We start from the raw sequence: 55,303 nt of genomic DNA, 5'->3' as shown, positions 1-55,303 counted from the left end.
ATCGCTCGGTCCGACAGTAACGACGCGCACCCGCAGCGGCTTCAACTCCAAAGCTTCCTGCGGCGTGATGCGACGGAAGCTGGACCGCAGTTGCGATGCCGTGGGTGTGAGTTGCGGACTGCCCTTCGGCACTGCGGTGAGGAAGCGGAAGATCTGCGCACCGATGCGAATGACGGTGATATCGAAATCCCAACGATCGGCAGAGGCTCTGGCGCTTGCCGCTTCAAGCCCGTTGACCGTGATCGAACGAATGCTTTCGGTGTCGAGCCCGGTGACCCAGCCGCTGGATATGTAATTGGACAGCGACATCTTCTTGTTGTCGGCAACGCCGTCAAAACGCACGGCAACATCGCCCGGCCCGGTGGCCAGAACTGCCTCGACCTTGTTGTCGATCTGGAAACCGGCCGGCACATCGAAGCGGATGCCGAGCTTGGCGTGCAGGAAGGTCTGGCCGCGAACATAGCCCTCGTCCGGGCTGTCGCCATAGAGAAGACCATCGATACCGTTCAGGTAATAATCCCGACCCGTTTCCCCATGGCTGCCTTCGGGCCCGAAAGCGCGGGCATGGCGCAAGGCGAGATCGACGCGCTGCGGCGCGTTCGGGTGGCTCGACAAGAAGTCGAGACTCTGGTCCGCATCGGGATCGACAGAGGTGAACTGGCTGTATTTTGCCATGGCGTCGAGGAAACGACCGGCGGCATAGGGATCGTAGCCGGCCTCGCCGAGCGTGCGCACGCCGATGACATCGGCCTGCAATTCCTGTTGGCGCGAGAAGGCCGCAAGGCGCAGCTTGCCGCGTGCCAGCGCCTGCTTGCCGGCGAGATCGCTGGACAGCACTTCGGCGACAACGCGGCTGGCAATGACTTCGGCCTCTTCACGGCGCTGGCGTTCGATGCCGTGATTGGCGGTCACATGCGCCATCTCGTGGCTGAGCACGGCGGCCACTTCCGACGCATCATTGGCGAGCGCCAGCAGGCCGCGGGTCACATAGAGATAGCCGCCCGGTAGCGCGAAGGCGTTGATCGCGGGCGAATTCAAAATGGTGATGCGATAGGACTGGTTCGGATTCTCCGATACCGCTGTCAAGGCACCGGCGATGCGGGCCACCAGACGCTCGGTCTTCTGATCGGAATATTCCCCGCCATAAGAGGCAACGATGCGCGGGTGCTCACGCGCACCCATCTGCGCACGCGGATCGCCCTTTTGCACCTCGTCGACTATCTGCGGGGTTCGCGAGGGTGCGACCGAAGGCTCATAGGCCTGCTCGAAGACAGACTGGCATGACGAGACGACGAGACCCGCTGAAACGAGGACGGCAACGCTCGATGCCAGCCTCAGGGGCCGGCCCTGCCGATCACCGTCGACAGTCATCACGTCTTTCCGCCTCAAAAACTGCATCCTGCCCCTTAAACCTTGAAGGATACCCATCACCGGTACCGCATCGCCGCTCGACTGTCCGGCGAGAATCGACACGGACCGCAGCCCGAACGCCCTTCCCATAACGGGAAATCGCGCCGTGCTCCAGTCACTAGATAGGGCCTCATCCGGTCGCTACCAAGCCGCTCACACCATCGTTTTTCGCAGTCTCGCGCATGGCAGCACCGAACGACCAAATTAAGGCGAGATCGCCGCGCTATCGCTCTCGCCAAGGAACTGTTGCACGGCTTCGAGATCGTCGCGGCGAAAGAATTCCTCGCGGGTTGCAGCCAGCAAGACACGCCCGTTCTGCAGGAAGACGACGTTCTTCGCAAGTCGCTTTATGTCGCGTGGCTCATGCGTGATGAGGAGCATGGTCGCCGCCGTTTCGGCCTGCAGCTCGGCAATCAGCTCGAGCATCGCACTGCGGAGCGCCGGATCGAGCCCCGCCAGCGGCTCGTCAAGCAGTAGAACCGGGCGGTGGCGGACGAGCGCCCGCGCAATGGCCGCTCGCTGCCGCTCCCCGCCGGAGAGTGAAGCCGGCATGCGGCGCTCGAAACCTTGAAGACCGACACGCGCAAGGGCCTGGCTGATGGCACCTCGTTCCTCTTGCGTCAGCTTCAGGGCCGGATGAATGCCAAGCCCGACATTGGTATAGAGATCGAGATGGGCAAAGAGATTGTTGTCCTGGAAGATCAGCGAAACCGGCCTCTCGGCCGGGGTCAGCCGCGACACATCCACGCCATCGATTTCGACGGTGCCACTGTCCGGCTGCTCGAAGCCTGAGACGAGATTGAGCAGCGTCGACTTGCCCGAGCCAGACGGCCCGACCACGGCTGTGACGACGCCGCGCTCGAAGGCGCAGTCGAAATGGAAACGGCTGTTTCCGAGGGACAAGTGCACACCCTTGAACGCAATGGCCGGACTTGCCGTTTCACTCATGGCGCGTTTCCTTGCGTGTTGCAGCCGGTGCGCCGAAAAGCGCCAGGAGAAGACAAAGCGCGCCGAGAAGAAGGGCCAGGCCATCGGCATCCCGGCTGCGATAGCTGCCCATGGTGGCATGGATCAAGGTCGGCAGCGTGGAAATGTTTTCCGACCCGAAGAGGGCAACGGCGCCGAGATCACCCAGCGACAGCGCCATGGCAAAGGTCAGGGCCGCCAGAAACGGGCGCCTGAGCACCGGCCAATCGACGAGCCGCATGCGCTGCCACACGGAGAGCCCAAGGCTTTCGGACAGTCGTGCGGTTTGCAGGCGGTGGTCGCGATAGGCCGGTTCGAGCACCCGCGTGGCAAAGGGCAGCGCCATCAGCGCATTGATGCCGATGACGACAAAGGGGGCGTAACGCTGGATATCGCCATAAGGGCGCAGCACCAGGAACCAGCCGGTGGCGAGAACCGTGGTTGGCACCAGAAGAACGAGCGAAGAGGCACCCGCAAGACTTGCCGAAAACAGGCGCGGACCGAAGGAACCGCCCCCCTTGCCCGACGCCGTCAGGCTGCGCGCGGCGACAATGCCATAGGCTGACAGGGTGGCAATGATGCCGGCGCAGAGCGCGACCGTAAGGCTGGTCAAAGCGGCCGTCTGAAAGGCGGGTTTTGCCATCAGCGCCAAAAGGTCGGACGTCAGGCCCGCGACGACGACCTGAGCGAGCGGCAGAATGAGAAACAGAGCCGCCATCAGGATCAATATCCCGTCGATTGCACGCATCGCGGGATGGCGACCGTCGAAGCGCGGGACACGGCGCCCTGTGGCCGGCCCGCTATCCTCAGCGCCAGGCAAAAGCGCAAGCGCCATCAGAACGATGCCGGTCAAGACAAGCTGCATGCTTGCCAGCGTGACGGCGCGCGCCGGATCGAAACTGAACCGCAACGCCTGATAGATTGCGACCTCCAGCGTGGTCGCCGCAGGCCCGCCGCCGAAGACAAGCACCAGGGTGAAGCTGGTGGCGCAGAGCATGAAGACAAGCCCGGCTGCTCCCGGGATAACACGCATCAGCGCCGGCCATTCGATGAAGCGGAAGCTGGAGAGCGGCGAAAACCCGAGGCTTGCGGCCATCCGCCACTGTTCGGCCGGCACGCGCTCCAGCGCCGAGATCAGAAGGCGGGTTGCCAGCGGCAGGTTGAAGAAGACATGCGCGATCAGAATACCGGTGAGGCCATAGATCGAGACGGGGGCAGAAAGACCAAGGAAAGCGAGCCCCTGATTGACGAGCCCCTGCCGGCCGAAAATTCCAAGAAGCCCGAGCGCACCGATCAGGGCCGGCAGGCCCATCGGTACCGCCATCAACCGGATCAACCACCGCCTGCCCGGAAAGGAAGGCTGGCGCGCCAGCGCAATGGCAACGAAGACGGCACAGCCGACAGACAGAAGCGTCGAGAGGAAAGCCTGCCAGAGGGTGAAGCGCAAAAGCGCGAGGTTGACCGGATCGGCAATTACCGAAAGGACGCCCGCGCCGTCTTGTCCCGCCACGAGGCTGACCAGCGCCGTTCCGACAAAAGCTGCAATCAGCCCGAGAACGACAAGGCCGCCGGCCAAAGCCGGCAGCCTCCTGGACCAGGACTGATGCAGGGGACGCACCATCAAGACTTAGTTCAACGTCATGGCCTTCAGCCATTCATCGATCCAGGCCTGGCGGTTTTCGGCGACCTCCTCCGGCGACTTCAAGAAAGTGACTTCCGGCTTGACCAGTTTGCCGAAAGCGTCCGGCAGCGGATCGGTGGTCGGGGAAGCCGGCATCATCCAGTTGTTGGTCGGGATGGTATCCTGGAAGGCCGGCGTCAGCGTGAAGGCCAGGAACTGACGCGCCAGATCCTTCTCGGGTGCCTTTTTCAGAAGGCCGGCAACCTCGATCTGGATATAGTGGCCTTCCGAGAAGGCGGCTGCCTGATACCGATCAGTGTTTTCCGCCACCATGTGATAGGCGGAAGAGGTGGTGTAGGAGAGCACCATCGGCGCCTCTCCCTTGGTGAACAGGCCATAGGCCTCCGACCAGCCGGGCGTGACGGTCAGCACCCGGTTCTTCAGCTTGGCCCAGGCAGCCGGCGCCTCGTCGCCATAGACGGCCTTGACCCAGAGGATGAGACCGAGACCGGGCGTAGAGGTACGCGGATCCTGGATCACGATCTTTTCCGCCGGATCGCCCTCGACCAGTTCCTTCAGGCTCTTAGGCGGCGTCTTGACGGTCTCGCTGTCGTAGATCACGGCGAAATGGCCATAGTCATAGGGGATGAAGGTATCGTCCTTGAAGCCGTCGCCCGGCAGCGTCAGGGCAGCCGTATCAAGACCATGCGGTTCGAACAGACCCGTTTCCTTGGCTTCGGCGACAAGATTGGTATCGAGCCCCAGCACCACGTCGGCTTTCGACGTCTCACCCTCGAGCTTCAATCGGGTGAGCAGCGCCACGCCATCGGCGACGCCGACGAAGTTGACGGTGCAGCCGCAGGTCTTTTCGAAGGCTTCCTTCACCTTGGGACCCGGCCCCCATTCGGAAACGAAGCTTTCATACGTATAGACCGTCAGGGTCTTCTGTTGTGCAAACGCTGCCGAACCGCTGCAGACAGCGACGCCGGCGGCGACAAGTCCGCGCAGCAATAGGGATGTGATCTCAGGTCGCATCGCGCCCTCCTCCTTCAAAAATCATGTTGTCGGGATAGGGCGCCTGATATCGTCGCGTCTAATCCCTCCGCCGGTGTTAACCGGATCAGGTTCCGCGGGTTGGCATTGACGCCTCTCAGCCACCGGTCCGCATGGACAGGGGCACCCCGTTAGAGCAGAGAAGGAAATAGCGCGGCAGGATGGCAAGTGCAAGATAGCGCAATGTTGGCCGAAACGACCAGCCGTCAGCATTTTGGCAAGACCGCCATGCTAGAGAGCATCAAATCCGGGAATTCGCGCATGGTACCTTTTCACTCGACGATGAACAGCGAGACAGACCGCGTCGTTGCAGCGGTCGAAGCAAGCTTTCGACGTCAATTGCGCATTGCATTCGATAGTTTCTGGCGCTCGCATATGCGCAACCGCGTTCTGACCTTTGCCGGCGCTCTGGTGGCGGTCATCCTTGCCACGGTTTATGGAACGGTCTTGCTGAACCAGTGGAACGCACCCTTCTACAACGCACTGGAACGCCGCGACCTTACCGCCTTTATCGATGAGTTGCAGAGATTCGCGCTGATCGCCGGCGGCCTGCTTGTGCTCAATGTCGTTCAATCCTGGCTCAATCACATGACCTCGCTCTGCATGCGCGAGGGCCTGTCGCGCGATGTCGTGGACCAATGGCTGACCGGCGCCCGTGCCTACAGGCTTTCGCTCTTCAGCACGCTTGGCGTAAATCCGGATCAGCGCCTGCATGAGGATGCGCGCAAGCTGGCAGAGATGACGACATCGCTTTCGATCGGCCTGTTCAATGCCACCATTCTGCTGATGGCTGTCTGCGGCTGGAAAATCTTGAAATCTGCGACAGGGTGAATGGCGAGGCCTGCGACAGTGGCTTTCGTCTCCGGGAAGCGACAGTGGTGATTGCACCTGGCGAGGCTGTGATGATCAATGGCGACCAGGGGGTGAACCGCGCGCTGCTCTTCAATGCCATGGCGGGCCTGTGGCCGTTCGGCGAAGGCCGGATTGCCCTTCCGGTCGACGCTGACATCATCTTCTTGCCGCAGATGGGCTATCTGCCGGAGGGCCGCCTTCGCAGCCTGCTGGCCTATCCGGCCTCCTCCGCCGAATTTTCCGATGCGGCCATGGCGCAGGCGCTGGAGAAGGTGGGTCTTGGAGAATTCGCAACAGAGTTGGACCGCAGGGCGCGCTGGGACCGGATCCTGGACAAGGACCAGCAGATGGCACTGGCCTTTGCCGGCATTCTGCTGCGCAAACCACGCTGGCTGGTCATGAATGATGTCCTGGAAGGCTTGGAGGCCGACACCGAAGCGCGACTCGCTGATCTTCTCAAGGGACTGCCCGAGACGACGCTGATCTATCTCGGCCACTCCATGGCCTTTGCCGAAGCAACCGGTGCGAGGATCCTGCATCTGGAGAAGACCACCACCGGCGCATCGAAAAGAGACGAGGCCGTCGCGCCGCAGGAGGAGGAATGAGCGGGTGGCTCTTTGTCCTCTGGCTAGTCGGCACCCTGCTGATCTGGACCAGATATGACCTTTACGACAGCAAACAAAAAAGTCGGTGGGCCGTATCGACACCCCAGAACGGACCCGGCTTCGTCCTCTTAACGCTGCTGTGGGCGGTGCTGATCGCCTTCAGCTTCTTCTGAGCGGAAGGGATGACAGCTTGAGGCCCGACTTGAGGACTGGCAAGCAAGGCAAGTGCCTCAGCCCTCCAGCTCCTCGCGCAACATTTCGAGTTCCAGCCATTTCTCTTCCATGCGGGTGATCTCCGCCCGCAGCTTTTCCATCTCGGCGGCCAGCTTGTTGAAGGTGGCAGGATCCTTGGTGAAGAGGTTCGGATCGGCCATCTTTGCCTCGCGGGCAGCGATTTCCTTCTCGGCCTTTTCCATCTCCTTCGGCAGGTTCTCGAGTGCGAACTTCTGCTTGAAGGAGAGCTTGCCCTTGCCCTTCGAGGCGCCATCGGAAGACTTCGGCCCTGCGGCTTCCTGCGCCCTGGCGCGCTCGGCCTTTTCGACCCGCTTTCGCTCGTCCTCGACGCCCTTGCGCTGGGCAAGCATGTCGGAATAGCCACCGGCATATTCGATCCAGCGCCCATCCGGCGCATCCGGATTGGCCGGCGCGATTGTCGAGGTCACTGTGCGATCGAGGAAGTCACGATCATGGCTGACGAGAATGACCGTGCCGGAATAGCCGGCAACGATTTCCTGCAGAAGATCGAGCGTCTCGATGTCGAGGTCGTTGGTCGGTTCGTCGAGGATCAGAAGGTTGGACGGCTTCGCCATGATCCGGGCAAGGATCAGGCGTGCGCGCTCGCCGCCGGAAAGATTGCGGATCGGCGTGCGGGCCTGCTCCGGCGCGAAGAGGAAGTCCTTCATGTAGCCGGTGACATGCTTCTGCTCGCCGTTGACGAGCAGGTTCTCGCCGCGTCCATCAGTCAGGTAATGCGCGAGCGAATCATCCGGGTTGAGGTCCTCGCGCTTCTGGTCGAGCACCGCGATCTCCAGATTGGTGCCGAGCTTGACGATGCCCTGATCGGGTTCGAGCTGACCGGTCAGCATCTTCAGGAGCGTGGTCTTGCCGGCCCCGTTCGGCCCGATCAGACCGATGCAATCGCCGCGATGGACGCGGATCGAAAACGGCGCGACGATCGGCCGGTCGCCATAGGTCTTGACGATCTTGTCGGCCTCGATAACCAGCTTGCCGCTTTCCTTGCCTTCGGTGATGGCAGCGGAAATCGTGCCGGTTGGCCCTTTGTGGCCGCGATACTGGGCGCGCAGATCCTGCAGATTGCCAAGGCGGCGCATGTTGCGCTTGCGCCGCGCGGTCACGCCATAGCGCAACCAGTGTTCCTCGCGCTCAATCTGGCGACCGAGCTTGTGCTGCTCGATCTCTTCCTCTTCCAGCACCTGGTCGCGCCATTCCTCGAAATGGGCGAAACCGCGATTGAGGCGCCGCGACAGGCCGCGATCGAGCCAGACGGTGGCGGTCGAGATCTTTTCCAGAAATCGACGGTCGTGGCTGATCAGAACCAGCGCGCTACGCGTCTTGGAAAGCTCGCCTTCCAGCCATTCGATCGTCGGCAGGTCGAGATGGTTGGTCGGCTCGTCGAGCATCAGGATGTCGGGTTCGGGCGCCAGCACGCGGGCAAGGGCCGCACGACGGGCTTCGCCGCCGGAAAGCTGCTTCGGATCTTCCTGGCCGGAGAGGCCAAGATGGGACAGCAGATAGGTGACGCGATAGGGATCATCGCCCGGCCCGAGACCGGCTTCGGCATAGGCCTGGACGGTGGCATAGCCGTCGAAATCCGGTGCCTGCTCCAGATAGCGGATCGTCGAGGACGGATGACGGAAGACCTCGCCCGACTGCGCCTCGACGAGACCGGCCGCGATCTTCATCAGCGTCGACTTGCCCGAACCGTTGCGGCCGACCAGGCAGATGCGGTCGCCGGGCTCGACCTGCAGGCCGGCCCCGTCGAGCAGCGGCGTACCGCCAAAGGAGAGCTTGATGTCGTCGAGTTTGAGAATGGGCGGCGCCAAGGCTTCAGGCTCCTGAGAGATCGTAGGGGCGGGCGAGCAGGATCGCGCGTCCATGGCTGAGGGTGACGGAAACCGGCCCTTCCGCAATATTGGATATCGTGCGCGACGAGCCGAAAGGCAGCGTGAAATTGCGCAAGGGATAGCGCGCATTCTTGATGGTGAGGCCAGTCAGTTCGGTGAAACCGAGGACGGAAAACAGCGAGCCCTTGGGCAGCTCGACCGCCAGTTCGCTCTCTTCGACAAAGGGAAAGGCTTCCTCCTCGCCCGAGGTGAGCACCACCTCAAAACCGTCTTCGACGAGGCCGAGCGCATTGAGATAATGCTGCACGACGTGATCGGACCGGCCACCGCCAAGCGCGCCGGCAAAGATCAACCGGGTGGCGCCGCGGGCAATCGCTTCCGCCACGGCGATCTCGCCATCGGTCGCCGCCTTTGTGGCCGGATAATTGCGCCGTTCGACAGCGGGATAGCGGGCGATCAGATCGGCATCGCTGCTGTCGAAATCGCCAACCCAGAGCTCGGGCGTGACATCGAGCACTGCGGCATGGCGCATGCCGCCATCCGCTGCAATCACGCGGCTATCTGCGGTCAAAGCCTTGAGTCGCTCGGTCACGACTAGCGATCCGCCGAGCAGGATGGTGAAGGAAGAAATGGTCATGGCAAGCCCTTAGCGCATCTTGAAGCAGAAGGGAAAGCGCTTCCGCGTTATCAATCCCGTCTCCTATGCGAGCCTTGCCTGTTGCGAAACCTGTCACTAGGTTTGCCGCACGCTTTTGGAGTGCAAGATGCAGTTCACCGGAACCGCCGACTACATTGCCGACAAGGACCTGATGATCGCGGTAAACGCCGCCATCCGGCTGGAACGGCCACTGCTGGTCAAGGGCGAACCCGGCACAGGCAAGACGGAACTGGCCCGGCAGGTGGCAGCAGCACTCGGTCTCGACATGCTCGAATGGAGCATCAAGTCGACCACCAAGGCACAGCAGGGGCTTTACGAATACGATGCCGTGTCGCGCCTGCGTGACAGCCAGCTCGGCGACGCCCGGGTGAATGACGTGCAGAACTACATCCGGCGCGGCAAGCTGTGGCAGGCCTTTGCGGCGGAGAAGAAAACGGTATTGCTGATCGACGAGATCGACAAGGCCGATATCGAATTTCCGAACGACCTGCTGCAGGAACTCGACCGCATGGAGTTCCACGTCTACGAAACGGGCGAGACGGTGAAGGCCCGCGTTCGGCCGATCGTCATCATCACCTCCAACAACGAGAAGGAGCTGCCGGACGCCTTTCTGCGCCGCTGCTTCTTCCACTACATTCGCTTTCCCGATGCAGAGACGCTGGAGCGCATTGTCGAGGTTCACTATCCCGGCATCCGGAAGGGGCTTCTCCGCAATGCGCTGACACAGTTCTACGAGATCCGGGAAACGCCGGGCCTGAAGAAGAAGCCGTCAACGTCGGAAGCACTGGACTGGATCCGGCTTCTCGTCGCCGAGGACATCGATCCGGCCGAGCTGCGCGGCGATGTGAAGAACGCGCTGCCGAAACTGCACGGCGCGCTCCTGAAGAACGAGCAGGACGTGCACCTCTTCGAACGGCTGGCCTTCATCGCGCGACGCGAGGGGCGTTAGGCTGCCCATTGATTCGCGAGGGCGACAGGCGTACATAGAATGCGGTTCCGTGGTGATTTGGCCGGCCGGCTTGCAGCCACGTAAAATAAGTCGCTAAAGGGCCGAGGCGAGTTATCAGACTTTCCAAGGACCGGTGGCGATCTGTTCAAGCTGCCGGTATTTTTGTTTCCGCGGTCTGACGACCGCCGTGACAGGGAAAGTTCGAGAGTAAGATGCCGATCAGGATCCCCGATACGCTGCCCGCCTTTGAAACCCTCGTCAATGAGGGCGTGCGGGTCATGACCGAAACCATGGCCGTGCGCCAGGACATTCGCCCGCTGCAGATCGGCCTGCTCAACCTCATGCCGAACAAGATCAAGACCGAGGTCCAGTTTGCCCGGCTGATCGGCGCTTCGCCGCTGCAGGTCGAGCTGACGCTGGTGCGCGTCGGCGGCCACAAGGCGAAGAACACGCCGGAGGAGCATCTCCTGTCCTTCTACCAGACCTGGGATGAGGTGAAGGACCGGAAGTTCGACGGTTTCATCATCACCGGCGCACCCGTGGAGACGCTGCCCTTCGAAGAGGTGAACTACTGGCCGGAACTGCAGGAAATTCTGAACTGGACCGAAACCAATGTTCATTCGACCATGAATGTCTGCTGGGGCGGCATGGCGGCGATCTACCACTTCCACGGTGTGCCGAAGCACCCGCTGAAGGAGAAGGCCTTCGGGGTTTACCGCCACCGGAACCTCGCTCCATCCTCCGTTTATCTCAACGGCTTCTCCGATGACTTCCAGGTGCCGGTATCGCGCTGGACCGAGGTCCGCCGGGCCGATATCGAAAAGGTGCCGGATCTGAAGATCCTGCTCGAGAGCGACGAGATGGGTGTCTGCCTGGTGCAGGAAAAGCGGGCGAACCGGCTCTACATGTTCAATCACGTCGAATACGACTCGACCTCGCTGGGCGACGAGTATTTCCGCGACAAGAATGCCGGCATCCCGATCAAGCTGCCGCACAACTACTTCCCGCACAACGACGACACGCTGACGCCGCTCAACCGCTGGCGCGGCCATGCGCATCTGCTGTTCGGCAACTGGATCAACGAGATCTACCAGATGACGCCCTATGATCTGAACGAGATTGGCAAGGATCTCTGACGGCCGGGCGAGCCCGGATGCATTTCGCTGGGACATCGGGGCCGCTCTGTGAGAGAGTGCGCCCCAACGTTTTCCCGACGGCGTCATAACAGATGTTTCTGCCCTTCTTCCTCCGCCTTAGAGACGAAAAGATCCCCGTGACGCTGCGGGAATACCTTGCCCTGCTCGAGGGTCTGGAGGCAGGGCTGGTCGATTTCGACCCTGAAGGTTTCTATTATCTCGCCCGCACCACCCTGGTGAAGGACGAGCGCTTCATCGACCGCTTCGACCGGGTGTTTTCCGAGATCTTCGGCGGCGTGCTGAGCGAGAAGGCCGCTGATGGTGTCGACCGCCAGGCAATCCCTGAGGACTGGCTGCGCAGGCTCACGGAAAAGCATCTCTCCGACGAGGACAAGACACTGATCGAGGCGCTCGGCGGTTTCGACAAGCTGATGGAAACGCTTAAAGAGCGGCTTGCCGAACAGAAGAAGCGCCATCAGGGCGGCAACAAGTGGATCGGCACGGCCGGCACATCGCCGTTTGGCGCCTATGGCTACAACCCCAAGGGCGTGCGCATCGGCCAGGATGAAAGCCGGCACCGCCGGGCCGTGAAGGTCTGGGACAACAGGGAATTTCGCAATCTCGACGACCGGGTGGAGCTTGGCACGCGCAACATCAAGGTGGCGCTGCGACGCCTGCGTCGCTTCGTGCGCGAAGGATCGGCCGAGGAATTCGACCTTGGCGGCACGATCCGCTCCACCGCCGAACACGGCTATCTCGACGTAAAGACGAGACCCGAGCGGCGCAACGCGGTGAAGCTTCTGATGTTCTTCGATATCGGCGGCTCGATGGACGACCATGTCCGGACCGTCGAGGAACTGTTCTCCGCCGCGCGGTCCGAATTTCGGCACATGCAGTATTTCTACTTCCACAACTGTCCCTATGAGCGGGTGTGGAAGGACAATCAGCGCCGCCACGTGGATACGGTCCCGACCGAAGACATCATCCGCACCTTCGGCCCGGACTACCGGCTGATCTTCGTCGGCGATGCAGCCATGAGCCCCTACGAAATCACCCATCCGGGTGGATCGGTGGAGCACTGGAACACGGAAAGCGGGGCTGCCTGGCTCGACCGCCTGACCGGGCACTTTCGCCGGCATCTCTGGATCAACCCGCTGGCGGAGCGGCAATGGGACACTACGATGTCGGTCGGATTGATTCGCCGCCTGATCGGCGATCGCATGTATCCGCTGACGCTGGGTGGGCTGGAACAGGCCGCGCGCGAACTTTCGCGCTGATTACAAAGACAAAGGTGAGGACAAGAGCATCATGATGAGAGACGTCTTCGGCACGCTGCCGACGGGAGAACAAGTGGAAAAGGTCGTGCTGACCGGCGGCGGCCTCACGGCTTCGATCATCACCTTCGGGGCGGTTCTGCAGGATCTGAGGCTTGAAGGCCATGATGCGCCGCTCATTCTCGGTTTCGAGGATCTCGACAGCTACCTGAACCACTCCCCCTATTTCGGCGCGACGCCCGGGCGCTGCGCAAACCGCATCGGCAAGGGCCGCTTCACGCTCGATGGCGTGGACTATCAGCTTGAGCTCAACGAGCGCGGCGTCTCCCACCTGCATGGCGGCTCCGACGGCATGGGGCGGCAGCTCTGGACGATCCTTGAACAGGATGCCGCAAGCGTCGTGATGGAGGTGGTCGATCCCGATGGCCGCGCCGGCTATCCGGGCACCGTGCGCATCCGGGCGACCTTCACACTGAAGGAAGGCGGCGTGTTTTCCGCGCTTTACGAAACCGTGACCGACAAGCCGACCATCGCCAATGTCTGCCATCACGCCTATTTCAATCTCGACGGCAGCCCGGACATCCTGGACCACGAGCTGATGATGGCTGCCGACCACTATACACCCGTCGACGCCGCCCTCATCCCGACCGGCGAGATCAGCCCCGTCGACGGCACCGCCTTCGACTTCCGCGCGATGCGGCCGATCCGCCGCGAACGCGACGGACAGCAGATTGGCTACGACCACAATTTCTGCTTTTCCGACAAGCGGGTGGAAAAGCGCAGCGTCGCCAGGGCGCGCAGCCCGCAATCCGGCGTGACGATGGAGATCCTGACGACGGAGCCGGGAGTGCAGTTTTATGCCGGCGGCAAGGTTGCCCCTGCCGTCCCCGGCCTGGACGGTCGCGCTTATGGCGCCTTTGCCGGTTTCTGCATGGAAACGCAGGTCTGGCCCGACGCGATCAATCACGCGGGATTCCCGAATGCGATCCTGCGCCCCGGCGAGGTGCTGCGCCAGGAGACGGATTACGTGTTTTCGAAGGGCTGAAATCAACTAGAGCCGGCTGCGGGGTGACCTGCAGTCGGTCATGATGTAGGCGCTTAGCAAAGTGGATTTAAAGCAGTGGCGCGAGTTGATGGATCTGTGAATGAGCCGACGCTCAGTGAGAACGAAGCAACCAAGCAGAGACGGCGCGCGATTAGGCCGCAGCCCGATATGCATCTAGTTCGCTGTTGGCGGGCATCACCAAATCTGCAGATGATGACAGGATTTGACGTAACGACGCGTCGGTTTTATCATAGTCCGACAAGACTATCGCCGTTCGCGGACGCTCAACCATAGAAGAAATATCGCCAACTTTCATATGGGCGAACGCAACCGAAGACGGAGCCGGGGTCACAAACTCAAATATGGCGACCACGTTGGAATTATCCGTGACTACAGCGTCTACGTTCCAAGCTTTTGTGGAACCTCTATATTCGACATCAAAAGTAGCTTTAGCCCCAAAGGCGTTTAGGATCTGCTGAACAAACAGCTCCCTCGATTCTCTCACACGCAGGCGGTCAAGCGCGAAAAGGGTCCGTTCAACAGCTACGGCGGAAACATTTGCAATCAAAGCGACAGCCGCAGGCAATTGTTGCCTACTGGCTTTCAGTATGAAGAATGACCGCTGATCGTAGCTGACGCCGAATCGTCTCGCCACGTCAACCGCGATACGTTGAAACTGACTGGCACCGCCGAGCATGTCACAATTCATGCTTGCATAGCCATCATCCGACACAAAAAAGCTATCACCATTCTCATCCAACCGCACCACAGCATGGGAGCCATTCGGGTAGGTGACCGCCGTAGTGACGAACGCAGAATAACCTTCAACGCTCGCGTAGGAAAGCGATCGCGCGACTTCGTCGGCAATCTTTTGCAAGCTTACGTTCTTTACACCAAGCTGGGAGACCATGGCGGAGGAGGCACCTTTTCAATGTCAGGACACTTCCATACGATAGCACAGAAATGAAGATAGTCTGAAAAACTTTCAATTCCATCTGGCAGTGGCGCAGCCACACCTACAGCCTCCTGCAAGAATACAAGCGGAGTTTGCTCCCGGTTCAAATCAAAAGGATGCCAGCGGTCAAAATATGTCATCAACGCATAATCCTTTGGCGCGGTGGCCGGATTGCTGTGAGGCCTCCGAGGGCGCCACTCAACTGGATTTAATCTTGCGGCACGCGGCATGAAGGGCAACTTTAGTTCGATCTGTCCGTAAACGTCCCTGTCCCAAACATCCGCTGGTGTTGCCAACCTGGCCGCAACCCCACCACCAAGCTGGCCATTGATACGCAAAGCTGCTTGCCATTCAAGCTTGCCAGATGTTCGGTTCTGAACAAGGTACCAGTCCGAAAAGGCGTCTATGTTTTTGGCAGCGTCATTGACATTTTCCAGGTGCTGCAAAAGCTTAAGCCCTTGTTCTGGCGTCACGCAATTCCCCTCCCGCTTGGATGAGTAGTGACCATGCCCGATACCCTCATGGCTTGCAAGGATATGGCAAGAACAGCAAAGACGCAGAGTATTCAAGTTACACGTTACGCCACAGGCACGAGTATGGTGACCATTCAACGCGTCTACACATGGAAGATTGAGAAGAAATGGAGCGGGTGAAGCGATTCGAACGCTCGACCCCAACCTTGGCAAGGTTGTGCTCTACCCCTGAGCTACACCCGCTCATAACCGCGATCCTGGGGTAGTGTCTGGATCGTGGGCCGTCCGTCTTGCGGCGACGGGCGGTATATGGCCCAATCGATTTTCAAATGCAACAGGGAAATGACGTGGAGATGCGAAAAAAATGCAATTCGCTCGAAAAAATCTCGCAAGCCACGGAAATGACGGGATTATTTGGCGCAAACAAGATTGCGCCAGGGGCTTTGGAAGCATAGTTCTGGCCGAAAGCAGAGCTGAATGGCCAAGGCACGCACAAAGGACTGATTGATGACGCCTGAGACCGCTTCCGTACCGCCGGCAACGGCTGACGACCTCTTCCGCTTCCTCGACGCGTTGGGGATCGGCCATTCCACCAAGTATCATCCGCCGGTATTCACCGTGGCGGAATCGGTTTCGCTGCGGGACGAGATCCCCGGCGGCCACACAAAAAATCTCTTCGTCAAAGACAAGAAGGGCAACTTCTTCCTGCTGACCGTCGAGGAAAATGCTTCGGTCGATCTGAAGACGGTGCATACGCTGATCGGAGCCGCGAGCAAGGTTTCCTTTGGCAAGCCGGAGAAGCTGATGGAATATCTGGGCGTGGTACCGGGCTCGGTGACCGCCTTTGGCGCGATCAACGACAAGGGGCATAATGTAACCTTTGTGCTGGATGCTGATCTGATGGAACACGACACGATCAACTGTCACCCGCTGACCAATGACGCGACAACATCCATTGGCCGCGACGATCTCCTTCGCTTCATGGAGGCCACCGGACACAGGCCGCTTGTCTTGAAAGTCACGGGCTGACATATGATCTTGTAAGGATCGTCCGGACCTCAACTTGCGGGCCGGAACAAGAGGCGGGAGTTTCGCGCATGAGCGACTATGGAAATCCATATGGGGGCTATGGCAGTCAGACGATGACCGCCAATGCACAAATTGGCGGTGCACCGGCACCGGCAGGCGGCGCCAACCCTGCCGACCTGATCAAGGACACGACGACCGCAGCCTTTGCCAAGGATGTGATGGAGGAATCGCGCAACCAGCCGGTTCTCGTCGACTTCTGGGCACCCTGGTGCGGCCCCTGCCGTCAGCTGACCCCGATTATCGAAAAGGCGGTCAAGGAAGCCGGTGGGCGCGTGAAGCTCGTCAAGATGAACATCGACGACCATCCGGCCATTCCCGGTCAACTCGGCATCCAGTCGATCCCCGCCGTCGTCGCCTTTGTTGACGGCAGGCCCGCAGACGGCTTCATGGGCGCCTTGCCGGAAAGCCAGGTCAAGGCCTTCATCGACAAGATTGCCGGCCCCGCCGGTGCCGATCAGGCAGCTGAAATCGCGGCCGTGCTCGAACAGGCCAACGAATTGCTGGCCGCCGGCAATATCGACCATGCCGCCCAGCTCTTTGCCGCGATCATCCAGGCTGATTCTGACAATGCCAAGGCACTTGCCGGCATGGCGGAATGCATGATTGTCGCCAACCAGCATCAGCGTGCCCGCGAACTGCTGACCAATCTGCCGCCGGAAATTGGCGGCGCTGCCGAAATCCAGGCTTTGCTGACGCGTCTCGATCAGATTGACGAAGCCCGCAAGCTTGGCGATCCGGTTGCGCTCGAACATACGCTGTCGCTCAATCCCGACGATCACGCGGCACGTCTGAAGCTTGCCAAGATCCGCAATGTCGAGGGACGCCGCGACGAGGCCGCCGATCACCTGCTCCTGCTGATGAAGCGCGACCGCAGTTTTGAGGATGATGGCGCGCGCAAGCAGCTTTTGCAGTTCTTCGAGGTTTGGGGACCGAAGGATCCGGCAACGATTGCCGCACGCCGCAAGCTGTCTTCAATCCTGTTTTCCTGAGCCGTCGCCGGGCTTGAGTTTTGCCCGGCGCTCTCCACATAGGAGTGACTGAGGCGGGCACAAAGGCCCGCCAGACGGGATAAGCGCCGATGCAAGTTGGAAATGCCAGATATCTTTCGGAAAAGGACCTGCCGGAGAAACTGCCGGTCTTTCCGATTTCCGGTGCGCTGCTTCTGCCGGGCGGCCAATTGCCACTCAACGTGTTCGAGCCACGCTACCTTGCCATGCTGGACGACGCGCTCGCCAGCAACAGGCTGATCGGCATGATTCAGCCTGCGTTAACGGAAGCCCAGACGAACATTCTGCCGGAACGCCCGGCGCTGGCGCCGGTCGGCTGCATCGGACGGATCACATCCTTCTCCGAAACCGGCGACGGTCGCTATATCCTTTCGCTTTCAGGTGTCTGCCGCTTTCGGCTGATGGATGAGGTGCCGGGCAGCAAGCTCTATCGCTGCTTCAAGATTGCGCCCTTCATAGCGGACCTTGTGAGTAGCGAAGACGACAGCCAGGTCGATCGCGCCGGACTTCTGGCAGCCTTCCGGGCCTATCTCGATGCCAACAAGCTGGAAGCGGACTGGGAAAGTGTCGAGCGTGCATCCAACACGACGCTGGTCACCTCGATGGCGATGATGTCGCCCTTTGGCCCGGCCGAAAAGCAGGCGCTTCTGGAGGCTCCCGATCTCAAGACCCGTGCCGAAACGCTGGTTGCCATCACCGAAATCGTGCTGGCGCGCACCTTCGGCGATTCGGACACGATCCTGCAGTGACCATGGCCGCCAACCTTGCCAGCACAGCGGACGTGAAAATGCTGGAGCTGCTCGTCTGCCCGCTCACCAAGGGAACGTTGCGCTACGACCGCGAGCGCAACGAACTGATTTCCGAAAAGGCCAAGCTCGCCTATCCGATCCGCGACGGTATCCCGATCATGCTGGTATCGGAAGCACGTAAACTCCCGACACCGACTTAGGTTTTCCGCCTTGCGTCAGATGGCTTGGCCGGCGAGCAGCCGCGGAGCATTGGCCGTTGCCGTGCCCGCCGCTTCGCGGATGAAATAGGATTTAAGCGCTGGCACGCGATCCACCAGCCCGAGGCCAAAGTCGCGCAACACCCGGATCGGCGTCACATCATTCGAGAACAGCCGGTTGAGCACATCCGTCGTCACGCCCATGCGGAAGGTGTCGAAGCGACGCCAGGTCTGGTAGCGCTCAAGAACGCTGATGGAGCCGATGTCGAGACCCAGGCGATCTGCATCGACAACGGTTTCGGCAAGAGCCGCCACATCCTTGAAGCCGAGGTTGAGGCCCTGGCCGGAGATCGGGTGAATGCCATGCGCCGCATCGCCAGCGAGCGCCAGGCGCGGCGCGACGAAGGCACGCGCGAGCGTGAGCCCGAGCGGAAACGCCCGGCGATCAGTCGTGGCACGGATGGTGCCGAGCTTGTGACCGAAGCGACGCTCCAACTCTGCCTCGAAGAGAAGGTCATCGGAGGCAACGAGACGATCGGCATCTTCCGTGCGTTCCGTCCAGACCAGTGACGAACGATTGCCGGTGAGCGGCAGGATGGCGAAGGGCCCGGCGGGCAGGAAATGCTCTTCTGCGACACCTTCGTGCCGGCGCTCATGCTCGACAGTCGTGACAATGCCCGACTGGCCATATTGCCAGGTGACGGTTCTGATCCCCGCCAGATCGCGAAGCTTCGAGCGCACACCATCACAGGCGACGACCAGGCGGCTCATGATGGTGGAGCCATCCGACAGGGTCAGTTCGGCGGATGGACCGGTATCGCGAAAACCGGTTGCCTTGAGACCATGGCGAATGGCGATGCCGCGTGCTGCGCAGGCATCGCGCAACGCCGCGACCATCGACACATTCGGGATCATATGGGCAAAGGGACGCCCATCTTCGACCGAGCCATCAAAGGTCAGGAAGACCGGGCGAACCGGATCGGAGGTTTTTGAATCCGTTACGATCATCCGGTTGATCGGCTGCGCATCGGGCTCGATCCGCTCCCACAGACCGAAGACGTCGAGCATCTTCGTTGCGGCGGAGATGATGGCGGACGCACGTGGGTCTTTTTTCCAGGCATCCTCAGGAGCCGCCTCGACCACTTCGACGGAAAGATGCGGGGCCGCCTGCTTGATTGCGACAGCAACCGACAGTCCGACATAACCGCCACCGACGACGAGCACATCCAGCATCGTACATTCCTTTGCACTTGTAGACTTTCTTCACCCCTATATAGATCAGCCTTGCACAAGTGCCTACACGCGGAGCCATGCAATATGTCGCAGCCACACGGACAAACCGAAGCCATGCAGGACCTGATCGCGCGTCTCGATCTCGAAAAGCTGGAGGAAAACCTGTTTCGTGGCAGCAGTCCGCAAAACGGCTGGCAGCGCGTCTTTGGCGGACTTGTCATTGCTCAGGCACTGATGGCAGCCCAGCGCTGCGTGGAGCCTGACCGCCCCGTCCATTCGCTGCATGCCTATTTCATGCGACCGGGCGACCCCTCGATTCCGATCATCTACCAGGTCGAGCGCATTCGCGATGGGGCATCCTTCACGACAAGGCGGGTCGTGGCCGTACAGCATGGCAAGGCGATCTTTTCCATGTCGGCGTCGTTCCAGATCGAAGAACCCGGCTACGATCACCAGATCAACCTTCCGAATGTGCCGATGCCCGAGAGCCTGCTTGGCGAAAAGGAATTCCGCGAAGTCTTTCTCGCGAATGCGCCGGATCTCGTGAAGAAATATTGGGGTCGTGAGCGACCGATTGAAATACGCCCCGTTTCGCTGACCCACTACGTGTCCAACGACAAGCTGGAACCGGAGGCGCATATCTGGGTGAAGGCGTCCTGCATCGTTCCTGACGACAGGCACTATCAGGCAGCCGTGCTTGCCTATCTGTCCGACATGACCTTGCTCGACACCTCGCTGTATGCACACGGCACATCGATCTTCGATCCGGACCTTCAGGTGGCAAGCCTCGACCATGCCATGTGGTTTCACCGCCCCTACGATCTGAGCGACTGGATGCTCTACACGCAGGACAGCCCAAGCGCTGCCGGCGCACGCGGCATGACACGCGGCAGTATCTTTACCCGTGACGGACGGCTGGTCGCTTCGGTGGCCCAAGAAGGGCTGATCCGCAAACGGGCAAATGCGTAAACTTTACGCAGCGCGGAAAAAATGCGCAAAAATTATGCGCTCAACGGGCGTTCAAATGCCCGTTTTCTGACATCTCACGATAAGACCTCAATAAATCAATAACTTATTGGCCAATTTGAATCTGGCACGCCTTTTGAATGTCTAGAACCGGTCGCTGAGCGAAATGTTCCCGCTGGCGGCAAGGAGAGTCGGCTCCGAGCCGAGGACAAGCAAAGGATGGGAAACCAGATGAAGATTGTGATGGCTATTATCAAGCCGTTCAAGCTGGACGAGGTGCGCGAGGCGCTGACGGCAGTGGGCATCCAGGGACTGACCGTGACCGAGGTCAAGGGCTATGGGCGCCAGAAGGGTCACACCGAAATTTACCGCGGTACCGAATATGCCGTGAGCTTTCTGCCGAAGCTGAAAATCGAAATCGCCGTTGCCTCCGAGCTCGTCGACAAGGCCGTCGAGGCGATTGCTGCTGCCGCCAAGACCGGCCAGATCGGCGACGGCAAGATCTTCGTCTACGCGATCGACCAGGCCGTGCGCATCCGCACCGGCGAAACCAATACCGAAGCCTTGTAAAAACGGCGGTTAGGGGAGTTTTTCACACATGCAGTTCAATTCAATTACCAAGCTTGGTCTTGGCGCCGGCGCGGCGGCCCTTCTGGCCCCGGTCATCGCCCTTGCCCAGGAAGCCGCCCCGGCCGCCGTTGAGGCCGCTGCTGCCGCACCTGTCCCGAACAAGGGCGATACCGCCTTCATGTTCCTTTGCACGATCCTGGTTCTCTTCATGCTGATGCCGGGCCTCGCCCTGTTCTACGGCGGCCTCGTCCGCGCCAAGAACATGCTGTCCGTGCTGATGCAGTGCACGGTCGTTGGCGCTGCGATCATGCTGGTCTGGGTGATCTACGGTTACTCTTTTGCCTTCGGCGGCTCGACGAGCCCCTATTTCGGCGGCTTTGCCAAGATGTTCCTCGCGGGTGTCACGCCCGAGAGCACGGCTGCGACCTTCTCTGACGCCGTCATTCCGGAATACATCTTCATCATGTTCCAGATGACCTTTGCGGCCCTGACGCCGGCTCTGATCGTCGGCGCCTTTGCCGAACGCATCAAGTTTTCCGCGGCAGTCGTCTTCTGCCTGCTCTGGGTCACGCTCGTCTACTTCCCGATTGCCCACATGGTCTGGGATGCCAACGGCCTGATCTTCGGCTGGGGCGCTCTCGACTTTGCCGGCGGTACCGTCGTTCACATCAATGCCGGTGTTGCCGGCCTTATCGGCTCGATCATGATCGGCAAGCGCGTCGGCTACGGCAAGGACATGATGGCCCCGCATTCGATGACACTGACCATGGTTGGTGCTGCCATGCTCTGGGTTGGCTGGTTCGGCTTCAATGCCGGCTCCAACCTCGAAGCCTCCGGCGGCGCGATGCTCGCAACCGTCAACACCTTCATTGCAACGGCGGCTGCGATCGTTTCCTGGGTCCTCGTCGAAGCCCTGACCCGCGGCAAGGCCTCCATGCTTGGCGCCGCCTCCGGCATGATCGCCGGCCTGGTTGCGATCACTCCCGCTGCCGGCATCGCCGGTCCGATGGGCGCCATCGTGATGGGCCTCATCGTCTCGCCGCTCTGCTACTTCTTCGTCGCCGTGGTGAAGAACAAGTTCGGTTATGACGATACCGCCGACGTCTTCGGCGTACATGGCATCGGCGGCCTCTTCGGTGCGCTCGCCACCGGCGTCTTCGCATCGGCCTCGCTCGGCGGCATCGGCTATGCCGATGGCGTGACCATGGGCGCCCAGGTCTTCACCCAGCTGAAGGCCGTCATCGTCACCATCCTGTGGTGCGGCATCCTCTCGGTCATCCTCTACAAGCTGGTCGATATCGTCATCGGCCTGCGCGTACCGGTCGAAGCCGAACGCGAAGGTCTCGACCTCGCCTCGCACGGCGAAGCCGCCTACCACAGCTGATCGGCCTCCCAAGACTGATGGCATGAAAGTGCGCCCGGGTCCCCAAGACCCGGGCGTTCTTGCGTTCAGCGTCACCTGCGCGACACAGCGCATGGTTAATGCGCCATTAACCCCGAATCCTGTAGGGTGAATGCCACATCCTGGCCAGAATCGGCCTCTGACATCTATTCGGGGAACTCCTGAGCGCAAGGCAGAGACTATGACACGAGGCAATGCAGCCACTATGGACGACGAACAGCGAGGGTTCGTGTTGAAAACCTTTGTCTGGCGGCAGATCTTGGCGCTTGCCGGCTTTGGCCTGTTCCTGCTGCTTCTGGCAGCCGTTGCCGCCCTCTCCACCTGGAACGTTTCCGATCCGAGCTTCTCCTATGCCACGGACAGCCAACCGACCAATCTGATTGGTCTGGGCGGCGCCGTGTTTGCCGATCTGATGATGCAGTTCTTCGGCCTTGCAAGCCTGCTTGCCCTTCTGCCCGTTCTCGCCTGGTCCTTTGCGCTGATCGGCAGCCGGTCGATGTCGCGTATTCCCGCACGCTTCGGTGCGTGGATTGTCGGCTCGATCGTGAGCGCTGCGATGATCGGCTGCTTTCCGCCGCCAGCCACCTGGCCGCTGCCGTCCGGAACGGGCGGCGTGATCGGCGATCTGATTTTGCGCTTTCCCGGTCTTTTCATCGGGGCATATCCCACTTCGACCTACGCCATGGTGCTTGGCGTGGTTCTGGCCATTCCCGCGGCCCTTCTCCTCCTGTTTGCCGCAGGGTTGATCGGCAAGACCTCGGGTGAAGACGAGAGTGCAGAGACGATCCCGGCGCCGATGTCTGCACGGCAAAAGGCCCGTGCGCAGGCCCCGAGCGAGGATGAGGATGATGAAGAGGCCGAAGGGCCGATCGCCCTCGCCATGGGCGCGCTCACGCACAACTGGTACACGGCGCGTGCGCGGATCCGTCGCCTGCTTGGGCTGAAGTCGAAAGACCGCAACCATCGGGATTTCGACCAGCCATACGATTTCAACGATGACGAATTCAGCCTGCTGAACGAGCCGACGCGCGCGAAAGCGGCGCAGCCCGGCTCGCGGATCGAGCCCTCGCTCACCGGTACGCCGACACGGCTGTCGCAAGCGCGGACAATGGCCGACGATGCGGATCTTGATCTCGACGACCTGCCGCGCCCAGCCGGGATCCTGGCCGACGACGAGCGCATGGCGCCCTCGCGCAAGATGGGTGCCTCTCCCCGGGTGGCAGCAGCCCAGGCCAGGCCGAAAGCTGCAGCGCGGGTCGAAGAGAGCCGCAAATCCCGCAATGGACCAGGCGGGTTTGAACTGCCGGATGTGCAACTGCTCGCCGAACCGCGGGCCGTGGCCCGCGATGCCTCGCTTTCAGCCGAAGCGCTCGAACACAATGCCCGCCTGCTCGAAGGCGTTCTGGACGACTTTGGCGTCAAGGGCGAGATCATCCAGGTGCGCCCCGGTCCTGTCGTCACGCTTTACGAACTGGAACCGGCGCCGGGCATCAAGTCTTCCCGTGTCATCGGCCTTGCGGACGATATTGCCCGCTCGATGAGCGCGATCGCCGCACGTGTGGCTGTCGTTCCCGGCCGCAACGCCATCGGCATCGAGCTGCCCAACCAGAAGCGCGAGACCGTGTACCTGCGCGAATTGATCGCCTCGGGCGAATTCGACAGCAACAAGGCCAAGCTCGCCATGGCGCTGGGCAAGACGATTGGCGGCGAAGCGGTGATTGCCGACCTCGCCAAGATGCCGCATCTGCTCGTTGCCGGCACCACCGGCTCGGGTAAGTCGGTGGCGATCAATACCATGATCCTGTCGCTGCTCTACAAGATGACGCCAGAGCAGTGCCGCCTGATCATGATCGATCCGAAAATGCTCGAACTCTCCGTCTATGACGGCATTCCGCACCTGCTATCCCCTGTTGTCACCGATCCGAAAAAGGCGGTCGTCGCGCTCAAATGGACCGTCCGGGAGATGGAAGAGCGCTACAAGAAGATGTCGAAGATCGGTGTGCGCAACATCGATGGCTTCAACACCCGCGTGGCCCAGGCGCTCGAAAAGGGCGAGGTACTGACGCGCACCGTGCAGACGGGCTTTGACCGCGACAGCGGCGAGGCGATTTACGAAACCGAAGAATTCGATCTGCAGCCGCTACCCTACATCGTCGTCATCATCGACGAAATGGCCGATCTGATGATGGTCGCCGGCAAGGACATCGAAGGCGCCGTCCAGCGCCTCGCCCAGATGGCCCGTGCCGCCGGCATCCATGTGATCATGGCAACGCAGCGCCCTTCCGTCGACGTCATCACCGGCACGATCAAGGCGAACTTCCCAACGCGCATCTCCTTCCAGGTAACCTCGAAGATCGACAGCCGCACCATTCTCGGCGAACAGGGGGCCGAACAGCTGCTCGGCCAGGGCGACATGCTCTACATGGCCGGCGGCGGGCGCATTCAGCGCGTCCACGGTCCTTTCGTTTCCGACCAGGAAGTCGAGGAGATCGTTGCCTATCTCAAGACGCAGGGCGCGCCGCAGTATCTCGAGGCCATTACCATCGACGATGAGGATGGCGAGGATGGCGGCGGCCCGGCGGGCACCGGCAATCTGGGCGAGTCCGACGACCCCTATGATCAGGCCGTGGCCGTGGTGCTGCGCGATGGCAAGGCGTCGACATCCTACGTTCAGCGTCGTCTCGGCATCGGCTACAACCGCGCCGCTTCGCTGATCGAACGCATGGAACAGGAAGGCATCATCAGCCCTGCCAATCATGCCGGCAAGCGCGAGATCCTGGTGCCGACGGAAAGCGATATCTGACACAGGCGCAGACCATGAATGGAACAATGGAGACCCCGGACGAGTTGCCGCACGGACGCTCTCCAAATCGCCATGAAGCCGCCGCGTTTGTGGGGGAAACCCTGAACAATTCAAGGAGTACCAAATGACACACAAGACTGACCGCGCTGCAGGACTGCCGGCTCTGGCAAGCCGCCGCCAGTTCGTGCTGGGTACCGCCGCATTCATGGCTTTGGCCGCTCTGCCCTTTCCAGGAATGGCGGCAACGGATGCTGCCCAGCAGATTGCCGACCATTTTTCCGGCGTGAAAACCATGACCGGCGAATTTGTCCAGTTTGGCCCGCGCGGCGAACAGACCGGCGGCAAGTTCTTCATCGAACGTCCGGGCAAGCTGCGCTTCAACTACGAAAAACCTTCGCCGATGCGCGTCATCTCCGACGGCAAGAATGTTGTTATCGGCAATTCCAAGCTTAAGACCTGGGACATCTACCCCTTGAGCAAGACACCGCTCAGCATGCTGCTGGCCGATCGCATCGATCTCGGCAACCAGCTGGTCCGCGACGTAAAGGAAGAAGCTGACCTGACCACCATCGTGCTGGGTGACCGGACCATCTTTGGCGAGTCGACCATCACGCTGATGTTCGACCCCAAGACCTATGAACTGCGCCAGTGGACGATCACAGACATGCAGAAGAAGGATACATCTGTCATGATCTTCAACGTCCAGAACGGCGTGCAGTTCGATCCGAGCGTCTTCGAAATCCCCTATGCCGAAGTCCATGGACAGAAGCGCGGCGGCTGATCGCGCAATAACACCGGCTCTCAGTTGTGGAGAAAGGCGGCAGGGTGAGAGACCCCGCCGCCTTTTTCTGTTCAGGCCCCGGCAAACCGCCTAGAAAGCGTCAGGCACCGAAAGGATATCGCATGACGCTTTCCATCAGCACCTGGAACATCAACTCCGTCAGGCTGCGGTTGCCGATCGTCCTCGATTTCCTGCGCCAGGCCAATCCGGACATACTGTGCCTGCAGGAGATAAAGTGCCAGAACGACCAGTTTCCGAGCGAAGCGATTACTGAGCTTGGCTATTCCAACATCGTCATCCACGGCCAGAAGGGCTATCACGGCGTGGCGATCTGCTCGAAGTTGCCGCTGACGGAAGATCATCGACAGGATTATTGCGGCGTCGGCGACAGCCGGCACATTTCTGCAGTCTTTGCCTGGAACGGCCGCCGCATTCGCCTGCACAACTTCTATGTGCCTGCCGGCGGCGACGAGCCCAATCGCGAGATCAATCCGAAATTTGGCCACAAGCTCGATTTCATCGAAGAGATGAAACTGCTCTCGGCCGATGGCGAGCCAGAAACCTCGGCAATCCTGGTGGGGGACCTGAACATCGCGCCGCTTGAACATGATGTCTGGTCACACAAGCAGATGTTGAAGATCGTGAGCCACACGCCGATCGAGACGGAAGGACTGACAGCGGTCATGCAGGCCGGTAACTGGGTGGACCTGATGCGCCAGCAGGTGCCGGCAACGGAGAAGCTTTATACCTGGTGGAGCTACCGGGCCAAGGATTGGGCGGCAGCGGATCGCGGACGTCGGTTGGACCACATCTGGTCCTCGTCAGACCTTGCCTCAAGCCTTGTCGGGATCGATGTGCTGAAAGATGCACGCGGCTGGAACCAGCCATCCGACCATGTGCCGGTCACCGCCCGTTTTGCCGTTTGATAGCAGACGATCCATCGCCAGCTATTCTCCGAAGTGATGGCCGAGCGCGGCGGCCCCTTTCACCAGATCCTCCAGCGACTGCTTGATGCGCGCCTGAATGAGGCGCGCCATCGGCGGATACTCTTCCAGCAGCCGATGAAAAATGGCGCGCGTCAGCCGAAGCACATCCGTTTCGGTGGCGGCGATGGCCGTGTATTTGCGCTCGACCATCGTCACCAGAGCCAGTTCCGACAACATGACGCCGGCGCCTGCAGATGCCTGTTTATAGGGCTGGTTGCCACGCCCCATGACGTAGAGATCGAGACGCCCGCGCACGACCACATAGGCGCAATCGGCTGGCGCCTTTTCGCGAAACAGCGCCTCACCCGGCCCGATCACCCTGTGCTCTGCCCCAAACGCGATCAGCTTTACCTGATCCTTGTCCAGGTTGGAAAAGAGCGGGACCGCCGAGAGCAGCTCGATATCGTCACTGAGTGCCATGAACGATCCTTTGTCATCTACCCGCTCGTGATAGCACGAAGACGGGCACTTCATAGCGCTCGTTTAACGCAAAACGGGGCGAGAAACGAGCCTTTGCCGTTTCTCATCCCCGTCTGTGTCGACGATTGGGCGAATACGCTCAAGGAACGATCTTGTAGCCACCGTTTTCAGTGACCAGGATCTCCGCATTGGAGGGGTCCCGCTCGATCTTCTGACGCAGGCGATAGACATGGGTTTCGAGGGTATGCGTGGTGACACCGGAGTTGTAACCCCAGACCTCTTCAAGCAGCACGTCGCGCGTGACCACCTTTTGATCGGCGCGATAGAGATAGCGGATGATGGCGGATTCCTTTTCCGTCAGACGGATCTTCTTGCCATCCTCCGTGGTCAACAGCTTCTGCGACGGCTTGAAGGTGTAAGGCCCGACGCCGAAGGTCGCATCTTCGCTCTGCTCGAACTGCCGCAACTGGGCGCGAATGCGGGCGAGCAGGACTGCAAAGCGGAAGGGCTTCGTGACATAATCGTTGGCACCGGCTTCGAGACCGAGGATCGTATCGGAATCGGTATCATGGCCCGTCAACATGATGACGGGAGACTTGAAACCGCCCTTGCGCAACAGCTTGACCGCCTCACGGCCATCCATGTCCGGCAGGCCGACATCCATGATCAGGAGATCGATCTGGTTAGCCTTCACCGTCTGCATGGCGGCTGTGGCCGTGCTCTCCTGAAGCAGGGAGAACTCCTCGTACAACGACAGCTGCTCGACAAGAATCTGGCGCAGATCTTCGTCATCATCCACGAGCAGAATGGTGCGGGTCGTCATCCAGTTTCCTTCCAGCCAGGTTATCGCTGCGCTCTTGTTGCTTCGGCAAGCGGCATGTAAGCGTTTGCCCGATCATTTGAAGTGCTATGAATACACCATTCTTCACGAACAAGGCAAAATGTCGTGACCTGCAAGTCGGACCGGACGAAAAGAGGCGTGTCGCAGCTGAAGATACTGTGTGTGCGACCGGCACCGGGCAATCGCAGCCAGGCGATTCTTCAGGCAGGCCCGTTAAGGCTGCGCGCGGCCCTCGGACGGAGCGGGACGACAAGCCGCAAGCGCGAAGGCGATGGCGCAACGCCGATTGCGGACATGGCACTGCTCTACGGTTATCGCCGCGACCGACGGATCAGCGGTGCTGGGACAAGCCTGCCGATGGTTCCCGCACGCGCGGACATGCTGTGGTGCGATGCCGCCGCGCATGCGGCCTATAACCGCCCGGTGCGTGCGCCCTTTGCCGCCAGCCACGAGACGCTGCGGCGCAAGGACGAACTCTACGACATCGCCATCGTGATGGACTGGAACATTCGCTCGCGCAAACGCGGATGCGGCTCGGCGATCTTCTTTCACATTGCGAGACCCGGTTACACGCCAACGGAAGGATGCGTCGCCATCCATCCGCGCGACATGCGCCGCCTGCTGCCGCATCTGGGGCCGAAGACACGGCTTCAGGTTCGCTGATCCGGTCTTCAGGGAAATTGGCCCTGAGACCCTCTTTCAATTGGGGAGGCTAACTCTAAGTTTACGCCTGCCCGCGTTGCGACATCCGTCTTGCACCTGCCAGTCTTTTTCGGCCAACGGGCCCCATCCATTTCCGGGAGATCAATTTTATGTCCGAACAAACGCACATCACCCTCAACGACGGCAACAGCATTCCCCAGGTCGGCCTTGGCGTCTGGCAGACGCCGAATGACGAGGCAGCACCTGCCGTGAAAGCTGCACTCGATGCCGGTTATCGCCATGTCGACACCGCAGCCGTTTACGAAAACGAGGAAGGCGTCGGCGCAGGCATCCGCCAGTCCGGCATCGATCGCAAAGACATCTTCCTGACGACCAAGCTCTGGAACACCGACCAGGGATATGATTCGACGCTTAAGGCCTTTGAGGCCAGCCTGAAACGGCTGGGCACCGACTATGTCGATCTCTACCTCATCCACTGGCCCTCCGCTCATCGCGGCCTTTATGTCGACACCTGGAAGGCTCTGGTGAAGCTGAAGGAAGAGGGCCGGGCAAAATCCATCGGCGTCTCCAATTTCTATCCGGAGCATCTGGAAAAGATCATTGCCGAAACAGGCGTCGTGCCGGTCATCAACCAGATCGAACTGCATCCCGATTTCCAGCAGCGCGAGGCCCGCGCCTTCCACGAGAAGCACAAGATCACGACGCAATCCTGGAGCCCGCTTGGTCAGGGCAAGCTGCTGGGCAATCCTTTGATCGGCAAGATCGCCGAGCGCCTGGGTCGGACACCGGCGCAGGTGATCATTCGCTGGCACATCGACAACGGCCTCGTGGTCATTCCCAAATCCGTGACGCCCTCGCGCATCGCGGAAAACTTCAAGGTCTTCGATTTTGCGCTGTCGGCCGAAGATCTCGAAGCTCTCAATGCGCTCGACAATGCCGCAGCGCGCATCGGCCCCGATCCGAAGATCGCTTCGTTCTGACCCGTTGCGGTGGCCACCCGTATGAGGTGGCCACCGCCATGCCCGGTTCATCGGGATGCTCTCCCTTGCCAGCGGCGCTTGAGATGTGACAGTGTGCGCTGCCACATTTCGGGAGATATCCATGTTGTTCCGCCGCGCCGTTCTCGCCGGTCTGTCGACCCTCGCCCTCCTCCCCTTCAGCGCCGTCGCGCAAAGCCTGCCGGATCTCGGCGGCAAGACCATCGTCGTCGTGACAGAAAACGCCTATCCGCCGCTGCAATTCGTTGACCCGAAGTCAGGCGAGCAGATCGGTTGGGAATATGACGCGATGAACGAGATCGCCAAGCGGCTGAATGCCAAGATCGAATACCAGACCACCTCTTGGGATGCGATGATCCAGGCCGTGTCAGACAGTCAGTACGAGATCGGCATGACCGGCATCACCATCAAGGACGACCGCAAGGAGAAGGTGGACTTTTCCGATCCTTACATGCGGTCCGAGCAGTTCATGCTGGTGCGTGGCGATGAGACCCGCTTCACCGACGGCAAGAGCTTCGGCGCGTTCGAAGAGGGCCTTGTCGGCGCGCAGCCGGGCACCTCTCCGTTCTACACAGCCGTCTACGAAATCCTTGACGGCAACGAGCAGAATCCGCGCATCAAGCTGTTCGAAACCTTCGGCGCCACGGTCCAGGCGCTTAAGACGGGTGACGTCGATCTGGTCCTGACCGACAGCGTTGCGGCCAAGGGTTATGTTGATGCGTCCAATGGCGGCCTGAAGGTTGTCGGCGGCGCACTCGGCGCAGAGGACTTCGGCTTCATCTTCCCGAAGGGCTCGGAGCTTGTCGCCCCCGTCAACGCGGCCATCGCCGCGCTGAAGGCGGACGGCACGTTCGACGCGCTGAACAAGAAGTGGTTCCTCGACTACAAGATGGGCGAATGACGCCGAGAGGCGCTTCGCAGCAAAAGGCGGGCACGTAATGGCATTTCAGACCCTGCCCGCCTCCGACAAAGGCGACCGGCCTTGGTGGCTTGTCGCCTTCGGCGTGATGGCGCTTGCCATTGGCATCGTCATTTTTGTGAGCGATCTTTACGCCCAGGTTTTCGGGACGGTGGTGAAGGGCCTCGGCGTCACCGTTTTCGTCACCCTTGTTGGCTTCGCGCTGGCCTCGATCCTTGGTCTCGGCATCGCCCTTCTCGGCATGGCGGACAGCACCGTGCTTCGCCAGATCGCCCGTTTCTATGTCGAAGTGGTGCGCGGCATCCCGATCCTGGTGCTACTCTTCTACATCGCCTTCGTCGGAGCACCGGCCTTCGTCGCACTTTACAACATCGTCACCGCCCCGCTTGCTACATCAGGTCTTCTCGAGCCCATGGTGGTTCGCGACATTTCGCTGATGTGGCGCGCGATCATTGCGCTGATGATCGGCTATTCGGCCTTCATTGCGGAGATCTTCCGCGCCGGCATCCAGTCCATCGACAAGGGTCAGATTGAGGCAGCCAAGGCACTTGGGCTCACCCGCACCCAGCGCTTCCGCCTGATCGTCCTTCCCCAGGCGATGCGGGTCGTCTTTCCGCCGCTGTCGAACGATTTTGTTGCCATGGTCAAGGATAGCTCGCTGGTCTCGGTACTCGGCGTGGCCGACATCACCCAGATGGCCAAGGTCTATGCCTCCGGCTCCTTCCGGTTTTTCGAGACCTACTCGATCGTGGCCTATGTCTACCTGATCCTGACCATCGGTTTGTCGATCCTGTTGCGCGGCTTCGAGCAACGCATGCGCGCCCGAAGCCAGCGCTGAACAGCCCCGGCTCGGGTCAGTATTTCTCCGGAACGTACATTTCCTCCGGCACCGGATGGCGGCTGTAGTCCGCCCCCCGGACACGCGCCGGCAGCTCGATCGTCTCCTTGGGCACATGCTCGTAGGGGATCTGCGACAGAAGATGGGCGATCATGTTCAGTCGCGCCTTCTTCTTGTCGACGGCCTGCACCACCCACCAGGGGGCTTCCGGGATATGGGTGCGCTCCAGCATCTCTTCCTTGGCGCGGGTATAATCCTCCCAATGCACACGGCTTTCGAGATCCATCGGCGAGAGCTTCCACTGCTTGAGCGGGTCGTTGATCCGCATCTGGAAGCGGAACTCCTGCTCCTCGTCGGTAATCGAGAACCAGTATTTCACCAGGATGATCCCGGACCGCACCAGCATGCGCTCGAATTCCGGCACCGAGCGGAAGAACTCCTCGAGTTCGTCGGGCGTGCAGAACCCCATGACGCGCTCGACACCGGCGCGATTGTACCAGGAGCGATCGAACAGCACCATTTCGCCGGCCGTCGGCAGATGCTGGACATAGCGCTGGAAATACCACTGGCTGCGCTCCCGCTCCGTCGGCGCCGGTAGCGCTACGACGCGACAGACGCGGGGATTGAGACGCTGGGTCACCCGCTTGATCGCACCGCCCTTGCCGGCCGAATCGCGCCCTTCGAAGAGCACGATCATCTTCAGCTTCTTGTACTGGACCCAGTCTTGAAGCCGCACGAGTTCGTGCTGCAGGCGAAACAGCTCGCGGAAATAGATCTTCCGGTCGATTGTCGGCTCGGAAAGACCGTCGGCGACGAGTTCATCCAGCCGATCCTCCTCCATCTGCTGTTCCAGCTCCTCGTCGAAACTGTCGATGATCTCATTCTTGATGCGATGTATCTCGTCATTCATGATCGCGGCATTCCCAAACAGTGTCCAAGCTGCAGACGATGAAGCATGTTTGCGCGAATGCTTCATGACAACAGTTTGTCATCGAGCGGCCGCCAGCCGGATTGCCGGAAAATCGGAAATCTGTTAGAAACCCAATCATGGGATCGAAATTCGGATGCCTCGCGAACCAGTTTATCGTGCTGCAGGACCACAAGCGTCTGCCGGCACGCTTTTTTGCGCGCATCCAAGGGGCTCTGGCGAGCCTTCGCGGCTGAGCTCCCGCGACCGCTTTGGCGGCGTCGATAAGACCTCAAAAAATCAGAAATCCCGTTACCTCAGTCTGGATGGAACTCACCCATGAGCGCACCCCGCACCCTTTACGACAAGATCTGGGACGACCACGTCGTCGACCGCCAGGAAGATGGTACCTGTCTTCTCTACATCGACCGTCACCTCGTTCATGAAGTGACGAGCCCCCAGGCCTTTGAAGGCCTGCGCATGGCCGGTCGCCAGGTTCGCGCGCCGCAAAAGACGCTCGCCGTCGTCGACCACAACGTGCCGACCTCGCCGGATCGCCACCTCGGCATCAAGAACGAGGAGAGCCGTATCCAGGTCGAGGCGCTCGCCAACAATGCCGCCGAATTCGGCGTCGAATATTACTCGGCCTCCGACAAGCGCCAGGGCATCGTGCACATCGTCGGCCCCGAACAGGGCTTCACCCTGCCCGGCATGACCATTGTCTGCGGCGACAGCCACACCTCGACGCATGGTGCCTTTGGCGCGCTGGCGCATGGTATCGGCACGTCCGAGGTCGAGCACGTGCTCGCCACCCAGACGCTGATCCAGAAGAAGGCGAAGAACATGCTGGTCCGCGTCGATGGCCAGCTGCCGGAAGGCGTGACGGCAAAGGACATCATCCTCGCCATCATCGGCGAGATCGGCACGGCCGGCGGCACCGGCCACGTCATTGAATTCGCCGGCGAGGCCATCGAATCGCTGTCGATGGAAGGCCGCATGACCGTCTGCAACATGACGATCGAGGGTGGCGCCCGCGCCGGCCTGATTGCGCCTGATGAGAAGACCTTCGAATACATCAAGGACAAGCCCCGCGCACCGAAGGGCGAAGCGCTGGAACAGGCAATTTCCTACTGGAAGACGCTGAAGTCTGACGAAGGTGCCCATTTCGACCGCGTCGTGGTGCTCGACGCCGCCAAGCTGCCGCCGATCGTTTCCTGGGGCTCTTCGCCGGAAGACGTGATCTCGGTTCAGGGCGTCGTTCCGAACCCGGATGACATCCATGACGAAACGAAGCGTGCCTCCAAGTGGCGTGCACTCGACTATATGGGCCTGAAGCCGGGCACCAAGATCACCGATATCGCCATCGACCGCGTCTTCATCGGTTCCTGCACCAATGGCCGCATCGAAGACCTGCGCGAAGTTGCCAAGGTTGTCGAAGGCAAGACAGTTGCATCGACCGTTTCCGCCATGATCGTTCCGGGCTCCGGCCTCGTGAAGGAACAAGCGGAAGCCGAAGGCCTCGACAAGATCTTCAAGGCGGCCGGCTTCGACTGGCGCGAACCGGGCTGCTCGATGTGCCTCGCCATGAATGACGACCGCCTGAAGCCGGGTGAGCGTTGCGCATCGACCTCGAACCGCAACTTCGAAGGCCGCCAGGGCTTCAAGGGCCGCACCCATCTCGTGTCGCCAGCGATGGCAGCGGCTGCGGCCATTGCCGGCCACTTCGTCGATATCCGCGACTGGCAGTAAGGCTTGAAGCCTTCCGTCGGAGACAAGAACCGTCCGCTGCAAGGCGGGCGGTTTCTTTTTGTCCGCCCGTTGCAAACGGACCGGGAGCCGCTATCGTTGTGGCGTCACAATACGGTCACGCAGTTTCGCGCAGGTCCTCCATGAACATTCCTGGCATTGCCAGCTCCATGCGCGGCGTCCGCTCTTGAGTGTCGTTGCCGTCGGTCTGGCCCTCATTGCCGCGATCCTGCATGCGAGCTGGAATGCCTTTCTGCGCACGGGTGCCGATCGGCTCTGGTCGATCACAGTGATGAGCCTCGCCGGCAGCGTCATCTGCCTGCCCTTTCTGTTTGTGCTGCCGCTGCCGGGAGACGCGGCATGGCCATACATCCTCCTCTCCTCCTGCCTGCAGGTCGGCTACAGCCTGTTTCTGGTCGCCGCCTATCGTCACGGCGAATTGGGTCAGGTCTACCCGATCGTGCGCGGCACAGTGCCCCTGCTGGTCACGCTCGGCGGCTTCCTGTTCTTTGGGGAAGTTCTGGGACCTTGGCAGACGCTGGGCGTCGTGCTGATCGCAAGTGGCATCATGAGCCTATCACTCGGCAAGACGAGAGCGGCAACATCCTCGATCCTGTTTGCGTTGACCACCGGCCTGATCATTGCCTGCTATTCGACCGTCGACTCCCGCGGCGTGAAAATGGTCGAACAACCGGCGGCCTATGCGCTCTGGGTGCTGTTTCTGTTCGGCCTAATGATTACGCTCGCCTTCATCGTCACCCGCCGCCGGCTGCAAATCGACTTGCGCTCTCCGGTGACCTGGAAAGCCGTCGGCGGTGGCGCGCTTGCCATGCTGGCTTACGGGCTGGTGGTGGTCGCCTATGCCTATGCTCCGGCCGGTCTGGTCACGGCGGTGCGCGAGACAAGCGTGGTCTTTGCCGTCCTGATTGGCGCGCTGCTGCTTGGCGAGCGATTGACTTGGCAGCGCGTGCTCGCCTGTCTCGTCGTGGCCGGTGGTGCAATCGCAATCAGCCTGTGAGAAGCCTCTCGGACGGATATGTCTACTGAGCAGACCGAAACGAAAAAAGGCCCCGCAAGCGGAGCCTTTCATCTTGATCTGCAATCCGGAACAAGCCGGGATCGGCTTATTCAGCCGAACCTTCAGCAGCTGCGGCTTCAGCGGCAGCGGCCTTTTCAGCGGCTTCGGCTGCTGCCTTTTCGGCGGCGAGAGCCTGTGCTGCTGCGACCTTTTCAGCTTCGATGCGTGCCTTTTCTTCGGCAACAGCAGCGCGCTCGGCGTCGTTCAGCTTGCGGGCGCGGGTGCCGGTGTTCTCGACGATACGAGCCGACTTGCCGCGACGATCGCGCAGGTAGTAGAGCTTGGCGCGACGGACCTTACCGCGGCGAACGATTTCGACGCCTTCGACCAGCGGCGAGTAAACCGGGAATACGCGCTCGACGCCTTCGCCGTAGGAGATCTTGCGAACGGTGAAGCTCTCATTGATGCCTGCGCCCGAACGAGCGATGCAAACGCCTTCATAGGCCTGCACACGGGTACGGTTGCCTTCCTTGACCGTGACGTTCACGCGGACGGTGTCGCCCGGGGAGAAGTCAGGAAGCTTGCGCTTGGCTTCGATCTTGGCGGCCTGTTCGGCTTCCAGCTGCTGAATGATGTTCATGTCTAACCTCAGGTTCTTCTGAAACGGCCAGAGCGCTCGACGATCATCCCTTGAGAAAACCCTCGGGATTTGGCCCAGACGGACCGGAGCGGATACGCGGTTCTTTGTTTTGGCAGACGGGCAAATCGCCCATTTCCGAGGGGGCCATTACACCAAGAACACCCGCTTGTCACCCCCTGACAACCCAAATTTTGGCCTTGGCATTGTCTGACAACTGCGGTCAGTTGCCTTGCGAGACAGGGCTTTCGCTCTTAAGAGTGCAGCCGTCAATGACCTGGAGACGCGTTGAATGTCGATTGCCATGATTCTGCTATTGATCGCATCCGGTTTTCTCTCCGGCGCGGTCAACGCGATTGCCGGTGGCGGAACGTTTTTGACCTTTGGGGCATTGACGCTTGTCGGCCTGCCGCCGATCAGCGCCAATGCCACCTCTTCGATCACCCAGTTTCCGGGCTATATCACCTCAACATGGGCCTATCGTGACCAGTTTGGCGGGCTTTGGCGTGGCGCACTGGTGCTTGCCATCATCTCCATCATCGGCGCGATCTGCGGTTCGCTCTTTCTGATTTCGCTGTCCAATCCAGCCTTCCGCAGCATGGTGCCGTGGCTGCTGCTGGGCGCGACGGCAATTTTTGCCGCAGGACCGAAGCTGCGCCCCAAGACCCAGGGACAAAGCCATCCGGCAAGCCCGCTTGGCATTGCCATGCAGGGGGCAACGTCCTTTTACGGCGGCTTTTTCGGAGCTGGCATGGGCATCATGATGCTGGCCTCGCTCGGGCTTGCCAGCGGCGGCGACTATCACCGCCTCAATGCGCTGAAGAACTTCCTGTCGATCGTCATTGCGGCTGTCGCGATCGTGATCTTTGCAAGTGCCGGAGCGATATCCTGGCTGCACGCCGCGATCATGATCCCGGCGGTGGCAATCGGCGGCTATGCCGGCGTTGCCATGGCCAAGAAGGTGCCGCAGGCGATCCTGCGCTGGATGGTGGTGGCAGCCGGCCTTGGGCTTGCCGTCTACTACTTCGTGACAGGCTGAGAATTGCCCGCTTCGAGGAGATCCGGGCGGCGCTGCCTCGTCAGCTTGAGCGCCTCCTGATGACGCCAGGCCTCGATGGCCGCATGATTTCCGGACGTCAGAACAGCGGGAATTTCCTGGCCTTCAAACACCTGCGGACGGGTGTAGTGCGGATGTTCCAGAAGCCCACCCTCGAAGCTTTCATGCACGCCGGATAGCTGGTTGCCCATGACGCCCGGCAATATGCGCACGACAGCATCTAGCAGGGTCAGCGCCGCAGGCTCGCCACCGGAAAGAATATAGTCGCCTATGGAGACCTCTTCGAGCTGACGGCCATCGATCACGCGCTGGTCGACACCCTCGAACCGGCCGCAGACGATCACCACGCCTTCGCCCGCTGCAATCTCGCGGACACGCGTCTGCGTGAGCGGCCGGCCACGCGGGCTCATCAGCAGGCGCGGACGTCCGTCATCCGCGATGGAATCGATCGCCCGGGCCAGCACATCCGGCTTCAGCACCATGCCGGCACCGCCGCCGGACGGCGTGTCATCCACACTGCGATGTTTGTCCTCGGCGAAATCGCGAATCTGGACGGCTTCACAAGCCCAGTCACCGCGCTCCAGTGCCCGGCCTGCCAACGCATGGCCGAGATGGCCCGGGAACATATCCGGATAGAGGGTCAGAACGGACGCCTTGAATGACATCGGGGTCAAGTCTTGCCGTTCGGGCGTGGCTTGCCAGTGCCACCGGCACCGTAGGGATCGGGCTCTCCGTCATCCTTGAGGCCGGCGGCGATTGGATCGACGAGCAGGCGTCCGCCTTCAAGGTCGATTTCCAGGACCGCAGCCTCGGAAAACGGAATGAGAACTGGACGCTTGCCGGGGCCCTTCAGTTCCAGCAGATCACCCGCGCCGAAATCATAGACGGCAGTCACGGCGCCATAGTGGTTGTTGTCGGCATCGTAGACCTCCAGGCCTTCGAGATCCGCATAGTAGAACTCATCGTCCTCGAGATCTTCATCCGGCAACGCATCGCGATCGACAAACAGTTCCAGCCCGTTCAACGCTTCGGCGGCATTGCGATCGTTGATGCCGCGAAAACGCACGATGGCGACCGTCTTGCCGTCGCGGATTTCGAGAATCTCGAACTTGCGACCATCGGCACTATAGAGAAAACCGTAATCACCAAGCCCAAGCGGATCTTCGGTAAACGACTTGACCCGCACCTCTCCGCGCAGGCCTTGTGCGGCACCTATGACGGCCATGAGTATCGGATTGTCGAGTTTGGTCATCGAAGGAGAGGGTCCTCAGGGCTGATGGTCTGGTCTCCCACCCTTTTAGGCGCAACCGACCGGAAAGAAAACGCAAAAACGGGCGGTGGTCGCGCCACCGCCCGTTTCATGCAAGTGCGTGCTGATTATTCAGCAGAGCCTTCTGCAGCGGCAGCAGCGGCGTCAGCGGCCTTCTGTGCCTTTTCAGCAGCGCGTTCCTGGGCCTTCCTGCCCGGCTTTGCCTTGTCCGGGTTGCTGCGGGCAGCGCGCTCGGCGATACCAGCTTCAGCCATGAAACGCAGAACGCGGTCGGTCGGCTGTGCACCCTTTTCGAGCCATGCCTTGATGGCGTCGACGTCGAGTTCAACGCGCTTTTCGTTGTCCTTGCCGAGCATCGGGTTCCACGAACCGACCTTGTCGATGAAGCGACCATCGCGCGGCGAGCGGGCGTCGGCAACAACGATCTGGTAGTAAGGGCGCTTCTTGGAACCACCGCGGGCGAGACGAATCTTGAGGGACATTGTGTTTACTCCTTGGTTTTCAGGTCGGCTGGCCTTCAAGGCCTTCCGTGTTTGTCGAGGCCGCCGTCAGGCGGTCTTTTCGGTTGCACCGCCATGTTCGGCGGCAATGGCTTCATGATGCCGGATGACTTCCTTGATGATGAAGTTCAGGAACTTCTCGGCGAAATCCGGATCCAGATGGGCATCCTGTGCCAGGCGGCGCAGGCGTTCGATCTGGTATTCCTCGCGCGCCGGGTCCGCCGGCGGCAATTCGTGGGTGGCCTTCAAAACGCCGACAGCCTTGGTGCAGCGAAAACGCTCGGCCAGCATATGCACGAGGGCCGCGTCGATATTGTCAATCGACTGACGATAGCCCGAGAGCTGCTGCTTGACGGAAGGATCGATCATCGCGCGCCTCACTTCTTCTTCGGCAGGCCGGGAAGGCCCGGGAAACCGCCACCGAGGCCCGGCAGCTTCGGACCGCCAAGGCCCGGAAGCCCGCCAAGTCCACCTGTGCCGCCCATGCCGGGCAACGAACCCGGCTTGATGCCGGCCGCTTCCGCCTGCTTGGCCAGCGCTTCGAGCTGCTTCGGGTCCATGCTGGAAAGATCCGGCATGCCCATGCCGCCGAGCCCACCGAGACCCATCTTGCCGGCAAGACCGCCCATCATCTGCTTCATCATGCCGCCGCCCTTCTTGCCGCCCATGGCCTTCATCATGTCGGCCATGCCGCGATGCATCTTCAAGAGCTTGTTGATTTCAGCGGCATCCGTGCCGGAGCCGGCGGCGATGCGCTTCTTGCGGGAATGCTTGAGAATGTCGGGATTGGCGCGCTCGGCCTTTGTCATCGAGGAAATGATGGCGATCTGGCGGTCGAAGACCTTGTCACTCATACCCGACGCGGCGAGCTTGTCCTTCATGCCGGACATGCCCGGCATCATGCCCATGATGCCGCCCATGCCGCCAAGCGACTTCATCTGTTTCAGCTGTTCGGCCATGTCGTTGAGGTCGAACTTGCCCTTGGCCATCTTCTCGGCCATGGCACGCGCCTTGTCGGCGTCGATCGTCTCGGCCGCCTTTTCGACCAGCGAAACGATATCGCCCATGCCGAGGATACGGTCTGCGATACGGCGGGGATGGAACTCGTCGAGCTCCGTCATCTTTTCGCCGACACCGATCAGCTTGATCGGCTTGCCGGTGACGGCACGCATCGAAAGCGCTGCACCACCACGGCCGTCGCCGTCCATGCGAGTGAGAACGAGACCGGTGATGCCGACGCGCTCATCGAAATTGCGCGCGAGATTAACGGCGTCCTGACCGGTCAGCGAATCCGCGACCAGAAGGATTTCATGCGGCTTCGAACGGGCCTTGATCTCGGCCATCTCGATCATCAAAGGCTCGTCGATATGCGTACGACCGGCCGTATCGAGGATGACCACGTCATGACCGCCGAGCTTGGCGGCCTGCACGGCGCGCGCGGCGATATCGGTCGGCGACTGGCCGGCGATGACCGGCAGCGTATCGATGGAGGTCTGAACGCCGAGCTGGCGAAGCTGTTCCTGGGCGGCCGGTCGACGCGTGTCGAGCGAGGCCATCAGGACCTTCTTCTTCTCGCGATCGGTTAACCGCTTGGCGATCTTGCCCGTGGTCGTGGTTTTACCCGAACCCTGCAGACCGACCATCATGATGACGACGGGCGCTGCGGCATTGAGATCGATCGTGACGCCCTCGGAACCGAGCATCTCGACAAGCTCGTCATGGACGATCTTGACGACCATCTGTCCGGGCTTGATGGATTTCAGGACCGCCGCGCCAACCGCCTTTTCGCGGACGCGATCGGTGAAGCTGCGCACCACTTCGAGTGCAACGTCGGCTTCGAGAAGCGCACGACGGACCTCGCGCAAGGCAGCCGAAACATCGGCTTCCGACAGCGCGCCACGGCCGGTCAGTCCATTCAGGATGGATCCAAGGCGGTCCTGGAGGTTTTCAAACATCGGCTCTTCCTTGCATGGTTTCAGGGATACCCGAAACCTCGGTCTTCTCGACGCCGAAAACAAGACGCAAAGCCAAAAAGCACCCGAGGGCGCATCGCGCTGTCGGGTGTTGACCTCCGGGAACTCTTTATACCTTTGCGGGTCCCGGTCGGTGGCTTAGAGTACAAGTCTCGTCGCAGATGCTGGGCGGTAAACAGCAAAAAGCCGGAAAAGTCAACGCAAATCGGTTATTCGGCGGCCAGGCACCGAGTTGCTTGCCATCGGACGATGGAAAACGATCAAGGCGCGGTATAGCGAACGGCGTAGATATTGCGGTATCGATCCAGCGTTTCGTTCCACCAGCTCAGCGCAGCACTATCGCCCGACAACGCTTGCTCGCGCATTTTCTGCAACCAGTAGGCCGAAATTTCCGTGAACTCCTGAGCGCTCAACCCATGCTCGTCGAGGATAGCCTGCTGGTCGAAATCCGGATGCGTGCTGGCCGCTTCGATATGCCCCTGCACCCGCGCATAGTTTTCGAACTCAAGCAGCTTCGGGCTTTGCGGAATGGTGCCCGTGACAAGCGCGACCCGATCGGCATCGGCCTTCGAGAAGGCCAGACTATAGGCCGTTGTCAGCTTGAATTCCGGATCGTTTCTCAGCGCCTGCATAAAGGTCTGGTTGATTTGCTCGAATCGTTTCTCGTCCACGGCAAGGTCGTTCAGGACAGCGCCGCGATCCTCGTGATTGGCGAGCCGCGCGTTTGCAGCCGCCCAGGCCTCGAAGGACACACCGTGCACGGGAGCCGGCAATTCCTGGGCGAGCGACCCTGATGCCAGCAACAGGACCAGAGCTGAAACAAGGAGACTTGAAAGCGGCTTCATCGCAACTCAATTGACATATGACAGGAGAAACTCTGAGGATATTGGATACGCCTTGGAGCCGCAACTTGAAGGGCCATATGTCACACATGATGATAGCCGCATGAAGAGACGCCAGTTTTTGAAACGAACCGGGCTTGGACTGGCTGTTGCCGGCGGCGGCCTTGCAGCAGGAAACGCCATGGCCGGCAATCGCTATTATTCCGGACCCGTCTCCGATCACTTCGACGGAAAGATTTTCTTCAATCCGGGGGGCAAAGAGCCGCGCGGCGTCCTCGATCTCTTGCGCTGGCAATTCGATGGCAAGCGGACGGCCTGGCCGACATCTCTTCCACCCGTGACGCCGGCGAAGCCGGAACGGCGGATTGAAGGCAACCGCCTTGTGGTCACCATGGTTGGCCACGCAACCATGCTCATTCAGACCGCTGGGCTGAACATTCTCACAGACCCTGTCTGGTCCGAGCGCGCAAGTCCCGTGTCCTTTGCCGGACCGAAGCGCGCCACACCGCCTGGCATCACCTTTGATGCTCTGCCGCCGATCGACATCGTCATCGTCACCCACAACCATTATGACCATCTCGATGTCGCGACATTGAAGCGGCTTGGGCAATCCCATGCACCGCGAGTCATCACGCCCCTCGGCAACGACACGATCATCCATGACGCCCATCCGTTCAACAATACCGTGGTGATGGATTGGGGTGATCGGGTCGATCTCGGCAATGGGATCGTGTTCCACTGCGAGCCGTGCCATCACTGGTCGGCGCGCGGCATGGGCGACCGCCGGATGGCACTCTGGGCTGCCTTCCTGATCGAGACACCTGGCGGCAAGATCTACCACATTGGCGATACCGGCTTTGCCGAAGGCCAGAACTATCACGCGATCCGGCAAAAGCACGGGGATATCCGCCTCGCCATCCTGCCGATTGGCGCCTACGAACCGCGGTGGTTCATGAAGGCACAGCACCAGGACCCGGCAGAGGCGATTGAAGGGTTCCGGCTAACTGCGGCCGCCTTCGGCATCGGCCACCATTTCGGTACCTTCCAGTTGACCAATGAAGGCATCGACGCGCCGCCGCAGGCACTCGTTCACGCCATGCGGGCCGCCGGCATCGCGGAGAACCGCTTCCAGGGGCTGCGTCCAGGCCAGCAGTTCGACGTGCCGCTGGCGGTAAGCTGATATCGACGTCCCGCGTTGACACACGGGACGAATTTCTCCAGACTTCAAGCATTCACCAGGGGTGTCCCGACAAGGGGCTGAGATTTCGCTACGCCAAACCGCAAGGCACAAGCAGCGCGATGACCCGTTGAACCTGATCCAGTTCATACTGGCGTAGGGACGGTGCAAGCGCTTGAAAACGACGATTCGCAATCCCGAATCCCGTGGCGTCTTTCCATCATTCCGGCTGACATGACTGGGTCTCCAACCTGAACACTTGGAGCTCCACGATGAATATTGCCCCGAAACTCCCACCACTTAGCGTCACTACCGGGCCACTTCCCGCCTCGACAAAAATCCATCTGCCCGGCGAGATCCATTCCGGCATCCGCGTGCCGATGCGCCAGATCGCCCTTCACCCGACATCAGGCGAGGCACCGGTGGCCGTCTACGACAGTTCCGGCCCCTATACCGATCCGGCAGCGGTGATCGCAATTGAACAAGGTCTGCCGCGCCATCGGCTCGATTGGTCTCGGCAGACGGGCTATGTCGAAGCCTATGAAGGGCGACTGGTGAAGCCGGAGGACAACGGATTTGTCTCGGACGAAAAGCTGACGCCAGCGTTTCCCGTGAAACATCAACCGCTTCGCGCACGATATGGCAAGGCGATCACTCAGATCGCCTATGCAAGGGCGGGCATCATCACGCCCGAGATGGAATATGCGGCAATCCGCGAAAACCTAGGACGCAAGGCGGCGGCAGAAGCGCTGACGCGGGACGGTGAAAGCTTTGGCGCAGACATTCCAGATTACGTGACGCCGGAATTCGTCCGCCAGGAAATCGCCTCGGGCCGGGCGATCATCCCGGCCAACATCAACCATCCGGAACTCGAACCGATGATCATCGGACGGAATTTCCTGGTGAAGATCAATGCCAATATCGGCAACTCGGCCGTCACGTCTTCCATGGCTGAAGAGGTGGAGAAGATGGTCTGGGCGATCCGCTGGGGCGCCGACACGGTCATGGATCTCTCGACCGGGCGCAACATTCACAACATCCGCGACTGGATCATCCGCAATTCGCCCGTGCCGATCGGCACCGTGCCGCTCTATCAGGCGCTGGAAAAGGTCGGCGGCATTGCCGAGGAGCTGACCTGGGAGGTCTATCGAGACACCCTGATCGAGCAGGCAGAACAGGGCGTCGACTATTTCACCATTCATGCCGGCGTGCGGCTTTCCTACATTCCCCTCACCGTCAACCGCGTCACCGGGATCGTCTCGCGCGGCGGCTCGATCATGGCGAAGTGGTGTCTGCATCATCACAAGGAGAGCTTCCTCTACGAGCATTTCGAGGAAATCTGCGACATCTGCCGCGCCTACGACGTTTCCTTCTCGCTCGGCGACGGCTTGCGACCCGGCTCGATTGCCGATGCCAATGATGCCGCGCAATTTGCCGAGCTCGATACGCTGGGTGAACTCACGCGGATCGCCTGGGCTAAGGATTGCCAGGTGATGATCGAAGGTCCCGGCCATGTTCCCATGCACAAGATCAAGGAGAACATGGACAAGCAGCTGAAGACCTGCGGCGAGGCGCCCTTCTATACGCTCGGGCCGCTGACGACTGATATCGCCCCCGGCTACGACCACATCACCTCCGGCATCGGAGCGGCGATGATCGGCTGGTTCGGCACCGCCATGCTCTGCTACGTCACGCCGAAGGAGCATCTCGGTCTCCCCGACCGCGACGACGTCAAGGTGGGCGTCATCACCTACAAGATCGCGGCCCATGCAGCCGATCTCGCCAAGGGCCATCCGGCAGCCCAACTGCGCGACGACGCCCTTTCCCGCGCCCGCTTCGAATTCCGCTGGGAGGATCAGTTCAACCTGTCGCTCGACCCGGAAACGGCACGCTCCATGCATGACGAGACACTACCCAAGGAGGCGCACAAGGTGGCGCATTTCTGCTCGATGTGCGGACCGAAATTCTGCTCGATGCGCATCTCGCATGATATCCGCGCCGAGGCCCAGAAGGAGGGCCTGACTGCCATGGCGGAGAAATACCGCGCCGGAGGCGATCTCTACATGACGGCGGACGAGATCACAGCGCTTGAGGCGGGAGAGCGGTCATGACCGTTCTTGTGAAAGGCGCCGGCGTCGCGGGACTTGCCACGGCGCTGGAACTGGCGCGCAGAGGTATCCCTGTCGAGGTCGTGGAGCGTCGGGCCGATATCGGCCTTGGCGCTTCCCATTGGGCCGGCGGAATGCTTGCCCCCTATTGCGAGCGGGAGGCGGCGGAAGAGATCGTGTTGACGCTAGGCCTTCCCGCTGCCGACTGGTGGGACGAGGCCGTGCCTGGTCTCGTCCAGCGTCGGGGCACGCTTGTGCTGGCCAATCCCCGCGACATGGCCGACCTCAAGCGCTTTTCGAGTCGAACCTCCGGCCATCGCTGGGTGGGTGAAGAGGAGATTGCAGAGCTGGAGCCGGATCTCAGAGGGCGTTTCGGCACCGGCCTCTTTTTCCCAGAGGAGGCCCATCTCGATCCCCGCAAGGCGCTGCGCGATCTTTACGAGGCGGCGCGGCAACTCGGCGTCTCCTTCCGCTTCGGAGAGGAGGCCGGTGATGCGGGAGACAATGTGCAGGTTGTTGATTGCCGAGGGCCACAGGCGATCGGCGAGATCGAAGGGCTGCGCGGCGTGCGCGGTGAGATGCTTTATTTGCAGACGGCTGACCTTTGCCTCTCGCGCCCTGTCCGCCTCCTGCATCCCCGCCACCCCCTCTACATCGTGCCGCGCGGCAACGGGCTTTTTATGCTGGGCGCGACCATGATTGAAACGGACGATAACGGGCCGATCACCGCGCGCTCGATGATGGAGCTGCTCAACACCGCTTATGCCCTGCACCCGGCCTTTGCCGAGGCGCGCATCGTGGACACCGGCACCGGTATCCGCCCGGCCTTCGCAGACAACGTGCCAAGCATCGTCGAGACGGCCGAGGGGTTCGCACTCGCGGGTATGCATCGCCACGGCTTTCTGCTCGCTCCAGCGCTGGCGCGTGAAGCGGCTGAAAGGCTGAAGTGTATCTACGCATCCGAAAAAAGGAGGACCGCATGAAGCTCACCGTCAATGGAGAAGCCCTGGAGCTTGATGCAGGCAACCTTGCCGATCTGCTCGAAAAGCTGGACTACGAGGGCGACTGGCTGGCAACAGCCGTCAACGGTGACCTTGTTCACCGCGAGGAGCGTGCCGCTCAGCCCTTGAAGGAGGGCGACCGGATTGAAATTCTTTCGCCCATGCAGGGAGGCTGAGATGACCCTCAAACTCTACGGCAAGACCGTCTCCTCGCGCCTATTGCTCGGCACGGCGCGTTACCCCTCGCCAGCGAAGCTTGCGGAGGCTGTGCGGCGGTCGAAGACCGAGATCGTCACGGTGTCGCTCCGCCGTGAGACCGCAGGCGGCAATGCGGGCGGGGCTTTCTTCCAGCTGATCCGCGATCTTGGCGTTCATGTTCTGCCGAACACCGCCGGCTGCCACAGCGCCAAAGAAGCGGTGCTAACGGCAAAGATGGCGCGCGAGGTCTTTGGCACCAGCTGGATCAAGCTTGAGGTGATCGGCCATCACGACACGCTGCAGCCGGATGTTTTCGAGCTGGTGGAAGCGGCGAAGATCCTGGTTAGCGAGGGCTTCGAGGTTTTCCCCTACATGACAGACGATCTGGTGGTCGGGGAGAAGCTGCTCGCCGCCGGATGCCGGGTGCTGATGCCCTGGTGCGCGCCGATCGGGAGCGCCATGGGGCCGCAGAACGTGGCCGCGCTCAAATCCATGCGGGTAGAATTTCCGGACATACCCCTGATCGTCGATGCCGGCATTGGCCGCCCCTCCCACGCAACATCAGTGATGGAACTCGGCTATGACGCAGTGCTGCTCAACACCGCAGTCGCCAGTGCTGGTGATCCAGCCGCGATGGCTGAGGCCTTTGCCAAGGCCATCGAGGCAGGACACATCGCCCATCAAGCCGGCATGCTGGAACCGCGTGATATGGCCGTGCCGTCCACCCCCGTGATCGGGAAAGGGATCTTCGCATGAAACTCGACCCCTTCTATCTGATCGTCGACAGCGCCGACTGGATCGAGCGGCTTGTGCCGCTGGGCGTCAAACTGGTGCAGCTGCGGATGAAAGACACCGAGGAAAGCGTGCTTCGCCAGCACATCCGCCGCGCCCGGCAATGCTGCGTCGACCACGGCTGCCAGCTTGTTATCAACGACCACTGGCAGATCGCCATCGACGAGGCTTGCCACTTCGTCCATCTCGGCCAGGAGGATCTGGCAACGGCGGATCTCGCCGCGATCCGGCACGCAGGCATAAGGCTCGGCCTTTCCAGCCATGACGACGCCGAGCTTGAAACGGCACTGGCCGCCGAGCCCGACTATGTGGCACTCGGTCCGATCTATCCGACGATCCTGAAAAAGATGCCTTGGGCGCCGCAAGGCCTCAAACGGCTGACGGCCTGGAAGGAAAGAATCGCTCCCCTGCCCCTGGTCGCGATCGGCGGGCTTCGCCCTGACCGTCTACCTGGCGTCTTCGCAGCAGGGGCAGACAGTGCAGCCGTCGTGACGGACATTACCTTGCATGCCGATCCCGAGGCGCGAACCCGGGAATGGCTGGGTGCAACCCGACAATGGCGTTGACCAAGGCAGCACGGTTTTGGCTGCTCTACTGGTAATTCGGCTGGGTTTCCGCCATATAGGCTGAAACTGTAGCTATAGGGAGTGACAATGCCGGATCGGGTCGAATTCGCCAGGATGAACGGGCTTGGAAACAAGATCCTGGTCGTCGACATGCGCGGTCGCACCGACCGGGTGGCACCGGCTGCGGCTATCGCCCTTGCCGCCGACCCGGCAACCGCTTTCGACCAGATCATGGCGATCCACGATCCGAAGGTCGATGGCACGGATGCCTATATCGACATCCTGAACTGCGATGGCTCGAAGGCCCAGGCCTGCGGCAATGGCACGCGCTGCGTGGTGCAAGCGCTTGCCAACGAAACAGGCCGCAAAAGCTTCACCTTCCAGACTATCGCCGGCATTCTGAACGCCGTCGAGCATCCTGATGGCACGATCTCCGTCGACATGGGCAAGCCCGTCTTCGCCTGGGACAAGATCCCGCTTGCGGAAGAATTCCACGATACGAGCCGTATCGAGCTGCAGATCGGCCCGATCGATGCGCCGATCCTGCATTCGCCCTCCACCATGTCGATGGGCAATCCGCATGCCGTCTTCTGGGTCGATCGCGATCCGATGAGTTTTGATCTTGAGCGCTTTGGTCCTTTGCTTGAAAACCACCCGATCTTCCCGGAAAAGGCCAATATCACGCTCGCCCAGGTCACCTCGAAGACAACGATGATCACCCGCACCTGGGAACGCGGCGCCGGCCTGACGCTTGCCTGCGGATCGGCCGCCTGCGCCGCTGGCGTATCCGCTGCCCGTACCGGTCGCACGGAGCGCAAGGTGACGATCACGGTCGCCTCCAGCCCCAATCGCGGCACGCTGACCATCGACTGGCGCGCGGACGACAAGGTCGTGATGTCCGGCCCAGCCGAATGGGAATGGTCCGGAACGCTTGATCCGGCGACCGGCACCTGGCAGCGCGACGAGGGCGGCGAAGCAGAGGCCGCGCCCCCGTGACGTCTGAACAAAAAGGCGCCGTCGAGGTCATCACCTTCGGCTGTCGTCTGAACACCTATGAATCCGAGGTCATGAAAGCCGAGGCCGCCAAGGCCGGTCTCGACAACGCGATCCTCGTCAACACCTGTGCGGTCACCTCTGAAGCCGTGCGCCAGGCCCGCCAGGCGATCCGCCGGGCACGCCGGGAAAACCCGGAAGCTCGCATCATCGTCACCGGTTGTGCTGCCCAGACGGAGGCTGACACCTTCGCCGCCATGGCCGAGGTCGATGCTGTCCTTGGCAACGAGGAAAAGCTGAAGGCCGAGCACTATCGCCGCCTGCCGGATTTCGGCGTCTCGGCGGAAGAGAAGGTGGCTGTCAACGACATCATGAGCGTGACCGAGACGGCTCCGCAGATGGTGGCGCATATCGATGGCCATGTGCGCGGCTTCCTGCAAGTGCAGAACGGCTGCGACCACCGCTGCACCTTCTGCATCATTCCCTATGGGCGCGGCAATTCGCGCTCCGTGCCGATGGGCGCGGTCGTGGAGCAGGCACGCAAGCTGGTCGAGAACGGCTATCGTGAGGTGGTGCTAACAGGTGTTGACGCGACGAGCTACGGCACGGATCTGCCAGGCAACCCGACCCTCGGCCTGCTCGCCAAGACGCTGCTAAAGCAGGTGCCAGAGATCCTGCGCCTGCGTCTCTCCTCGATCGACAGCATCGAGGCAGACAGCCATCTCTTCGACCTGATTGCCGGCGAGCCGCGTTTCATGCCGCATCTGCATCTTTCACTGCAGCACGGCGACGACATGATCCTGAAGCGCATGAAGCGCCGGCATTCGCGCGCCGATGCCATTGCCTTTGCCGAGCAGGTCCGCCGGCTGCGTCCCGGTTTTGCCTTTGGTGCCGACATGATCGCCGGCTTCCCGACGGAGACCGAGGCGATGGCGGCAAACTCCACTCTGCTTGCCGAGGAGATCGGCATCGCCCATCTGCATGTTTTTCCCTACAGCCCCCGCCCCGGCACGCCGGCGGCACGAATGCCGCAGCTCGACCGGGCGCTCGTCAAGGCACGGGCGGCGGCACTTCGCGCCGTGGCGGACAGATTGCAGGCTAAGCATCTCGCCGCGCATGTCGGCTCCCGCCAGAAGCTGCTGGTCGAGCGCAACGAAATGGCGCATACGGAAGACTTCACCCTCGTTGCAGCACCCGGCATGAAACCCGGCAGCCTCCTCGAGGTTTCGATCGGTGGCCATACCGGCCGCCATCTGACGATTGCATCGGCAGCGGCTGACGCGGCTGCCTGACACACGGACACATGACCATGGCCCTCGGCTTCATCAAGAAAGTCTTCACCTTCGGCAAGGAGAAGCCGGCAGACGCTACGCCTCAAACGGACGAGACGGCGCTGACGGATGCGGAGAAGGCAGCGATTGCGGCCGAGACCGAGCCGACAGACCGGGTCGAAGATCTGCCGCTTGCAGACGATCCCGTCTCGGAAGCGGAGATGGACACTGCGGGCGGACCGGCTGATGACATCGCCATGGTACCGCTGGAGCTCCTGCGCGCGGAAGAGGAAGCTGCCGCCGAAGACCTGGAGGCGCTGCCGACCCTTGATGAAGCCAAGCAGGCCGAGGCCGAAGCCGAAGATGTCGATGCCGAACTGGCACCGTCGGATGTGACCCGCGAGGCTAGTGCTGATCATCAGGACGCACCGAACCTGCCGAAAGGCTTTGCCGCCTACGCGCTGAGCACGATCGAACCCGAAGCGCCTGAGCCTGCAGAAAAGCTGAGCTGGTTCCAGCGCCTGAAGGCCGGCCTGTTCCGCACCTCCTCGCAGCTGACCGGGCAGATTTCCGCACTTTTCACCAAGCGCAAGCTCGATGACGAGACGCTGGAAGAGCTGGAGGATCTGCTGATCCAGGCGGATCTCGGTGTCGAGACGGCGCTGCGCGTGACCGACACGCTGGCCTCCGAACGCTACGGCAAGGACGTGACGGGCGAGGACGTAACGAAGATCATGGCCGCCGAAATCGTCAAGGTCCTGACGCCGGTGGCAAAGCCGCTGGCGTTGGATTTGAACCACAAGCCGCATGTCATCCTCGTGGTCGGCGTCAACGGCACCGGCAAGACGACGACGATCGGCAAGCTCGCGGCCAAGCTCTCCGGCTCGGGCCTGAAGGTAATGCTGGCGGCAGGCGACACCTTCCGCGCAGCCGCCATCGAACAGCTCAAGATCTGGGCCGATCGCACCGGCTCGACCTTTGTCGGCACAAAGCTGGGCGCCGATGCAGCGGGCCTTGCCTATGAGGCCTTTGAGCGGGCCAAGGTCGAAAAAGCCGACGTTCTGATCATCGATACCGCCGGTCGTCTGCAGAACAAAACCGAACTGATGGCCGAACTTGAAAAGATCGTCCGTGTGCTCGGCAAGCTCGATCCCGATGCCCCGCATACCGTACTCCAGACGCTCGATGCGACGACCGGCCAGAACGCGCTGCAGCAGGTCGAGATCTTCCGCAACGTGGCAGGCGTCAACGGCCTGATCATGACCAAGCTCGACGGCACGGCCCGTGGCGGCATCCTCGTGGCCATCGCCGCGAAGCACAAACTTCCCGTCTATTTCATCGGCGTCGGTGAAGGAATCGACGACCTCGAGCCTTTCGAGGCACAGGATTTTGCCAGCGCATTGGCGGGACTGGCGCGATAAGCAGCGCCTACGCAAAGGAACATTTCATGTCGGATACATCCACCGATACCCATGCCTCCAAAGCCGACAAGCAGCATCCGATGCTGAAGATGGCGCTGGAGCTTGGCCCCCTTCTCGTCTTCTTTTTCGGCAACCTGCGCGGCGAATGGCTGAGCAGGACATTTCCCGAGCTGACTGCCATCGGCGGACCGCTTCTGATCGCAACCGCCCTTTTCATGGCCGCCACGGTCGTGTCTCTGGTTATTTCCAAGGTGGTGTTCAAGCACCTGCCGGTCATGCCCTTCGTCTCCGGCGTGGTGGTCATGGTGTTTGGCGGCCTGTCGATCTGGCTGCAGGACGAGACCTTCATCAAGATGAAGCCGACCATCGTCAACACACTGTTCGGCGTGGTGCTGCTGGGCGGGCTCGCCTTTGGTACCTCGTTGCTCGGCTATGTTTTCAACGCCGCATTCCAGCTGGATGCGGAAGGCTGGAAAAAGCTTACCCTGCGCTGGGGTATCTTCTTCCTGTTTCTCGCCGTGCTCAATGAGGTGGTCTGGCGCAATTTCTCCGATGACGCCTGGGTCAGCTTCAAGGTCTGGGGCACCATGCCGATCACCATTCTCTTCACGCTCGCCCAGATGCCGCTGATCATGAAGCATTCACTTGAAGAGAAGGACGACGCATGACGAGCCTCACCGTGGACCAGACACCGCCATCCTCGACCCGGTTCTGGCTGACGATCGCGTTTCTCATCATCGCGATGCAGGTCATCGCGCAGTACATGATGGGCCGGATCTGGATCTGCGAATGCGGCTACGTCAAGCTGTTCGAGCCGGGCGTCAACACTGCAGGCAATTCCCAGCATCTGTTCGACTGGTACACCCCCTCGCACATCATCCACGGGTTCCTGTTCTATCTACTCGGCTGGGCGGTGCTGCGGGGCAAACCGCTGTCGATGCGCCTCTCGCTTGCGGCCTTTATCGAGGCGGTCTGGGAGATCCTCGAGAATTCGCCCATCGTCATCGATCGCTACCGCACGGCAACGATGGCCGTCGGCTATACCGGCGACAGCATCCTGAATTCCGGCATGGACATGGTGTCGATGATTGCAGGTTTCTTCTTCGCCGCCCGCGCGCCGGTCTGGCTCACGGTTGCGATCGCAATCCTCTTCGAGATCCTGACGGCCTTCATCATCAGGGACAATCTGACGCTCAACGTCATCATGCTGATCTGGCCGATCGAGGCTGTGAAAGTGTGGCAGGCGGCGCTTTGAGGTCAGCCGCCTGAAAGCGCCGCTTCAATTGCCGGCATCAATTCTGTCCGGAAGGTCGAAGGATCGAAAGGTCCGACCTTCTTGTAGAGAATGGTACCGTCAGGGCTGACGAGATAGCTCTCCGGAATGCCGTAGACGCCCCAATCGATGGCGGCCTTGCCATTGGGATCGACACCAATGGCGGCATAGGGATTGCCGAGTTCGCCGAGAAAACGCAGCGCGTTGTCGTTGCGATCCTTGTAGTTGATGCCGACAACCGTGATGCGTGGGTCCTTTGACAGTTCCAGGAGCACCGGATGCTCCTGCCGGCAGGGCACGCACCAGGACGCGAAAACATTCACCAGAGTAAGCTTGCCCTTGATCGCATCGAGCGTCAGCGCCGGCCGATTGGCCCCCTCAAGAGCTGGGAGCTGCAGCGCTGGCGCCTTGGTTCCAAGAAGGGCCGAGGGTATCTCGGTGACACTTCGACCGGATTGCAGCTGCGTCAGGAAGACCAGGGCAAGAGCGGCAAAGATCAGGAGCGGCAAGGCGGCGAACAAATATCTCGCCTTGCCCTTCGGCACGGCCTGCGGATCGTTATCTGACTGGCTCATTGCGATGATGCCTCGGTGGTGCCAACCGTTGCAGAACGGCGGCGCACGCCCTGGGATTCGAGTGCCCTCAATTCGGCCTGCCGGGCACGACCATCAAGCCAAGTCCATACGATCAGACCAAGACAGATACCGGCAGCGGCGAGATAGGAACCGATAACGTAGAATGCGTGGGTCATGCCGCATGCTCCCGGCTGGCCTGGCGTGCCGCGAGACGACGCTGGGCTGCCACGCGCCGACGCCAGATCTCATTGCGCATCGCCATGAAATGCAGGGTGAAGAACAGGCAGGTAAAGGCGATGGCCATGACCAGAAGCGGCCAGAGGAATTCCGGATCAATCGTCGGCCCGTCCATACGCATGACGCTTGCCGGCTGGTGCAGCGTGTTCCACCATTCGACCGAGAACTTGATGATCGGGATATTGACGAAGCCGACAAGGATCAGCACGGCGCTGAGCCTTGCCGCCCGCGATGGATCATCCATGGCACGGTTGAGGGCAATGAGACCGAGATACATCAAAAGAAGCACGAAGACGGAGGTGAGGCGGGCGTCCCAGACCCACCAGGTGCCCCACATTGGTTTGCCCCAGAGCGAACCGGTGATCAGTGCAATCAGGGTGAAGGCGGCGCCGAGCGGTGCGGCAGCCTTGTGGCTGACATCGGCCAGCGGATGGCGCCAGACCAGTGTGCCGATCGCCGAGATCGCCATCACGGAATAACACATCATCGAGAGCCAGGCCGCGGGCACATGCACATACATGATCCGAACCGTGTCGCCCTGCTGATAATCGACTTCCGAGCGGAAGCTCATGACGAGCCCGGCGACAAAAAGCATCAGTGTCAGGCCCGCAAGCCATGGCAGGAGAACACCCACCAGAGCGAGAAACCGCGTTGGATTGGCCAGATCGCCGATCTTGGAAATGGCAGCGCTTCTATTCGTCATGTCCTGCTTCTAACCCTATTCCGAAAAGCTCGCAATTGATCCTGGTCAACCGCGCCTTCGTCAGTCTGCGGCATTGCGCAGCGCAAGGGCTGCCGACAGGGGGCCGATCACGGCAAATAACAAGCTCAAGGCCACAAGAAAGAGGAAGGGCGGCAGGAAAGGTGCGGGCTCCTGCACGGCCGCATAGGTGGCGCTCACGCCGAAAATCAGAACGGGAATGGTAAGCGGCAGGACGAGAATGGACACCAGCAGACCGCCACGCGGCAGCGCGACCGCAACGGCAGCGCCGGCAGCACCGATAAAGGTGATCGCAGGAGATCCGACCAACAGGGTCAGCATGACAGCGCCGATCGCCACTTCATCCATGTTCATGAAGAGGCCAAGCAAGGGCGAGGCGATGACCAACGGCAAACCCGTGGCCAACCAATGGGCGAGGCATTTGACGAAGACCGTCAGCACCAGCGGCGCTTCCTGCATCAGCAGGATATCCAGCGCGCCATCCTCCCGCTCTGCCTGGAACAGGCGGTCAAGCCCGAGCAGAGACGAGAGCAGGGCGCCGATCCAGACGATCGCCGGCCCGATGCGGGAAAGGAGATTGAGGTCCGGCCCCACCCCAAACGGGATGACGGCGACGACCGTCATGAAGAACAGAACGCCGATCAGCGCACCGCCGCCCGAGCGCACCGAAAGTTTGAGATCACGAAGCAGGAGCGCCATCATGCGGCGTGCTCCTCGTCCGCAAGATCGAAGCCTGTCATCTCCAGTCCCCGAGCTTCGTCGAGCCCCAGCGGATGGTGCGTGGCGGCCACCACGATGCCGCCGTCTGAACGATGACGGCTGACGAGATCGGCAAACATCGCATCCGCGCGACGATCGAGCGCAGCCGTTGGTTCGTCAAGGATCCAGACCGGGCGATGGGCGACGAGAAGCCGGGCCATGGCGAACCGCCGCTGCTGTCCGGCTGAGAGATAGCCGTAAGGCAGATGGGTGATGTCGGCGAGATCGACGGCGTGAGCCGCATCTTCGACACTCAGGCTGCGCCCCGTCTCCATATCGCCGAGATAGGTTTTCCAGAAGGAGAGATTTTCGGCAACGGTCAGCTCCCGTTTCATTCCGTTGCGGTGGCCAAGATAGTGGCTGACTTCGCGCGCCGGACGCTCCTCACGACCATCGGAAAAGACCGCCGAGGAGCGACCGCTCTCCGGCGGCAGCAATCCGGCGACAACCCGCAGCAAGGTCGATTTTCCGGTCCCGTTGCGCCCTGTGAGGACAAGCGCCTCTCCGGCAGCCAAGGTAAAGGATATATTGACGAAAATCAGATCGTCGCCGCGTCTGGCGGAAAGATTTTCGCACACCAGGCTGATCATGTGTACTTTCCGGCAGAATGAGACCTGCCTCATAAAAATTATGGCTTTCGCCCTTTGTCGGTCTGGCACCTTTTGTAGAAATTATCTATAAGACCTGCAACCACGCCAGCGGCCGGCGTGAAGTTCAT

Annotated in this window: 58 protein-coding genes, 1 tRNA gene, 1 pseudogene and 3 riboswitches (1 of these 63 running past the window's edge); of the genes and pseudogenes, 35 read left to right on the top strand and 25 right to left on the bottom strand. The window is 61.0% G+C overall.

Annotation, left to right across the window (positions count from 1 at the left end; all coding sequences use genetic code 11):
- The 4 genes from FAA97_RS13205 to thiB form a co-directional block, all read right to left on the bottom strand.
- On the bottom strand, positions 1-1,371 hold the 5' portion of the coding sequence (locus FAA97_RS13205; RefSeq protein WP_136599020.1) for a M48 family metalloprotease. 129 nt of this gene lie to the left of the window's left edge; only the first 1,371 of its 1,500 coding nucleotides appear in the window; it begins with the start codon at positions 1,369-1,371; its stop codon lies off the left edge, out of view.
- 243 nt (positions 1,372-1,614) lie between these two features.
- Positions 1,615-2,358 carry a thiamine ABC transporter ATP-binding protein gene (locus FAA97_RS13200; RefSeq protein WP_136599019.1) on the bottom strand — a complete coding sequence of 248 codons (744 nt, stop codon included), beginning with the start codon at positions 2,356-2,358 and terminating at the stop codon, positions 1,615-1,617.
- Positions 2,351-3,997, bottom strand: a complete 1,647-nt coding sequence (gene thiP, locus FAA97_RS13195; RefSeq protein ID WP_136599018.1) for a thiamine/thiamine pyrophosphate ABC transporter permease — start codon at positions 3,995-3,997, stop codon at positions 2,351-2,353. Before thiP ends, FAA97_RS13200 begins: the two co-directional genes overlap by 8 nt.
- Before the next feature lie 6 nt (positions 3,998-4,003).
- Positions 4,004-5,032 (bottom strand): thiamine ABC transporter substrate binding subunit, encoded by a 1,029-nt coding sequence (thiB, locus tag FAA97_RS13190; RefSeq protein WP_136599017.1) that lies wholly within the window; start codon positions 5,030-5,032, stop codon positions 4,004-4,006.
- A 45-nt stretch (positions 5,033-5,077) separates the two neighbouring features.
- Positions 5,078-5,191: riboswitch (TPP riboswitch) on the bottom strand.
- A 42-nt stretch (positions 5,192-5,233) separates the two neighbouring features.
- Here thiB and FAA97_RS13185 point away from each other — a divergent pair.
- Genes FAA97_RS13185 through FAA97_RS21085 form a run of 3 tightly spaced genes read left to right on the top strand, consistent with a single transcriptional unit; the run spans position 5,234 to position 6,680 of the window.
- Positions 5,234-5,881 (top strand): ABC transporter family protein, encoded by a 648-nt coding sequence (locus FAA97_RS13185; protein ID WP_136599016.1) that lies wholly within the window; start codon positions 5,234-5,236, stop codon positions 5,879-5,881.
- A gap of 44 nt (positions 5,882-5,925) precedes the next feature.
- Positions 5,926-6,507 (top strand): ABC transporter family protein, encoded by a 582-nt coding sequence (locus tag FAA97_RS13180; protein ID WP_136599015.1) that lies wholly within the window; start codon positions 5,926-5,928, stop codon positions 6,505-6,507.
- Complete coding sequence (locus FAA97_RS21085; RefSeq protein ID WP_168800996.1) at positions 6,504-6,680, top strand: hypothetical protein; 177 nt, start codon at positions 6,504-6,506, stop codon at positions 6,678-6,680. The genes FAA97_RS13180 and FAA97_RS21085 overlap by 4 nt, the downstream gene beginning before the upstream one ends.
- A 57-nt stretch (positions 6,681-6,737) precedes the next feature.
- Here FAA97_RS21085 and FAA97_RS13175 read toward each other — a convergent pair whose 3' ends face one another.
- Positions 6,738-8,570: an ABC-F family ATP-binding cassette domain-containing protein gene (locus FAA97_RS13175; RefSeq protein ID WP_136599014.1), complete on the bottom strand. Its 1,833-nt coding sequence runs from the start codon at positions 8,568-8,570 to the stop codon at positions 6,738-6,740.
- A 4-nt stretch (positions 8,571-8,574) separates the two neighbouring features.
- A complete protein-coding gene (locus tag FAA97_RS13170; protein WP_136599013.1) occupies positions 8,575-9,228 on the bottom strand; it encodes a thiamine diphosphokinase in 654 nt (217 codons plus the stop codon).
- Positions 9,229-9,355: 127 nt separating this feature from the next.
- On the opposite strand from FAA97_RS13170, the gene FAA97_RS13165 reads away from it, so the two are divergent.
- From FAA97_RS13165 to FAA97_RS13150, 4 genes are all read left to right on the top strand, one after another.
- Positions 9,356-10,198, top strand: a complete 843-nt coding sequence (locus FAA97_RS13165; RefSeq protein WP_136599012.1) for an AAA family ATPase — start codon at positions 9,356-9,358, stop codon at positions 10,196-10,198.
- A gap of 39 nt (positions 10,199-10,237) precedes the next feature.
- Positions 10,238-10,315: riboswitch (SAM riboswitch) on the top strand.
- Between the two features lie 95 nt (positions 10,316-10,410).
- Complete coding sequence (metA, locus tag FAA97_RS13160) at positions 10,411-11,334, top strand: homoserine O-acetyltransferase MetA (RefSeq protein WP_136599011.1); 924 nt, start codon at positions 10,411-10,413, stop codon at positions 11,332-11,334.
- A gap of 92 nt (positions 11,335-11,426) precedes the next feature.
- Positions 11,427-12,611 carry a vWA domain-containing protein gene (locus FAA97_RS13155; protein ID WP_136599010.1) on the top strand — a complete coding sequence of 395 codons (1,185 nt, stop codon included), beginning with the start codon at positions 11,427-11,429 and terminating at the stop codon, positions 12,609-12,611.
- Between the two features lie 31 nt (positions 12,612-12,642).
- Positions 12,643-13,653, top strand: coding sequence for an aldose epimerase family protein (locus tag FAA97_RS13150; RefSeq protein ID WP_136599009.1), 1,011 nt, complete (start codon positions 12,643-12,645; stop codon positions 13,651-13,653).
- 151 nt (positions 13,654-13,804) lie between these two features.
- Here FAA97_RS13150 and FAA97_RS13145 read toward each other — a convergent pair whose 3' ends face one another.
- From FAA97_RS13145 to FAA97_RS13135, 3 genes are all read right to left on the bottom strand, one after another.
- Positions 13,805-14,563: a hypothetical protein gene (locus tag FAA97_RS13145; RefSeq protein ID WP_136599008.1), complete on the bottom strand. Its 759-nt coding sequence runs from the start codon at positions 14,561-14,563 to the stop codon at positions 13,805-13,807.
- Positions 14,542-15,081 carry a hypothetical protein gene (locus FAA97_RS13140; protein WP_136599007.1) on the bottom strand — a complete coding sequence of 180 codons (540 nt, stop codon included), beginning with the start codon at positions 15,079-15,081 and terminating at the stop codon, positions 14,542-14,544. The genes FAA97_RS13145 and FAA97_RS13140 overlap by 22 nt, the downstream gene beginning before the upstream one ends.
- A 168-nt stretch (positions 15,082-15,249) precedes the next feature.
- A tRNA-Gly gene (locus FAA97_RS13135) sits at positions 15,250-15,324 on the bottom strand.
- A 264-nt stretch (positions 15,325-15,588) separates the two neighbouring features.
- On the opposite strand from FAA97_RS13135, the gene FAA97_RS13125 reads away from it, so the two are divergent.
- The 4 genes from FAA97_RS13125 to FAA97_RS13110 all read left to right on the top strand — a co-directional run bounded on the left by FAA97_RS13125 (position 15,589) and on the right by FAA97_RS13110 (position 18,126).
- Complete coding sequence (locus FAA97_RS13125) at positions 15,589-16,110, top strand: prolyl-tRNA synthetase associated domain-containing protein (RefSeq protein WP_136599006.1); 522 nt, start codon at positions 15,589-15,591, stop codon at positions 16,108-16,110.
- A gap of 68 nt (positions 16,111-16,178) precedes the next feature.
- Positions 16,179-17,159 (top strand): thioredoxin, encoded by a 981-nt coding sequence (gene trxA, locus FAA97_RS13120; protein WP_206110019.1) that lies wholly within the window; start codon positions 16,179-16,181, stop codon positions 17,157-17,159.
- 89 nt (positions 17,160-17,248) lie between these two features.
- Positions 17,249-17,926, top strand: coding sequence for an LON peptidase substrate-binding domain-containing protein (locus FAA97_RS13115; protein ID WP_136599005.1), 678 nt, complete (start codon positions 17,249-17,251; stop codon positions 17,924-17,926).
- 2 nt (positions 17,927-17,928) lie between these two features.
- Positions 17,929-18,126 (top strand): Trm112 family protein, encoded by a 198-nt coding sequence (locus tag FAA97_RS13110; RefSeq protein ID WP_136599004.1) that lies wholly within the window; start codon positions 17,929-17,931, stop codon positions 18,124-18,126.
- 15 nt (positions 18,127-18,141) lie between these two features.
- Here FAA97_RS13110 and FAA97_RS13105 read toward each other — a convergent pair.
- A pseudogene (locus FAA97_RS13105) lies at positions 18,142-19,365 on the bottom strand (ubiquinone biosynthesis hydroxylase); the annotation flags it as partial.
- 75 nt (positions 19,366-19,440) lie between these two features.
- Between FAA97_RS13105 and tesB the strand changes: the two are divergent.
- The 6 genes from tesB (at position 19,441) to FAA97_RS13075 (ending at position 26,804) form a co-directional block, all read left to right on the top strand.
- Positions 19,441-20,325 (top strand): acyl-CoA thioesterase II, encoded by an 885-nt coding sequence (gene tesB, locus FAA97_RS13100; RefSeq protein WP_136599002.1) that lies wholly within the window; start codon positions 19,441-19,443, stop codon positions 20,323-20,325.
- 216 nt (positions 20,326-20,541) lie between these two features.
- A complete protein-coding gene (locus tag FAA97_RS13095) occupies positions 20,542-20,892 on the top strand; it encodes a P-II family nitrogen regulator (RefSeq protein WP_168800995.1) in 351 nt (116 codons plus the stop codon).
- A 28-nt stretch (positions 20,893-20,920) separates the two neighbouring features.
- On the top strand, positions 20,921-22,276 hold the full coding sequence (locus FAA97_RS13090; protein ID WP_136599000.1) for an ammonium transporter: 1,356 nt from the start codon (positions 20,921-20,923) through the stop codon (positions 22,274-22,276).
- A 199-nt stretch (positions 22,277-22,475) separates the two neighbouring features.
- Positions 22,476-25,097: an FtsK/SpoIIIE family DNA translocase gene (locus FAA97_RS13085; RefSeq protein WP_136598999.1), complete on the top strand. Its 2,622-nt coding sequence runs from the start codon at positions 22,476-22,478 to the stop codon at positions 25,095-25,097.
- A 124-nt stretch (positions 25,098-25,221) separates the two neighbouring features.
- Positions 25,222-25,878 (top strand): outer membrane lipoprotein carrier protein LolA, encoded by a 657-nt coding sequence (locus FAA97_RS13080; protein ID WP_136598998.1) that lies wholly within the window; start codon positions 25,222-25,224, stop codon positions 25,876-25,878.
- A 122-nt stretch (positions 25,879-26,000) separates the two neighbouring features.
- Positions 26,001-26,804, top strand: a complete 804-nt coding sequence (locus FAA97_RS13075) for an exodeoxyribonuclease III (protein ID WP_136598997.1) — start codon at positions 26,001-26,003, stop codon at positions 26,802-26,804.
- 21 nt (positions 26,805-26,825) lie between these two features.
- Here the strand turns inward: FAA97_RS13075 and FAA97_RS13070 are convergent, their stop codons facing one another.
- Complete coding sequence (locus FAA97_RS13070) at positions 26,826-27,284, bottom strand: cyclic nucleotide-binding domain-containing protein (protein WP_136598996.1); 459 nt, start codon at positions 27,282-27,284, stop codon at positions 26,826-26,828.
- A 139-nt stretch (positions 27,285-27,423) separates the two neighbouring features.
- Positions 27,424-28,107, bottom strand: a complete 684-nt coding sequence (locus FAA97_RS13065; RefSeq protein ID WP_136598995.1) for a response regulator transcription factor — start codon at positions 28,105-28,107, stop codon at positions 27,424-27,426.
- Between the two features lie 156 nt (positions 28,108-28,263).
- On the opposite strand from FAA97_RS13065, the gene FAA97_RS13060 reads away from it, so the two are divergent.
- The 4 genes from FAA97_RS13060 (at position 28,264) to FAA97_RS13045 (ending at position 31,543) form a co-directional block, all read left to right on the top strand.
- A complete protein-coding gene (locus tag FAA97_RS13060; protein ID WP_246041452.1) occupies positions 28,264-28,788 on the top strand; it encodes a L,D-transpeptidase family protein in 525 nt (174 codons plus the stop codon).
- Between the two features lie 149 nt (positions 28,789-28,937).
- Entirely contained in the window at positions 28,938-29,768 is an 831-nt protein-coding gene (locus FAA97_RS13055; protein WP_136598994.1) for an aldo/keto reductase, read from the top strand.
- 121 nt (positions 29,769-29,889) lie between these two features.
- Positions 29,890-30,687, top strand: a complete 798-nt coding sequence (locus FAA97_RS13050; RefSeq protein WP_136598993.1) for a transporter substrate-binding domain-containing protein — start codon at positions 29,890-29,892, stop codon at positions 30,685-30,687.
- 37 nt (positions 30,688-30,724) lie between these two features.
- Entirely contained in the window at positions 30,725-31,543 is an 819-nt protein-coding gene (locus tag FAA97_RS13045; RefSeq protein WP_136598992.1) for an amino acid ABC transporter permease, read from the top strand.
- A gap of 16 nt (positions 31,544-31,559) precedes the next feature.
- Here the strand turns inward: FAA97_RS13045 and ppk2 are convergent, their stop codons facing one another.
- Complete coding sequence (ppk2, locus tag FAA97_RS13040; RefSeq protein WP_136598991.1) at positions 31,560-32,453, bottom strand: polyphosphate kinase 2; 894 nt, start codon at positions 32,451-32,453, stop codon at positions 31,560-31,562.
- A 336-nt stretch (positions 32,454-32,789) separates the two neighbouring features.
- Between ppk2 and leuC the strand changes: the two genes are divergently transcribed.
- Positions 32,790-34,199 (top strand): 3-isopropylmalate dehydratase large subunit, encoded by a 1,410-nt coding sequence (leuC, locus tag FAA97_RS13030; protein WP_136598989.1) that lies wholly within the window; start codon positions 32,790-32,792, stop codon positions 34,197-34,199.
- 184 nt (positions 34,200-34,383) lie between these two features.
- The gene (locus tag FAA97_RS13025; RefSeq protein ID WP_136598988.1) at positions 34,384-35,214 is read left to right on the top strand and encodes a DMT family transporter; all 831 of its coding nucleotides are present in this window, start codon (positions 34,384-34,386) and stop codon (positions 35,212-35,214) included.
- Between the two features lie 106 nt (positions 35,215-35,320).
- On the opposite strand, the gene rplS is transcribed toward FAA97_RS13025, so the two are convergent.
- The gene (gene rplS / locus FAA97_RS13020) at positions 35,321-35,854 is read right to left on the bottom strand and encodes a 50S ribosomal protein L19 (protein WP_136598987.1); all 534 of its coding nucleotides are present in this window, start codon (positions 35,852-35,854) and stop codon (positions 35,321-35,323) included.
- Positions 35,855-36,143: 289 nt separating this feature from the next.
- On the opposite strand from rplS, the gene FAA97_RS13015 reads away from it, so the two are divergent.
- Positions 36,144-36,890 (top strand): sulfite exporter TauE/SafE family protein, encoded by a 747-nt coding sequence (locus FAA97_RS13015; protein ID WP_136598986.1) that lies wholly within the window; start codon positions 36,144-36,146, stop codon positions 36,888-36,890.
- On the opposite strand, the gene trmD is transcribed toward FAA97_RS13015, so the two are convergent.
- The 6 genes from trmD to FAA97_RS12985 form a co-directional block, all read right to left on the bottom strand.
- Positions 36,872-37,573 carry a tRNA (guanosine(37)-N1)-methyltransferase TrmD gene (trmD, locus tag FAA97_RS13010; RefSeq protein ID WP_136598985.1) on the bottom strand — a complete coding sequence of 234 codons (702 nt, stop codon included), beginning with the start codon at positions 37,571-37,573 and terminating at the stop codon, positions 36,872-36,874. The genes FAA97_RS13015 and trmD overlap by 19 nt on opposite strands.
- Before the next feature lie 5 nt (positions 37,574-37,578).
- Positions 37,579-38,160 carry a ribosome maturation factor RimM gene (gene rimM / locus FAA97_RS13005; protein WP_136598984.1) on the bottom strand — a complete coding sequence of 194 codons (582 nt, stop codon included), beginning with the start codon at positions 38,158-38,160 and terminating at the stop codon, positions 37,579-37,581.
- Between the two features lie 125 nt (positions 38,161-38,285).
- Positions 38,286-38,660 (bottom strand): 30S ribosomal protein S16, encoded by a 375-nt coding sequence (rpsP, locus tag FAA97_RS13000; RefSeq protein ID WP_136598983.1) that lies wholly within the window; start codon positions 38,658-38,660, stop codon positions 38,286-38,288.
- A gap of 66 nt (positions 38,661-38,726) precedes the next feature.
- The gene (locus FAA97_RS12995) at positions 38,727-39,047 is read right to left on the bottom strand and encodes a chorismate mutase (RefSeq protein WP_136598982.1); all 321 of its coding nucleotides are present in this window, start codon (positions 39,045-39,047) and stop codon (positions 38,727-38,729) included.
- 8 nt (positions 39,048-39,055) lie between these two features.
- Complete coding sequence (gene ffh, locus FAA97_RS12990; RefSeq protein WP_136598981.1) at positions 39,056-40,633, bottom strand: signal recognition particle protein; 1,578 nt, start codon at positions 40,631-40,633, stop codon at positions 39,056-39,058.
- A gap of 278 nt (positions 40,634-40,911) precedes the next feature.
- Positions 40,912-41,496 carry a hypothetical protein gene (locus FAA97_RS12985; RefSeq protein WP_136598980.1) on the bottom strand — a complete coding sequence of 195 codons (585 nt, stop codon included), beginning with the start codon at positions 41,494-41,496 and terminating at the stop codon, positions 40,912-40,914.
- 100 nt (positions 41,497-41,596) lie between these two features.
- Here FAA97_RS12985 and FAA97_RS12980 point away from each other — a divergent pair, with 100 nt between their 5' ends.
- The 11 genes from FAA97_RS12980 (at position 41,597) to FAA97_RS12930 (ending at position 52,275) form a co-directional block, all read left to right on the top strand.
- Complete coding sequence (locus tag FAA97_RS12980; RefSeq protein ID WP_136598979.1) at positions 41,597-42,673, top strand: MBL fold metallo-hydrolase; 1,077 nt, start codon at positions 41,597-41,599, stop codon at positions 42,671-42,673.
- Between the two features lie 47 nt (positions 42,674-42,720).
- A riboswitch (TPP riboswitch) is annotated at positions 42,721-42,851 on the top strand.
- A gap of 91 nt (positions 42,852-42,942) precedes the next feature.
- Positions 42,943-44,781, top strand: a complete 1,839-nt coding sequence (gene thiC, locus FAA97_RS12975; RefSeq protein ID WP_136598978.1) for a phosphomethylpyrimidine synthase ThiC — start codon at positions 42,943-42,945, stop codon at positions 44,779-44,781.
- Entirely contained in the window at positions 44,778-45,761 is a 984-nt protein-coding gene (gene thiO / locus FAA97_RS12970) for a glycine oxidase ThiO (RefSeq protein WP_136598977.1), read from the top strand. The genes thiC and thiO overlap by 4 nt, the downstream gene beginning before the upstream one ends.
- Complete coding sequence (thiS, locus tag FAA97_RS12965; protein ID WP_136598976.1) at positions 45,758-45,955, top strand: sulfur carrier protein ThiS; 198 nt, start codon at positions 45,758-45,760, stop codon at positions 45,953-45,955. Before thiO ends, thiS begins: the two co-directional genes overlap by 4 nt.
- Before the next feature lies 1 nt (position 45,956).
- Complete coding sequence (locus FAA97_RS12960; protein ID WP_136598975.1) at positions 45,957-46,733, top strand: thiazole synthase; 777 nt, start codon at positions 45,957-45,959, stop codon at positions 46,731-46,733.
- Positions 46,730-47,335 (top strand): thiamine phosphate synthase, encoded by a 606-nt coding sequence (locus FAA97_RS12955; RefSeq protein ID WP_136598974.1) that lies wholly within the window; start codon positions 46,730-46,732, stop codon positions 47,333-47,335. The genes FAA97_RS12960 and FAA97_RS12955 overlap by 4 nt, the downstream gene beginning before the upstream one ends.
- 87 nt (positions 47,336-47,422) lie before the next feature.
- Positions 47,423-48,331 carry a diaminopimelate epimerase gene (dapF, locus tag FAA97_RS12950; protein WP_136598973.1) on the top strand — a complete coding sequence of 303 codons (909 nt, stop codon included), beginning with the start codon at positions 47,423-47,425 and terminating at the stop codon, positions 48,329-48,331.
- Positions 48,328-49,620, top strand: coding sequence for a tRNA (N(6)-L-threonylcarbamoyladenosine(37)-C(2))-methylthiotransferase MtaB (mtaB, locus tag FAA97_RS12945; protein ID WP_136598972.1), 1,293 nt, complete (start codon positions 48,328-48,330; stop codon positions 49,618-49,620). The genes dapF and mtaB overlap by 4 nt, the downstream gene beginning before the upstream one ends.
- A gap of 17 nt (positions 49,621-49,637) precedes the next feature.
- The gene (gene ftsY / locus FAA97_RS12940; protein WP_136598971.1) at positions 49,638-51,020 is read left to right on the top strand and encodes a signal recognition particle-docking protein FtsY; all 1,383 of its coding nucleotides are present in this window, start codon (positions 49,638-49,640) and stop codon (positions 51,018-51,020) included.
- Positions 51,021-51,046: 26 nt separating this feature from the next.
- Positions 51,047-51,688, top strand: coding sequence for a septation protein A (locus tag FAA97_RS12935; protein WP_136598970.1), 642 nt, complete (start codon positions 51,047-51,049; stop codon positions 51,686-51,688).
- The gene (locus FAA97_RS12930) at positions 51,685-52,275 is read left to right on the top strand and encodes a DUF2585 domain-containing protein (protein ID WP_136598969.1); all 591 of its coding nucleotides are present in this window, start codon (positions 51,685-51,687) and stop codon (positions 52,273-52,275) included. Before FAA97_RS12935 ends, FAA97_RS12930 begins: the two co-directional genes overlap by 4 nt.
- Positions 52,276-52,277: 2 nt before the next feature.
- On the opposite strand, the gene FAA97_RS12925 is transcribed toward FAA97_RS12930, so the two are convergent.
- Genes FAA97_RS12925 through ccmA form a run of 5 tightly spaced genes read right to left on the bottom strand, consistent with a single transcriptional unit; the run spans position 52,278 to position 55,172 of the window.
- Entirely contained in the window at positions 52,278-52,868 is a 591-nt protein-coding gene (locus FAA97_RS12925) for a DsbE family thiol:disulfide interchange protein (protein ID WP_136598968.1), read from the bottom strand.
- The gene (ccmD, locus tag FAA97_RS12920) at positions 52,865-53,044 is read right to left on the bottom strand and encodes a heme exporter protein CcmD (protein ID WP_136598967.1); all 180 of its coding nucleotides are present in this window, start codon (positions 53,042-53,044) and stop codon (positions 52,865-52,867) included. The genes FAA97_RS12925 and ccmD overlap by 4 nt, the downstream gene beginning before the upstream one ends.
- Positions 53,041-53,808, bottom strand: a complete 768-nt coding sequence (locus tag FAA97_RS12915; protein ID WP_136598966.1) for a heme ABC transporter permease — start codon at positions 53,806-53,808, stop codon at positions 53,041-53,043. The genes ccmD and FAA97_RS12915 overlap by 4 nt, the downstream gene beginning before the upstream one ends.
- 60 nt (positions 53,809-53,868) lie before the next feature.
- A complete protein-coding gene (ccmB, locus tag FAA97_RS12910) occupies positions 53,869-54,528 on the bottom strand; it encodes a heme exporter protein CcmB (protein WP_136598965.1) in 660 nt (219 codons plus the stop codon).
- Positions 54,525-55,172 (bottom strand): heme ABC exporter ATP-binding protein CcmA, encoded by a 648-nt coding sequence (gene ccmA, locus FAA97_RS12905; RefSeq protein WP_136599303.1) that lies wholly within the window; start codon positions 55,170-55,172, stop codon positions 54,525-54,527. The genes ccmB and ccmA overlap by 4 nt, the downstream gene beginning before the upstream one ends.
- Between the last annotated feature and the right edge of the window lie 131 nt (positions 55,173-55,303).

The organism is Peteryoungia ipomoeae, assembly GCF_004912165.1.
GTDB classification, from domain to species: Bacteria; Pseudomonadota; Alphaproteobacteria; order Rhizobiales; family Rhizobiaceae; genus Allorhizobium; species Allorhizobium ipomoeae.
Note: the sequence above shows the minus strand (reverse complement) of the source record. Positions and strands in the feature narration are given on the sequence as shown.

Bases quoted from the DNA above. Each gene is read 5' to 3' on its own strand.
- FAA97_RS13200 (WP_136599019.1), bottom strand. From the start codon at position 2,358: ATGAGTGAAACGGCAAGTCCGGCCATTGCGTTCAAGGGTGTGCACTTG.
- thiP (WP_136599018.1), bottom strand. From the start codon at position 3,997: ATGGTGCGTCCCCTGCATCAGTCCTGGTCCAGGAGGCTGCCGGCTTTG.
- thiB (WP_136599017.1), bottom strand. From the start codon at position 5,032: ATGCGACCTGAGATCACATCCCTATTGCTGCGCGGACTTGTCGCCGCC.
- FAA97_RS13185 (WP_136599016.1), top strand. From the start codon at position 5,234: ATGTTGGCCGAAACGACCAGCCGTCAGCATTTTGGCAAGACCGCCATG.
- FAA97_RS21085 (WP_168800996.1), top strand. From the start codon at position 6,504: ATGAGCGGGTGGCTCTTTGTCCTCTGGCTAGTCGGCACCCTGCTGATC.
- FAA97_RS13170 (WP_136599013.1), bottom strand. From the start codon at position 9,228: ATGACCATTTCTTCCTTCACCATCCTGCTCGGCGGATCGCTAGTCGTG.
- FAA97_RS13165 (WP_136599012.1), top strand. From the start codon at position 9,356: ATGCAGTTCACCGGAACCGCCGACTACATTGCCGACAAGGACCTGATG.
- metA (WP_136599011.1), top strand. From the start codon at position 10,411: ATGCCGATCAGGATCCCCGATACGCTGCCCGCCTTTGAAACCCTCGTC.
- FAA97_RS13155 (WP_136599010.1), top strand. From the start codon at position 11,427: ATGTTTCTGCCCTTCTTCCTCCGCCTTAGAGACGAAAAGATCCCCGTG.
- FAA97_RS13150 (WP_136599009.1), top strand. From the start codon at position 12,643: ATGATGAGAGACGTCTTCGGCACGCTGCCGACGGGAGAACAAGTGGAA.
- FAA97_RS13145 (WP_136599008.1), bottom strand. From the start codon at position 14,563: ATGGTCTCCCAGCTTGGTGTAAAGAACGTAAGCTTGCAAAAGATTGCC.
- FAA97_RS13125 (WP_136599006.1), top strand. From the start codon at position 15,589: ATGACGCCTGAGACCGCTTCCGTACCGCCGGCAACGGCTGACGACCTC.
- trxA (WP_206110019.1), top strand. From the start codon at position 16,179: ATGAGCGACTATGGAAATCCATATGGGGGCTATGGCAGTCAGACGATG.
- FAA97_RS13115 (WP_136599005.1), top strand. From the start codon at position 17,249: ATGCAAGTTGGAAATGCCAGATATCTTTCGGAAAAGGACCTGCCGGAG.
- FAA97_RS13110 (WP_136599004.1), top strand. From the start codon at position 17,929: ATGGCCGCCAACCTTGCCAGCACAGCGGACGTGAAAATGCTGGAGCTG.
- tesB (WP_136599002.1), top strand. From the start codon at position 19,441: ATGTCGCAGCCACACGGACAAACCGAAGCCATGCAGGACCTGATCGCG.
- FAA97_RS13095 (WP_168800995.1), top strand. From the start codon at position 20,542: ATGGGAAACCAGATGAAGATTGTGATGGCTATTATCAAGCCGTTCAAG.
- FAA97_RS13090 (WP_136599000.1), top strand. From the start codon at position 20,921: ATGCAGTTCAATTCAATTACCAAGCTTGGTCTTGGCGCCGGCGCGGCG.
- FAA97_RS13085 (WP_136598999.1), top strand. From the start codon at position 22,476: ATGACACGAGGCAATGCAGCCACTATGGACGACGAACAGCGAGGGTTC.
- FAA97_RS13080 (WP_136598998.1), top strand. From the start codon at position 25,222: ATGACACACAAGACTGACCGCGCTGCAGGACTGCCGGCTCTGGCAAGC.
- FAA97_RS13075 (WP_136598997.1), top strand. From the start codon at position 26,001: ATGACGCTTTCCATCAGCACCTGGAACATCAACTCCGTCAGGCTGCGG.
- FAA97_RS13070 (WP_136598996.1), bottom strand. From the start codon at position 27,284: ATGGCACTCAGTGACGATATCGAGCTGCTCTCGGCGGTCCCGCTCTTT.
- FAA97_RS13065 (WP_136598995.1), bottom strand. From the start codon at position 28,107: ATGACGACCCGCACCATTCTGCTCGTGGATGATGACGAAGATCTGCGC.
- FAA97_RS13055 (WP_136598994.1), top strand. From the start codon at position 28,938: ATGTCCGAACAAACGCACATCACCCTCAACGACGGCAACAGCATTCCC.
- FAA97_RS13050 (WP_136598993.1), top strand. From the start codon at position 29,890: ATGTTGTTCCGCCGCGCCGTTCTCGCCGGTCTGTCGACCCTCGCCCTC.
- FAA97_RS13045 (WP_136598992.1), top strand. From the start codon at position 30,725: ATGGCATTTCAGACCCTGCCCGCCTCCGACAAAGGCGACCGGCCTTGG.
- ppk2 (WP_136598991.1), bottom strand. From the start codon at position 32,453: ATGAATGACGAGATACATCGCATCAAGAATGAGATCATCGACAGTTTC.
- leuC (WP_136598989.1), top strand. From the start codon at position 32,790: ATGAGCGCACCCCGCACCCTTTACGACAAGATCTGGGACGACCACGTC.
- rplS (WP_136598987.1), bottom strand. From the start codon at position 35,854: ATGAACATCATTCAGCAGCTGGAAGCCGAACAGGCCGCCAAGATCGAA.
- FAA97_RS13015 (WP_136598986.1), top strand. From the start codon at position 36,144: ATGTCGATTGCCATGATTCTGCTATTGATCGCATCCGGTTTTCTCTCC.
- trmD (WP_136598985.1), bottom strand. From the start codon at position 37,573: ATGTCATTCAAGGCGTCCGTTCTGACCCTCTATCCGGATATGTTCCCG.
- rimM (WP_136598984.1), bottom strand. From the start codon at position 38,160: ATGACCAAACTCGACAATCCGATACTCATGGCCGTCATAGGTGCCGCA.
- rpsP (WP_136598983.1), bottom strand. From the start codon at position 38,660: ATGTCCCTCAAGATTCGTCTCGCCCGCGGTGGTTCCAAGAAGCGCCCT.
- FAA97_RS12995 (WP_136598982.1), bottom strand. From the start codon at position 39,047: ATGATCGATCCTTCCGTCAAGCAGCAGCTCTCGGGCTATCGTCAGTCG.
- ffh (WP_136598981.1), bottom strand. From the start codon at position 40,633: ATGTTTGAAAACCTCCAGGACCGCCTTGGATCCATCCTGAATGGACTG.
- FAA97_RS12985 (WP_136598980.1), bottom strand. From the start codon at position 41,496: ATGAAGCCGCTTTCAAGTCTCCTTGTTTCAGCTCTGGTCCTGTTGCTG.
- FAA97_RS12980 (WP_136598979.1), top strand. From the start codon at position 41,597: ATGAAGAGACGCCAGTTTTTGAAACGAACCGGGCTTGGACTGGCTGTT.
- thiC (WP_136598978.1), top strand. From the start codon at position 42,943: ATGAATATTGCCCCGAAACTCCCACCACTTAGCGTCACTACCGGGCCA.
- thiO (WP_136598977.1), top strand. From the start codon at position 44,778: ATGACCGTTCTTGTGAAAGGCGCCGGCGTCGCGGGACTTGCCACGGCG.
- thiS (WP_136598976.1), top strand. From the start codon at position 45,758: ATGAAGCTCACCGTCAATGGAGAAGCCCTGGAGCTTGATGCAGGCAAC.
- FAA97_RS12960 (WP_136598975.1), top strand. From the start codon at position 45,957: ATGACCCTCAAACTCTACGGCAAGACCGTCTCCTCGCGCCTATTGCTC.
- FAA97_RS12955 (WP_136598974.1), top strand. From the start codon at position 46,730: ATGAAACTCGACCCCTTCTATCTGATCGTCGACAGCGCCGACTGGATC.
- dapF (WP_136598973.1), top strand. From the start codon at position 47,423: ATGCCGGATCGGGTCGAATTCGCCAGGATGAACGGGCTTGGAAACAAG.
- ftsY (WP_136598971.1), top strand. From the start codon at position 49,638: ATGGCCCTCGGCTTCATCAAGAAAGTCTTCACCTTCGGCAAGGAGAAG.
- FAA97_RS12935 (WP_136598970.1), top strand. From the start codon at position 51,047: ATGTCGGATACATCCACCGATACCCATGCCTCCAAAGCCGACAAGCAG.
- FAA97_RS12930 (WP_136598969.1), top strand. From the start codon at position 51,685: ATGACGAGCCTCACCGTGGACCAGACACCGCCATCCTCGACCCGGTTC.
- FAA97_RS12925 (WP_136598968.1), bottom strand. From the start codon at position 52,868: ATGAGCCAGTCAGATAACGATCCGCAGGCCGTGCCGAAGGGCAAGGCG.
- ccmD (WP_136598967.1), bottom strand. From the start codon at position 53,044: ATGACCCACGCATTCTACGTTATCGGTTCCTATCTCGCCGCTGCCGGT.
- FAA97_RS12915 (WP_136598966.1), bottom strand. From the start codon at position 53,808: ATGACGAATAGAAGCGCTGCCATTTCCAAGATCGGCGATCTGGCCAAT.
- ccmB (WP_136598965.1), bottom strand. From the start codon at position 54,528: ATGATGGCGCTCCTGCTTCGTGATCTCAAACTTTCGGTGCGCTCGGGC.